We start from the raw sequence: 57671 nt of genomic DNA on the forward strand, positions 1-57671 counted from the left end.
CCGCCCGCGCCGTGGCCCCCGGCGTCCGCGCCCCGGCGCCGGCCGCCCCGCTGAGCCGCTCGGCGGGCCTCGGCGCGGCTGCCGTGCTGGCGCTCCTCGCCGTACGATTCGGACGGCGATTCGGAAGGTGATACGGACGTTGCCCTGCGTGACGGGCCTCCTCGGCGTCCGGTCGACTGCTGGGCGGCTCGTCTGGCCGCGGCACGCCCGCCACCCTGTGGCTGAGGCGATTTGCGACGGTGCTCGCTCATGGAACGACTACTCCTCGGGCAGGCGAGAGCGCCTGGAAGCGGCAGTTGAGATCCGGTCCCCCCGAATTACGGACGAGCCACTGCGGAAGGCTCATCCGCAGTACATCCGGCAGTCCGCGATAACTGACGCGCGAAGGCGCCTCGCGGTTCCCGGTGGTCTGCATGCCGCACAGACTACGCACGGTCAAAACCCACCTAGGGCCGAACTTCACCCCAAACGGCGCAAGTCGATCCCTGCGAATTGACGATGTGACGCCGTTCACGAAGGTCACCCTTGTCGAACCGGAAGGACCGATCTATCGTGCTGATGTATCGAGTCGATACATCAGTGCGGCATAAGTACGCCGGTGGATCCGGCGGACCGTGTCAGCGGCAGCAGCGGGAGAAGGAGGAGGCGACAGTGAGCCGACGCTCCGGCATCCTGGAGTTCGCCGTTCTCGGCCTGCTCCGCGAATCGCCGATGCACGGCTATGAGCTGCGCAAACGCCTCAACACCTCGCTGGGGATCTTCCGTGCCTTCAGCTACGGAACCCTCTACCCCTGCCTCAAGACGCTGGTCGCCAGCGGCTGGTTGATCGAGGAGCCCGCCGGCGCGCCGACGGACACCACGCCCGCACCCGCCTCCTCTCTCACGGGACGCCGGGCCAAGATCGTCTACCGGTTGACGGCAGAAGGTAAGGAGCACTTCGAGGAACTGCTGTCCCACACCGGTCCGGACGCCTGGGAGGACGAGCACTTCGCAGCCCGCTTCGCCTTCTTCGGGCAGACCGAACGCGATGTGCGGATGCGGGTGCTCGAAGGTCGGCGCAGCAGGCTGGAGGAGCGTCTGGAGAAGATGCGCGCCTCCCTCGCCCGCACTCGTGAACGACTCGACGACTACACACTTGAGCTGCAGCGGCACGGCATGGAGTCCGTGGAGCGCGAAGTGCGCTGGCTGAACGAGCTCATCGAGAGCGAGCGATCGGGACGGGATCGGCGACGATCCACACCCGAGGACTCCGCTCAGCAGGACACACCAGGAGAGACGGGCGGCCTGCCCCGGCACCGGGACACCACCCCGCCGGATCCGTCCGACGACACCGCCAAGTGAAGTCACCGCACTCCGCGGGGTCTTCATCGGAAACACCGATTACACAGGGAGCAACCGGAATGGGTTCGGTTCGCGTAGCCATCGTAGGCGTGGGCAACTGCGCCGCCTCGCTGGTGCAGGGCGTCGAGTACTACAAGGACGCCGATCCGGCCGGCAAGGTGCCCGGTCTGATGCACGTCCAGTTCGGCGAGTACCACGTCAGTGACGTCGAGTTCGTCGCCGCCTTCGACGTCGACGCGAAGAAGGTCGGCCTCGACCTCGCGGACGCCATCGGCGCCAGCGAGAACAACACCATCAAGATCGCGGACGTGCCGAACACGGGCGTGACCGTCCAGCGCGGCCACACCCACGACGGTCTGGGCAAGTACTACCGCGAGACGATCGAGGAGTCCGCGGACGCCCCGGTCGACGTCGTCCAGGTCCTCAAGGACAAGCAGGTCGACGTCCTCGTCTGCTACCTGCCCGTCGGTTCCGAGGTCGCTGCGAAGTTCTACGCGCAGTGCGCCATCGACGCCAAGGTCGCGTTCGTCAACGCTCTCCCGGTCTTCATCGCCGGTACCAAGGAGTGGGCGGACAAGTTCACCGAGGCCGGTGTCCCGATCGTCGGCGACGACATCAAGTCCCAGGTGGGCGCCACCATCACGCACCGCGTGATGGCGAAGCTCTTCGAGGACCGGGGTGTCATCCTGGACCGCACGATGCAGCTGAACGTCGGCGGCAACATGGACTTCAAGAACATGCTTGAGCGTGAGCGCCTGGAGTCCAAGAAGATCTCCAAGACGCAGGCCGTCACCTCGCAGATCCGCGACCGTGAGCTCGGTGAGGGCAACGTCCACATCGGACCCTCGGACTACGTGGCCTGGCTGGACGACCGCAAGTGGGCGTACGTACGCCTCGAAGGCCGCGCCTTCGGTGACGTTCCGCTGAACCTGGAGTACAAGCTTGAGGTGTGGGACTCCCCGAACTCGGCCGGTGTCATCATCGACGCCGTCCGCGCGGCGAAGATCGCCAAGGACCGCGGTATCGGCGGCCCGATTCTCTCCGCGTCGAGCTACTTCATGAAGTCGCCGCCGGTCCAGTACTTCGACGACGAGGCCCGCGAGAACGTCGAGAAGTTCATCAAGGGCGAGACCGAGCGCTGAAACGGCCGTCTCGGCTGACAGCCTCACCGGAGCTCTGAGCGGCGACGCTCACCTCTTCCTGCCGCACGTCGGGGGTCCCCGGGCAATCCGCCCGCGGACCCCCGACGTGTGTGACGCTTGCTCCCATGTCTGTCGCGCGTGATCTGCGCCTGCTGCTGCGCCTTCGGAACTTCCGGCGCCTTCTCACCGTGCGGCTCCTCTCCCAGTGCGCCGACGGCGTCTACCAGGTCGCTCTCGCCGCGTACGTCGTCTTCTCCCCGGAGAAGCAGACCTCGGCGGCCGCCATCGCCTCGGCGATGGCGGTGCTCCTTCTGCCGTACTCCCTCATCGGCCCGTTCGCCGGGGTACTCCTGGATCGCTGGTCGCGCCGTCAGGTCTTCCTGTACGGGAACCTCCTGCGGGCCGCCCTGGCCTGCTGTACGGCCCTGCTGATCCTCGCTGCGGTGCCCGACTGGCTCTTCTACGCCTCGGCCCTCTGCGTCACCGCCGTCAACCGCTTCGTCCTGGCCGGTCTTTCCGCTGCCTTGCCCCGGGTGGTGGACGCCGACCGGCTCGTCGTCGCCAATTCGCTCTCCCCGACCGCCGGCACCCTGGCCGCCACCGCGGGCGGGGGCCTGGCCTTCGCCGTGCGGCTGGTGGCCGACGAGTCCGACGCGGCGGTCGTCCTGCTGGGGGCGATGCTCTACCTGCTGTCCGCGCTGGCCTCACTGAGCCTGCCGCGCGGCCTGCTGGGGCCCGACACCGACGGGACCGCTTTGCGGCTACGGACCGCTCTGCTGGTCACTGCGCGCGGGCTCGTCGCCGGACTGGGCCATCTGGCGCAGCGCACTCACGCCGCCCGGGCGCTGACCGCCATGACCGTGATCCGCTTCTGCTACGGCGCGCTCACCGTGATGGTGCTCATGCTGTGCCGCTATGCCTGGTCGGAGACGGAGTCCGACGGGCTGGCCCTGCTCGGCCTGGCAGTCGGGGTCTCCGGTGCGGGGTTCTTCATCGCCGCCGTCGTCACCCCCTGGGCCGTGGGCCGGCTCGGGCGGTACGGGTGGATCGTGGCCTGCGCCGGGGCCGCGGCGATCCTGGTGCCCACCCTGGGCCTCTCCTTCGCCCCGCTCCCGATGCTGATCGCCGCGTTCGTTCTCGGCATCGTGACGCAAGGCTCGAAGATCGCGACGGACACCGTCATACAGACCTCGGTCGACGACTCCTTCCGCGGCCGGATCTTCTCTCTCTACGATGTGCTCTTCAATGTCGCGTTCGTGGGCGCGGCGGGGGTGGCGGCCCTGATGCTGCCTCCGGACGGCAGGTCCGTCGCTGTGCTGGCAGTAGTGGCCGCGCTGTACGCGGTCGTCGCGGTGGCCATGTTCCGCTGGCGGCACTCCGGCGCAAGGCAGTAATCGCTCGCACCTGTGCCGAGGGGTGGTGTTTCACGTGAAACACCACCCCTCGGCACAACGGGCGGTGCGATGTTTCACGTGAAACATCGCACCGCCCGGACTCAGCCCTGCTTTGCCCACCATTCCTTGAGAGCCGCCACCGCGGCATCCCGCCCCATGGGGCCGTTCTCCAGCCGCAGCTCCAGCAGGAACGCGTACGCCTTGCCGATCACCGGCCCGGGGCCGACGTCGAGGATCTGCATGATCTCGTTGCCGTCCAGGTCGGGGCGGATGGAGTCGAGCTCTTCCTGCTCCTGCAACAGGGCGATGCGCTCTTCCAGCCCGTCGTAGGTGCGGGAGAGCGCGTTCGCCTTGCGCTTGTTGCGGGTCGTGCAGTCCGATCGGGTCAGCTTATGGAGACGGTCGAGGAGGTGCCCCGCATCCCGCACATACCGGCGCACGGCGGAGTCGGTCCATTCCCCGTCCCCGTACCCGTGGAAACGAAGATGGAGCTCCACCAGCTTCGACACGTCCTTGACCAGCTCGTTGGAGTACTTGAGCTCGGTCAGGCGCTTCTTGGTCATCTTCGCGCCGACCACCTCATGGTGGTGGAAGGAGACCCGTCCGTCCTTCTCGAAGCGGCGGGTCCTCGGCTTGCCGATGTCGTGGAGCAGGGCGGCAAGCCGCAGTACGAGGTCGGGGCCGTCCTCCTCCAGGCCGATCGCCTGCTCCAGGACGGTCAGCGAGTGCTCGTAGACGTCCTTGTGACGGTGATGCTCATCACTCTCCAGCCGCAGCGCGGGAAGCTCGGGCAGCACGTGCCCGGCCAGCCCGGTGTCGACCAGGAGGCCCAGTCCCTTGCGGGGGTGCTGGGAGAGCAGCAGCTTGTTGAGCTCCTCACGGACCCGCTCGGCGGAGACGATCTCGATCCGTGCGGCCATCTCCGTCATCGCGGTCACCACGTCGGGGGCGACCTCGAAGTCCAGCTGCGCGGCGAACCGGGCGGCGCGCAGCATGCGCAGCGGGTCGTCGGAGAAGGACTCCTCAGCCGTTCCCGGGGTACGCAGCACCCGCTCGGCCAAGTCCTTCAGTCCGCCGTGCGGATCGATGAACTCCTTCTGCGGCAGCGCCACGGCCATCGCGTTGACCGTGAAGTCACGGCGCACGAGGTCGTCCTCGATGGAGTCGCCGTAGGAGACGTCCGGCTTGCGCGAGGTCCTGTCGTACGCCTCCGACCGGTAGGTCGTGACCTCGATCTGGTAGCCGTCCTTCTGGGAGCCGACGGTGCCGAAGGCGATCCCGACCTCCCACACCGAGTCGGCCCAGGGGCGGACGATCCTGAGTACGTCCTCGGGGCGGGCATCGGTGGTGAAGTCCAGGTCGTTCCCGAGCCTGCCGAGCAGCGCGTCGCGGACAGAGCCGCCGACCAGCGCAAGACCGAATCCGGCCTGCTGGAATCTGCGGGCGAGGTCGTCGGCGACCGGGGACACCCGCAGCAGCTCACTCACCGCGCGGTGCTGCACCTGGCTCAGTGCACTGGCGTTCTCTTCGTTGGCGTTCGGCACAACAGAAAAGGGTACGTGCACGGACCGGCCGGGGCGTCATCGTTTACCCGGACCCTGCGGGAGACCCGCGATCATGTGGCACGGACCCCAGCACTTCGGCCCGGCGCTCCTCGTTACCATGCGGGGACGCAGGACCGACAACGACCGACAGAACCTGACGACGACAAGGGACGGGTAGGCGCGTGGCCGAGGCGGCAGACTTCCAGGGGACGCGTCCCTCTCCTGCCCGCCGGTGGCTGCGGCGCACGGCCTCCGTGGTGCTCGGAGCACCACTGCTGGCCGGTCTGCTGACAGTACCGGCCGCCGCGGCCGCTGAGCCCGCCAAGGCCCCCACCGGCTCCCGTACGGTCGATGTGTCTCTCGACACGCTCTCGCCGAGCGTTCCCACGGAGGACGACACGCTGACCGTCTCCGGGACGCTGACCAACCGGGGCAAGGAGACGATCGACGACGCCGAGGTCGATCTGCGGGTCGGCCCGCGGCTTTCGGGCCGGGGGCAGGTCGACGACGCCGCCAAGCGCACCCGCTACATTCCCGGCGTCGACCCGGCCGCCGTCGGCGGAAAGTACACGGTGAAGTTCCCCGAGCTCCGCAAGGGGATCAGCCAGGACTTCACGCTCTCCGTGCCCGTGGACAAGCTGGGCCTGGACGACCCGGGCGTCTACCAGCTCGGCGTCTCGGTCTCCGGCCGTACCGGCACCGCCCCCTACGAGCAGGTGCTGGGCATCGAGCGCTCGTTCCTGCCCTGGCAGCCCGAGGCGAGCGACAGCAGGACCAAGGTCACCTTCCTCTGGCCGCTGATCGCGTCCCCCCATGTGACGGCGGAGACCCGCTCGGACGAACAGCAGACACCCGTCTTCACCGACGACGACCTGGCCAAGGAGATCGCGCCCGGCGGCCGGCTGGAGCGGATGGTGGCCCTGGGCAGTCGGCTGCCCGTGACCTGGGTGATCGACCCGGACCTGCTGGCGAGCGTCGCCGCGATGGCCGGGCGGTACGAGGTCCAGTCCGGGGACACGACCGTCCCGGGCAGGAACCAGGCCGCCGCGAGACAGTGGATCACCGCCCTGGAGAAGGTGGTGGAGGACGGCAAGGTGATCGCGCTGCCGTTCGCCGACCCGGATCTGGCCTCCATCGCACACCGGGGCAAGACCGTCTCCGGCACACTCAGCCATCTGCAGAACGCCTCCACGGTGGCCGCCACCACGGTGGAGACCATCCTCCACGTGAAACCGTCCACCGACTTCGCCTGGCCCGTGAACGGCGCTGTGGACCCCTCGATCGTCGATGTGGCGACCTCGGCCGGTGCCCACAACGTCATCGCCCGCAGCGACAGCTTCCGGGAGGCCGGGCAGCTCCCGTACACCCCGACCGCGGCCCGGCCGATCGGCGGCGGGACCACCGCGGTCGTCGCCGACGTCCGGCTGTCGACCGCGTTCGACCGGGACATGTCGAGGGCGAACACCTCCACCCTCGCGGTCCAGAAGTTCCTCGCCCACACCCTGACGCTGACCGAGCAGGTCCCCGACAACGAGCGCAGCATCGTCGTGGCGCCGCCCCGGATGCCCACCACCGCCCAGGCCCAGACGATGGCCCGCGCTCTGGAGGGCTTGTCGGGCAACCGCTGGACGCAGCCGTCCGACCTGGTCGCCGCCTCCGATGAGAAGCCTGACCCGCAGGCCACCACCAGGATTCCGCGGGCCTCCGCGTACCCGAAGAAGCTCCGCGAGCAGGAGCTGCCCACTCAGGCGTTTCAGGACATCCGGGCCACCCAGGGCTCCCTCGACGGCTTCCAGACCATCCTCACGCAGCCCGAGCGCGTGGTGACGCCCTTCGGCAACGCGGTCAACCGCTCGATGTCGACGTCCTGGCGGGGCCGGTCCCTGGAGGCGCAGCAGTACCGGGACGCGGTCCGCGACTACCTCCAAAGCCTCACCAACGAGGTCCAGCTCATCGAGAAGTCGGACGTGACCCTCTCCGGGCGCAGCGCGACGATCCCGGTGACGGTCCAGAACAAGCTGGTGCAGGGCGTCGACCGGCTGGTTCTCCGGCTGACCTCGGACAACATCCGGCTCAAGTTCAACGACGACGGGAACAAGGCCGAGCTGCCGGTCAGCATCGCGGGCGGGCACAGCCAGTCGGTGAAGTTCGACACGGCGACCAGCGCCAACGGCCGGGCCCAGGTCACCGCCCGGCTCTACACGGAGGACGGCACCCCGTACGGCGAGGAGATGACCTTCACCGTGAAGGTCTCCGAGGTGACGCCCACCGTGCTGCTCGTGATCGCCGGCGGCCTGCTGCTCCTGGTGCTGGCAGGCGTGCGGATGTACAGCCACCGCAAGCGCGCCGCGGCAAGCGACACGGCGAACGGCAACGGCGACGAACCCGAGCAGCCGAGTGACCCGACCCCGGACACCGGTCCGGAAAGCGGGGCCCCGTCGGGGACGGGTGAGAAAGTGGACCGTTGAGCGATGTCTGTCGTGGCCGGTCGGCCGGGGACGATGAGGTAGGGGTTTCGATGAACGCGCCGTACGACGGTGACCGCGGGCAGGGCGCGGGCGGAGCGGCTGCTCCGGGCGAGCCTCCGGTTCCTCCGGACGCGGGCTGGGACGGCTCGGTGGAGCCTGACCCGTACCTCCAGCACGCCTACGAGGACGACCCCTACCGCGCCCACGGCCTGGCCGCCCAGGACCCGGTGGGCGAGGCGCTGTACGACCGCGCCGCGCACCCACCGCCGCCTCCCGGCACCTACCAGGAGCCGGGGCCGCTCTACCAGCAGCCGCCCGCCGCCCCGCACGCCCCCGACCCGCGCATCTGGGCCCAGACCCCGCCGCCCGAGCCCGCGGGCCCCTCCCGGCACCTCCCCTATGGCGACCGGCCGGCGACCACGCAGTTCGTCGGCGTCGACGACCTGGTCACCCAGGCGTCGGACGACCGCCAGGAGCCGGACGCGTTCGCCCATCTCTTCCGGGACCAGGAGGGGTCGGGCAAGCCTGCGGGCCCGCCCGAGCCTGCTCCCGCACCCGCGCCCGCCAAGGGCGGCGGCAAGGTATCCGGTCTCCTCAAGTCCAGCGCGGTCATGGCGGCGGGCACGCTCGTCTCCCGGCTCACCGGATTCGTCCGGTCCCTGGTGATCACCGCCGCACTCGGCGCCGCACTGCTCGGCGACAGCTTCACCATCGCGTACACCCTGCCGACGATGATCTACATCCTCACCGTCGGCGGCGGCCTCAACTCGGTCTTCGTCCCCCAGCTCGTCCGTGCCATGAAGGACGACGAGGACGGCGGTGAAGCCTTCGCGAACCGCCTGCTGACCCTGGTGATGATCGCGCTCGGCCTGATCGTCGCCGTCGCGGTCCTCGTCGCACCGGTGCTGATCCAACTGATGTCCAACACGATCGCCGACGACGTGGCCGCCAACAGCGTCGCCGTGACCTTCGCCCGGTACTGCCTGCCCACCATCTTCTTCATGGGTGTGCACGTGGTGATGGGTCAGATCCTCAACGCTCGCGGCAAGTTCGGCGCGATGATGTGGACGCCGGTCCTCAACAACATCGTCATGATCATCACGTTCGGGCTCTTCATCTGGGTCTACGGCACCTCCGCCGAATCCCGGATGGGCGTCGACACCATCCCGCCGGAGGGCATCCGGCTGCTGGGCATCGGCACCCTGCTCGGTCTCGTCGTCCAGTCGCTGGCGATGATCCCCTACCTGCGCGAGACCGGCTTCCGCTTCCGCCCCCGATTCGACTGGAAGGGCCACGGGCTCGGCAAGACCGTCAAGCTGGCCAAGTGGACGGTCCTGTTCGTCCTGGCCAACCAGGCGGGCGTGCTGGTCGTCACCCAGCTCGCCACGGCCGCGGGCAAGCTCTCCGGCAAGGACGGCACCGGGTTCCTGGCCTACTCCAACGCCCAGCTGATCTGGGGCATGCCCCAGGCCATCATCACCGTCTCCGTCATGGCCGCACTGCTTCCCCGGATCTCCCGTGCCGCCCACGACAACGACCCCGGTGCGGTCCGCGACGACATCTCGCAGGGGCTGCGCAACTCGGCTGTCGCCATCGTGCCGGTGGCCTTCACGTTCCTCGCGCTCGGCCTGCCGATGTGCACCCTGCTCTACGCGTCCAGCGGCGCCGAAGCGGCCCGTTCCATGGGCTTCATCCTCATGGCGTTCGCCCTCGGTCTGATCCCGTACTCCGTGCAGTACGTCGTGCTCCGCGGGTTCTACGCCTACGAGGACACCCGCACCCCGTTCTACAACACCGTCATCGTGGCCGCCGTCAACGCAGCGGCCTCCGCCCTCTGTTACGTCGTCCTGCCCGCCCGTTGGGCCGTCGTGGGCATGGCCTTCTCCTACGGACTGGCCTACGCGGTCGGCGTGGGCGTCGCCTGGCGCCGACTGCGCACCCGGCTGGGCGGCGATCTGGACGGGGCGCACATCGTGCGGACCTACGCCCGCCTCTGCATGGCTGCGGTGCCCGCGGCCCTGATCGGCGGCGGTATCGGCTTCGCGATCCTCGAACTCCTCGGCAACGGCGCGCTCGGCTCGCTGGCCGCACTGATCTGCGGCGGTGTCCTCCTGATGGCCGTCTTCTTCGTCGCCGCGAAGAAGATGCGCATCGAAGAGGTCAACGGCCTGGTCGGCATGGTCCGGGGACGGCTCGGCCGCTGAATGAGCGCACGCCCGCACAACCATCGCCGGACTCCGCGTGTCGTGCATAGCGCCGGAGTGTGGGCACAATTGGCGTGACTGTGCAGAGCTGGCTGGCATCGCGCAACGGATGGGGAGGCAGGAACGACGGTGGCGGAACGTAGCACGGCTGCCGTCGACGTGGCCGACAACAGTGGCGACAAGCCGCTGACCGCCAAGGCGGACGCGGCCACGACCGACGGGACGGCGCAAGCCGAGGACACCAAGGGCGCGAGCCCCGAGGACGCCGAGAACACGAACGGCGGGCGGCCGCTTTCCGAGGCCGTCCCGGCGTCGCCCGATCTGCACAGCGGTCACAAACTCGCCGGGCGCTACCGCTTGGAGGAGTGCGTCACCCGTCTGGACGGCTTCAGCAGCTGGCGTGCGGTCGACGAGAAACTCCGCCGCGCGGTGGGCGTCCACCTGCTTCCCGCAGACCATCCGCGAGCCCGCTCCGTGCTGGCCGCGGCACGCTCGTCGGCGCTGCTCGGCGACCCCCGCTTCGTGCAGGTCCTGGACGCCGTGGAGGAGAACGACCTCGTCTACGTCGTCCACGAGTGGCTCCCGGACGCCACCGAGCTCACCGCTCTGCTGGCCGCCGGGCCGATGGAGGCGCACGACGCCTACCAACTCGTCAACCAGCTCTCCCAGGCGATGGCCGCCGCCCACCGCGAGGGCCTGGCCCATCTGCGCCTCACCCCCGGCGCGGTGCTGCGCAGCTCAACCGGCCAGTACCGGATCCGCGGCCTGGCCGTGAACGCCGCCCTGCGCGGCATCACCGCCGAACATCCGCTCCGCACGGACACCGAGGCGATCGGCGCCCTGCTGTACGCCGCGCTGACCCACCGCTGGCCGTACGAGAACGACGCCCACGGGCTCGCCGGACTGCCCAAGGGCCTGGGGCTCATCGCCCCGGACCAGGTCCGTGCCGGAGTCCACCGCGGCCTGTCGGAGCTCGCCATGCGTGCGCTCGCCAACGACGGCGCGACCGCCTCCCGGCAGGAACCGCCCTGCACCACCCCGGACGAACTGGCCAGGGCGGTCGCGGCCATGCCGCGCATCCTTCCGCCGGAGCCCACGTTCACCGCACCTCCCGCCTACCAGCGGACCACCTATCAGCAGGGCACATACGGGCGCCCGTCCTCCCACCCGTCCTCCGTCACCCAGCCCGTGATGCCGGTCCCTCCGCCCCCGCTGCAGAGCCGTGCCGGCCGAGCGCTCAAGTGGACCGTCTCGGCGCTCCTCATCGCCGCTCTGGGCCTCGGCAGCTGGCAACTCGCGGAGACCCTGCTCGACCGCAGGGGCAGCGCGGGGGACCCCCCTCCCACACAGGGCACTTCCGAGCCGGCCGACGACGGCAAGGGCAAGGCGGATCAGAAGCCTCTCGCCATCAAGGACGCCGTCGAGTACTTCCCGGACGGGAAGGCACAGGACCCCGGCGATGTGGGCCTGACCCATGACGGCGACCCTGCGACCTACTGGCGTTCGAAGACCTTCGTGGACGGACCGCAGCTGGCCCCGTTCAAGCAGGGCATCGGGATCATGTACGAGATCGGGGCCGACCAGAAGGTCTCAGCGGCGTCCATCGGGCTCAAATTCACCGGGGAGCGCACCAGGATCGCGCTGTACGCCGCCGACTCCCTCTCGTCGTCGGCGCCTCTGAGCTCCATGAAGAAGATCGCCGACACGGAGACCACGGGCTCCACGGCGACCCTTGAGGCGAAGGAACCCGTCAGCACGCGGTTCGTCCTCGTCTGGATCACCGACGTGCCGAGGTCACCCGCCGACAGCTACAGCAGGGACGGATACAAGCAGGGTGTGACGGACGTCCAGTTCACTGGATGACCCAGGGCAGATTCCGTATCGGCCCGGCTGTACGGTGTTGAGCCGGGGGCCTCTCCGGGCTCAACACCGCAGTCGGCATTCTGCACAGTTCGGGGGAGAGGAATGGTCGCCGGACCCACAGATCCTGGATCGAGCGACGCGGAACTGCTCGCCCGGCATGTCGCCGGTGACCCCGACGCCTTCGGTGAGCTCGTACGCCGCCACCGCGACCGCCTGTGGGCCGTGGCACTGCGCACCCTGGGCGATCGGGAAGAGGCGGCCGACGCCGTCCAGGACGCTCTGGTCTCCGCCTTCCGGGCCGCCCATACCTTCCGGGGCCAGTCCGCCGTCACGACCTGGCTGCACCGGATCACCGTCAACGCCTGCCTCGATCGGGTCCGCAAGGCGGCCTCCCGCAGGACGTCTCCCGTGGACGACGCCGAGCGTCTCGACCAGCTCCTGGAACCCCATGAGTCGGCCGAGGCCCCCGCCGTGCGCCAGGACCTCCACCGCCAGCTCCAGGACGCCCTGGCCACACTGCCCGCCGAACAACGAGCCGCCCTCGTCCTCGTCGATATGCAGGGCTACCCCGTCGCGGAGGCCGCCAGCATCCTGGATGTGCCGTCCGGCACCGTGAAGAGCCGGTGCGCCCGGGGCCGGGCGAGACTGGCCCCCCTGGTACGCCATCTACGCGGAGGGGCCGGGGAACAGGCCCCCGACGGGGACAGCGACGCCACCGGAAGGAACCGGACGCCCGGCCGATCCGTCCCACCGGCGTCGGGACCACGAGACGCAGGAACAAGCGATCCTGCCGCTGCGAAGGGAGGAGGTGGGCGCCCGTGACCCCCACGGCCGACACGGCTCAGCACCCGGAGGTCTTCGAGATCTCCGATCTCACCGAGGGACTGCTCTCCCCCTCCCGCGCCGAAGAAGTCCTCCGCCACATCGCGGGATGCGACCTCTGCGCGGAGGTACGGGACTCGCTCGACGAGATCCGCGGTCTGCTCGGAACCCTGCCGGACCCCGAGCCGATGCCCGAGGACGTCGCCACCCGCATCGACGCGGCACTCGCGGCCGAAGCTCGTCCTTCCGCACCCACCGTGGACGAGCCAGTCAATGTTTCACGTGAAACGGAGACTGGAGAGGCACGGGTCGGAGCAGCCGAAGCAGCAGGAACCGCAATCTCCCGGGGCGCATCCGTGGGCAGTGGTAGCGGCACATCCGCCCCGGACCGCCCCGCCGGCCGGCCCTCCGCCCTCACCGGCCCGGGCCGTCGGCCGGCCCGTCGCCGCCGCCGTGCCGCAATCCTCGGCACCGCGTTCGGCGCCGCGTTCGTCGGGATGAGCGTCTTCCTCCTCCAGTCCCTCGATCTGACTGGCGACTCCTCGCCGACGATGGCCGACAGAGGGGTCAGCGCGTCGGACAGCGGTGCGCACGCCTACACCGACGGCACGCTCGAAGCCCAGGTCCAGGACCTCATCGGCGACGAGGCGAGCCAGGCCAGCCCCGGGGTGAAGAAGGTGCCGCCGAACGCGGACACCAAGTCGACGGGCGAGGCCTTCAGTCCCGAATCCGAGATCTCCAAGAACCCGATGAAGGTCCCCGCCGTCGCCGTACCCCCGTGCGTCCAGCAGGCCACCGGCCGCACCACACCCGCCCTGGCCCTGGATGAGGGGACCTACCGGGGAACAGACGCCTATCTCGTCGTCCTTCCGCACACGAGCGACCCCTCACGCGTGGAGGCCTATGTCGTGGCCGCCTCCTGCGTGGACACCGCACCGGAGTCCACTGGGCAGCTGCTGCTCACGCGCGCCTACGACCGCCCCTGAGGACCGCTACGGCACGGCGGGAATGCATCACCCGTAGGATCCGTTGGGTGGGGTGAGAGTCGTTGAACCGACCCCCGTAGGCAGTAGGCAGTCTGCAGAGACGAGGAAGAAACCCGTGAGCGACGTCCGTAATGTGATCATCATCGGCTCCGGACCGGCCGGGTACACCGCCGCGCTGTACACCGCCCGCGCCGCGCTCAACCCGTTGGTCTTCGAGGGCGCCGTCACGGCTGGCGGTGCGCTGATGAACACCACCGACGTGGAGAACTTCCCCGGCTTCCAGGACGGCATCATGGGCCCCGAGCTCATGGACAACATGCGTGCCCAGGCCGAGCGTTTCGGCGCCGAGCTGGTCCCCGACGATGTGGTCGCGGTCGACCTCACCGGTGACATCAAGACCGTTACCGACACCGCGGGCACCGTCCACCGCGCCAAGTCCGTCATCGTGACGACCGGCTCCCAGCACCGCAAGCTCGGACTGCCCAACGAGGACGCCCTCTCCGGACGCGGTGTTTCCTGGTGCGCTACCTGCGACGGGTTCTTCTTCAAGGACCACGACATCGCCGTGGTCGGCGGCGGCGACACCGCGATGGAAGAGGCGACCTTCCTCTCCCGCTTCGCCAAGTCCGTCACGATCGTCCACCGCCGCGACACCCTGCGCGCCTCCAAGGCAATGCAGGACCGGGCCTTCGCCGACCCGAAGATCAAGTTCGCCTGGGACAGCGAGGTCGCCGAGGTGAAGGGCGACCAGAAGCTCTCCGGTCTGACCCTGCGCAACACCAAGACCGGCGAGACGTCCGAGCTTCCCGTGACCGGCCTGTTCATCGCCGTCGGCCATGACCCGCGCACCGAGCTCTTCAAGGGGCAGCTGGAGCTCGACGACGAGGGCTACCTGAAGGTCGAGGCGCCCTCCACCCGCACCAACCTGACCGGTGTCTTCGGTGCCGGAGACGTCGTCGACCACACCTACCGTCAGGCCATCACGGCAGCCGGTACAGGCTGCGCCGCCGCCCTGGACGCCGAACGTTTCCTGGCCGCCCTGGCCGACGCGGAGCCCGCCGAGCCGGAGAAGACCCCGGCCGTCTGAACTTCCTCATCTCACCCACCCCGAGAGACTCCCCCCGAGAGACTAAGGAGGCCGCCGTGGCCGGCGACCTGAAGCACGTTACGGACGACACCTTCGACGAGGTCGTCCTCAAGAGCGAGAAGCCCGTTCTGGTCGACTTCTGGGCCGCCTGGTGCGGTCCGTGCCGCCAGATCGCCCCCTCGCTGGAGGCGATCGCAGCCGAGCACGGCGACAAGATCGAAATCGTCAAGCTCAACATCGACGAGAACCCGGGGACCGCCGCCAAGTACGGCGTGATGTCCATCCCGACCCTGAACGTTTACCAGGGTGGCGAGGTCGCCAAGACCATCGTCGGTGCGAAGCCGAAGGCCGCGATCCTCCGCGACCTCGAAGGCTTCATCGGCCAGTAGCGGTCTGCGCTCCGGCGCAATGTTTCACGTGAAACGGGCCCACCCCCTTGATGAGGGGGTGGGCCCGTTCCGCATGTCAGAGGCAGAGGGAAAGCGGGCCCGGTTCAGAGTGGGCGCAGCGCGGGTTCCTTCTGGACCGCCCCCAGGAGCCGGTCCAGGGCCATCTCCACGTCCTCCTTCCAGGAGAGCGTCGTCCGCAGCTCCAGCCGCAGCCGCGGGTAGGCGGGGTGCGGCCGCACGGTCTTGAAGCCGACCGCCAGCAGATGGTCCGCGGGCAGCACACATGCGGTGTCCGTGGAGCGAGCGTTGCCGAACGCCTCGATGGCCTTGAAGCCCCGGCGCAGGACGTCCTTGGCCACGGTCTGCACCATGACGCGGCCGAGCCCCTGCCCCTGGTACTCGGGAATGATCAGACCGGTGATGAGCTGAACGGCGTCGGGGGAGACCGGGCTCGTAGGAAAGGCCGTCGAACGGGGGACGTAGGCGGGAGGGGCGTAGAGAACGAAGCCGACCGGCACGTCGTCCACATAGACCACCCGGCCGCAGGAGCCCCACTCCAGGAGGACCGCGGAGATCCAGGCTTCCTTCTCCAGCTCCGGCTTGCCCGCCTTTACCGCAGCTTCTCCACTGACCGGGTCAAGCTCCCAGAAGACGCACGAGTGGCAGCGCTCGGGGAGATCCGAAAGGTTGTCCAGGGTGAGTGGTACAAGCCGACGCCCCATGACGGCGATACCTCATTTCCTGCGCCCGCCGCAGCGCGTGCGGCTGCCAGCGCGCTCCGTTCCTGGAACAGGCTGCCGACGAACCCCCCGACGGCACCCAGGCCCAGTCCGACCGTGACAAGCCGACTGCGGCTCACTCTTCGCAAGGCCCCCGCCCTCCTCTGAGGTCGATCACCATGGATGCGCCATCCCAAACGCATCGTATCCACCCAGAGGTGATGCGGATACCGAGACAGGGCAAAGGGCGGGCCGTGTTCCGGTATGCACCGGCACACGGCCCGCCCTTCAGAGAGCCCGTCGGCTCAGCCCTCGTCGCCCTCCTCGGACGCCTCGGCGAGCCGGTTCTCCAGCACCCGGCCCTCGCCCGGGGCAAGACTGCCGAGAATCCGGTCCAGATCCTCCATCGAGGCGAACTCGACGACGATCTTTCCCTTCTTCTGGCCCAGATCGACCTTCACCCGGGTCTCGAAACGGTCGGACAGCCGGGTCGCCAGGTCGCTCAGCGCGGGGGACAGCCGCCCACCGGCCCGGGGGCCCTTGGGCTTCGGCGAGCTCGCGGGGCGCGAGCCCATGAGCGTCACGATCTCCTCGACCGCACGCACCGAAAGACCCTCGGCGACGATGCGGTGCGCAAGGCGGTCCTGCTCCTCGGAGTCGTCCACGGAGAGCAAGGCACGGGCATGGCCGGCCGAAAGAACGCCTGCCGCGACCCGGCGCTGCACGGGCGGCGAGAGCCGCAGAAGTCGCAGCGTGTTGGAGACCTGGGGGCGGGACCTGCCGATCCGGTCTGCCAGCTGGTCATGCGTGCAGTTGAAGTCCTTGAGCAGCTGGTCGTACGCGGCTGCTTCCTCCAGCGGGTTCAGCTGAGCCCGGTGAAGGTTCTCCAGCAGCGCGTCCAGCAGCAGCTTCTCGTCGTCCGTGGCGCGGACGATGGTGGGAATCCGCTCCAACCCCGCTTCACGGCAGGCCCTCCACCGACGCTCACCCATGATGAGCTCGTAGCGGTCCGGTCCGACCTTGCGTACGACGACCGGCTGGAGCAGGCCGACCTCCTTCACGGAGGTGACCAGCTCGGCGAGCGCGTCCTCGTCAAAAACCTCACGAGGCTGGCGGGGGTTCGGCGTGATCGCCCCGATCGGCAGCTCGGCGAAGTAGACGCCGGACGTCGACGCTTCCTGCTCGGACCGGTCTTCGGGGGCGGAGGCGGGCTCCGGCACCACGGTGGCGGACGGCAGCGCGGTCACCTTTGCGGCGGCCACCCCACGCTCCGACGTCAGAATCGACCCGGTGCCGGACGAGGGCGAGCCGCCGGGCGCCGACACCTGCTTCTCCTGGGGTGCGGCCGGGATCAGTGCACCGAGTCCACGCCCCAGCCCTCTACGACGCTCACTCACTGGATGCCCTCCGAAACGTTCTGCTGGCTGTTCTGACTGCCCGGGTGGGCGTGCTGGGCCTCGTAGTGCACACCGACGCCCCGCAGGGCGATCTCCCGGGCGGCTTCGAGGTAGGAAAGCGAGCCGCTGGACCCGGGGTCATAGGTCAGCACGGTCTGCCCGTAGCTCGGGGCCTCCGAGATGCGCACCGACCGCGGGATGCTCGTCCGCAGCACCTCCTTGCCGAAGTGGGTGCGAACCTCTTCGGCGACCTGCGAGGCGAGCCTTGTCCGGCCGTCGTACATCGTCAGCAGGATCGTCGAGACATGCAGCTCGGGGTTGAGATGCCCCCGCACCAGATCGACGTTCCGCAGGAGCTGCCCCAGGCCTTCCAGCGCGTAGTACTCGCACTGGATGGGGATCAGCACCTCGGCCCCGGCCACCAGCGCATTGACCGTCAGCAGGCCGAGCGAGGGCGGGCAGTCGATGAGGATGTAGTCCAGCGGCTGCTCGTAGGCCTGAATGGCCCGCTGAAGCCGACTCTCCCGTGCCACCAGCGACACCAGCTCGATCTCCGCACCGGCGAGATCGATGGTGGCGGGGGCACAGAAGAGGCCTTCGACGTCCGGAACGGGCTGGACCACCTCGGAGAGCGGGCGGCTGTCCACCAGAACGTCGTAGATCGAGGGGACATCGGCATGGTGGTCGATGCCCAGCGCCGTGGAGGCATTGCCCTGCGGGTCGAGGTCGACCACCAGAACACGCGCACCGTGCAGAGCCAGGGAGGCAGCAAGGTTGACCGTCGTGGTCGTCTTACCGACCCCGCCCTTCTGGTTGGCCACCACCATGACACGGGTGCGGTCAGGGCGGGGCAGCCCTTCGCCGGCGCGGCCGAGGGCCTCGACCGCCAGCTGAGCGGCACGGCCGATGGGTGTGTCGTCCATCGGCGGCGGTGTTTCACGTGAAACACCCTCCCCCGCGGACTCGGTTCGGGGACCGGGGACCGGGTCGGTCATCGGTCCCGCGATGTTGGCGTCGGACCGCAAGGATTCACTCTCCTCGACTTCAGGCTCGCAATGCACAGAGCCTGCCATGCTTTCGGGGTCGTGAACCAGCGAGGCCCGCTGTTCTGTGGACGAATCCGCGGGTGTGGACAACTTGGCCACTCGTCCGGGCTTGCGGTCACGCGGTGTGGAAGCCGCACGACCGCGGCCGATGATTCCCTGGAGCAGAGAGCGACGTTTCACGTGAAACACGATGCCCCCGCCGGGCAACTACCAGGCCACGACACTCCGCACGGGGTACGTATGGCCGCTATCCCGGCATACCACTGTTAGGCGGCACAAGAAGTAAAAAGGTCCGCATACCGGCCGACCATACAGAGACCGTCGACCGGACAGCGGCTCCCCCCGGGACGCCCGTCAGCGACGCCTGCGTGTACGCCCTGTCCGGGCAGCCTTGGCCCTCTTTGCGGCGAACCTCACACCACCCGGGCTCTCGCCCACCACCACACGGACCACCGTGGAGAGCGGATCGACCACACCCTCACCGACCTGGAGCACCTCGGTCTCCACCACACCGAGCTTGCTCAGCGCGGCCCTGGCGCCGTTGATCTCCTCCTCGGCCGTGTCGCCCTTGAGCGCGAGCATCTCACCGTACGGCTTCAGCAGAGGCACCCCCCAGCCCGCCAGCCGGTCCAGCGGTGCCACGGCGCGCGCGGTCACGACATGCACCGGCTGAAGCGTCCCGAGGACCTCCTCGGCCCGGCCACGTACGACCGTGACATGGTCCAGGCCGAGCAGCTCGACGACCTCCTGGAGGAAGTTCGTCCGCCGGAGCAGCGGCTCCAGCAGGGTGATCTTGAGGTCGGGGCGCACCAGCGCCAGCGGGATACCGGGCAGGCCCGCACCCGAACCCACATCGCAGACGGTGACGCCTTCCGGCACGACCTCGGAGAGCACCGCACAGTTCAGCAGGTGGCGCTCCCAAAGCCGCGGCACCTCACGCGGGCCGATCAGGCCGCGCTGGACTCCGGCGTCCGCCAGAAGCTCCGCGTACCGGACAGCCTCCGGGAAGAGCTCTCCGAATACCGCCTGCGCCTCTTCAGGTGCCTGGGGGAGCTCTGCTGCCTCCGTCACGGGGACCGTCCTTCCATACCGCACTAGCGCACTGTGGGTGGCTGACTATCAGGCTGACAAAGATCGGCCCCGCCTGCGAACAGACGGGGCCGACAGTACAAGGATCCGGTCAGGCCGGGAGAACGACGACGAAGCGCTGCGGCTCCTCGCCCTCCGACTCGCTCCGGAGACCGGCGGCGGCGATCGCGTCGTGCACGACCTTGCGCTCGAACGGGGTCATCGGGTCCAGCTTCACCGGCTTGCCCGAGTTCTTGACCTCGTCCGCGGCCTTGGCACCCAACTCGGCGAGGATCTCGCGCTTCTTCGCACGGAATCCGCCGATGTCCAGCATCAGACGGCTGCGGTCGCCGGTCTCCCGGTGAACGGCCAGTCGCGTCAGCTCCTGGAGCGCCTCCAGGACCTCCCCGTCCCGGCCCACGAGCTTCTGCAGATCGCGTGCCGAGTCGCTGATGATCGACACCGCGGCCCGGTCCGCCTCGACGTCCATGTCGATGTCGCCGTCGAGGTCGGCGATGTCGAGCAGTCCTTCGAGGTAGTCGGCCGCGATCTCGCCCTCCTGCTCCAGGCGGGTCAGGGTGTCGCTGCCCTCAGCGGCGGCCGTGGAGGTGGTGCCTTCCGTCACGGATGGACTCCTTCTTACTTCTTGGACGGGTGCTTGGGCCGCTGCGGGCCCTTGCGCTGTCCGGACTTGGCTTGGCGTGAGGAGCCGGAGGCGGGCTTGCCCGGGGACTTCGGCTTGTCGTCCTGCGATGCGTCCTGCTTCTGGAGCGAGGTCTTGGAGCCTGCGGTCGCGCGCTCGGTGTCCTTGGCTCCGCCCGCCGTGGCGGCCGTCTGGCGCTTCGCCTTGGTCTGGCGCTTGGGCTGCTGACGCTTGTGCGCGGTGCCCTCGGCCTCGGCGGCGGCGGTGTCGCTCTTCAGCACGGTGCCGTCCTCCTGGGCCGCGAGACCCAGCTTGGCCAGACCGGTGATGAACTTGCGCTCGATGTCGTTGCGGTCGGGACCCTTGGCGACGATCGCCTTGACCATCTTGCGCCGGGTCCGGCCCCGTACCTGACCGTGAGAGGTCACGCTCTTGAGCACCCGCTGGAGGTAGGCGTCCTGCGCCTTGCTGCCCGGCGTCGGGTTCTGGTTGATCACGTACATCTGCTGACCCATGGTCCAGACGTTGGTGGTCAGCCAGTAGACGAGGACACCGACGGGGAAGTTGATGCCCATCACGGCGAAGATGACCGGGAAGATGTACATCAGCATCTTCTGCTGCTGCATGTACGGGGTCTTCACCGTCAGGTCGACGTTCTTCGTCATCAGCTGGCGCTGGGTGAAGAACTGCGACGCCGACATCAGCACGATCATCAGCGCGGTGACGACGCGGACGTCCGTCAGGGAGGCGTTGAGCGAGGCGACCTTCTCGGCGCTGTCCGTGAACTTCGCGGCCAGCGGGGCGCCGAAGATGTGGGCCTGACGCGCGCTGTCGAGCAGATCCTGGTTGATCGCGCCGATCTTCTTGCCCGAGGCGATGGACGACAGCACGTGATACAGGGCGAAGAAGAACGGTGACTGCGCCAGGATGGGAAGGCACGAGGAGAGCGGGTTGGTGCCCGTCTCCTTGTACAGCTTCATCATCTCTTCGGACTGACGCTGCTTGTCGTTCTTGTAGCGCTCCTGGATAGCCTTCATCTTCGGCTGGAGCACCTGCATATTGCGGGTCGACTTGATCTGCTTCACGAAGAGCGGGATCAGGCAGATCCGGATCAGGACCACCAGGGACACGATCGACAGGCCCCAGGCCCACCCGGAGTCATCGCCGAACAGCGCTCCGTAAACCTTGTGGAACTGGACGATGATCCACGAGACGGGCGTGGTGATAAAGCTGAACAGACTGGCAATCGTGTCCACTAATCAGGCTCCTTGAGCATTGGGCGAGGTCTCTGCGGCCGGGCTCGGAGGTTCGGAGACCGACCCCCCGGACGGCACATCAGCGGCGGGCTCCCCGCCCTTGTCGCCGCGCAGGGCATTGCGCAGCAGCTCATGCCACCGCGGACGCTTGCGTGGCGGGACATGATCCACACCGCCGGGCGACCACGGATTGCACCGCAGGATGCGCCAGGCGGTCAGCGCTGTTCCCTTGATGGCACCGTGCCTGTCGATCGACGTATATCCATAGTGGGAACACGACGGGTAATAGCGGCAGACAGGCCCGAGCAGTGGACTGATCGTCCACTGGTACAGCTTGATGAGAGCAAGCAGCGGGTACTTCATCGCGCGCCCCCTCCCAGCAGCCGCTGCAGCGCGGCATCCAGGTCTCGGGCCAGCTGTGCATGGTCGGCGTCGCCCGAACCGGGCAGCGCCCGTACGACAACAAGGCTACCGGGGGGCAGCTGAGCCAGCCGGTCGCGGACCAGGTGGCGAAGCTTCCGCTTCACCGCTGTGCGGACGACCGCTCCGCCCACGGCCTTGCTGACAACGAAACCCGCACGTGGTGGGGGAACAGTCTCCCCCGTCACGTGCGGGTCCGTTTCACCGCTGCGTAGATGGACGACGAGCAGCGGACGCCCGGCTCGACGTCCTCGTCGTACCGCGGTCGCGAAGTCCTCGCGCCGCCTCAGCCGATTCTCGGTAGGCAGCACGGCATGGACCTGTAAGCGATCAGGCGGACAGGCTGCTGCGGCCCTTGCCACGGCGGTTCGCGAGAATCGCGCGGCCGGCACGGGTACGCATGCGCAGACGGAAGCCGTGGGTCTTGGCGCGACGACGGTTGTTCGGCTGGAAGGTGCGCTTGCTCACTCGGGGGCTCCAGAAATGATTCGTGTCTTGGCGGGACATCGCCTGGCTGTCACCGTGCGCCCACGAGGAACTCGCGTAAACGCCTTAGTGCACCGCTTCACAATCACAGATCGTGATCTTTGCCCATCGGAGGCAGGCGGCAGCAGCCATCGACAACTCGACCTGGTCACGGTACGCGCGGCTACGCCATCCGGTCAAACCGGCTTCGCGCGACCCCCCATTGTGCACAGCCTGTGGACAACAACTTGAACCGCGCGGGTCGGCCTGACTACCGTGGCTGAACTCCGGTTCTTTTCCTTCCCGACTGCCGGGCCTCACCCGACCCGACCCATCCCGTCCCGAGAACCACACATTCGTGGGACATGCGAGAGAGCGTGCCTTGTGGCTGACGTACCTGCCGATCTTGCCGCAGTGTGGCCGCGAGTGCTGGAACAACTCCTCGGGGAGGGCCAGCAGGGCATCGAGCCGAAGGACAAGCAGTGGATCGAGCGCTGCCAGCCGCTGGCACTCGTCGCCGACACCGCACTGCTGGCCGTCCCCAATGAATGGGGCAAGCACGTCCTGGAGGGCCGGCTCGCGCCGCTCCTCAGCGAGGCGCTGACCCGCGAGTGCGGCCGCCCCATCCGGATCGCGATCACCGTCGACGACTCCGCGGGTGAACCCCCCGCCCCGTCGGCGCCCCCGATGCACCAGTCGCACGCCCCTCACCAGGGCCAGCGCTACCCGGGCCAGCCGCGCGACGACTCCCATCACAACGACGCGTACGACGGCGGGTACGGCCACCGGCCCTCCGACGACGGTATGCCGACGGCCCGCCCGGCCTACCCCGACTACCAGCAGCAGCGCCCCGAGCCCGGCGCCTGGCCGCGCACCCAGGAGGACCTCTCCTGGCAGCAGCCGCGGCACGGCGGGTATCAGGACCGCGAGCAGCCCGCGGCCGAGTCCTACCGCGAAGCCGATGCGTACCAGGAGAACGCGGGGTACCAGGAGAACCAGCCGTACCGCGAGAGCGAGCAGTACCGCGACCAGCCCGCCGAGCAGTGGCGCGAGCCCTACGGCACCGGGCGCCCCCAGCAGCCGCAGCACGACTACCGCTCACAGCCGCCCGAGCACCAGGGCTACGAGCAGCAGCGCCCCGACCGGCAGGACCAGCAGCACCGCCAGGGCGGCCCGGGGCCCGGGCCCGGGCGGGCCGGTGGCTCGGTCCCCGGCCCGATGGGCGCTCAGCCGGCCCCCGCGCCGGGCCCCGGCGAACCGCATGCCCGGCTGAACCCGAAGTACCTCTTCGACACCTTCGTCATCGGGGCCTCCAACCGGTTCGCGCATGCCGCGGCCGTCGCCGTCGCCGAGGCGCCCGCGAAGGCGTACAACCCCCTGTTCATCTACGGGGAGTCGGGGCTCGGCAAGACCCACCTGCTGCACGCCATCGGGCACTACGCGCGGAGCCTCTACCCGGGCACCCGGGTGCGGTACGTGAGCTCGGAGGAGTTCACCAACGAGTTCATCAACTCGATCCGCGACGGGAAGGGCGACACCTTCCGCAAGCGCTACCGCGACGTGGACATCCTGCTGGTCGACGACATCCAGTTCCTCGCGAGCAAGGAGTCGACGCAGGAGGAGTTCTTCCACACCTTCAATACGCTGCACAACGCGAACAAGCAGATCGTGCTCTCCTCCGACCGGCCGCCCAAGCAGCTGGTGACGTTGGAGGACCGGTTGCGCAACCGCTTCGAGTGGGGTCTGACCACCGACGTCCAGCCCCCCGAGCTGGAGACCCGGATCGCGATCCTCCGTAAGAAGGCTGTGCAGGAGCAGCTCAACGCCCCGCCGGAGGTCCTGGAGTTCATCGCCTCGCGGATCTCGCGCAACATCCGTGAGCTGGAGGGCGCCCTGATCCGGGTGACGGCCTTCGCCTCCCTCAACCGGCAGCCGGTGGACCTCGGGCTGACCGAGATCGTGCTCAAGGACCTGATCCCGGGCGGCGAGGAGTCGGCGCCGGAGATCACCGCACCGGCCATCATGGCGGCGACCGCGGACTACTTCGGCCTCACGGTCGACGACCTCTGCGGGTCCTCGCGCAGCCGGGTCCTGGTGACGGCACGCCAGATCGCCATGTATCTGTGCCGGGAGCTGACGGACCTCTCGCTGCCGAAGATCGGTGCGCAGTTCGGCGGCCGCGACCACACGACGGTGATGCACGCGGACCGGAAGATCCGGGCGCTGATGGCGGAGCGACGCTCCATCTACAACCAGGTCACCGAGCTCACCAACCGCATCAAGAACGGCTGACTCCGGCCTCTCAGGGCCCTACCAGGCCCTCCCAGGGGCTTTCAGCGCGCTCGAAGGGCGCCTCGCAACGACTCCCACGGTCCACGCGAGGCGCCCTTCGCCGTTCCCGGGAGTCCACGCAAGACCGGCTCTGTTCGAATCCGGGCTGCTCAGAGGCCTTTCTCCACAGATGTGCCAGGAATCTTCCGTCCACAGCCTGGGGACCAGGAAGTTGTCCATATTGCGTCCACAGGGTGCGCTGCCGATACTCCATCAGGCCAGGTCACATGGTTGGGGATTTGTGGCCAACCGTGATCCACAGGCTGTGGACAGAATCTTCGTCCACAGAAGGCCCTCAAGGTTGTCCACCGGCGGCCCACAGGATGGCTGCTGTTGTCCCCAGCTTCGCCCGGCTTCTCCACACCTCTGTCCACTGTTCGGCAACGCAACACCCGCTCTCACCTCCCGGAGTGAAAGGCGTCACACCAAGGAGCTCGGTTGGGCTGTGGGGAACCTGGGTAAAGCTGGGGACAGGTCTGGGGAGAAGTGGCCCCCTCCTGTGCATCGGGTGTGCAGAACTTTCGCCCGTCCACAGAAAGCCCCGGTTGTCCACGGGTGCCACCCACAGGGCCGGTGGACAAAAAACCGTTGCTGACCTGCGCAAACGACGTTATCCACGGTATCCACAAGGCCTACTACTACTACCACCCAGAGTTAGCCAGGAATCCGCTTCGAAGTGGGGCCTGTGTACAACTCGACCGTCGACCGCCTCGAAGCTCTTGGCCCGACTTGACCCCGAGCAGCAACGACTGTCGGTGCCGTACGTCAGACTGGACCCCGGAGCCTCCCCAGCCCTCGGCAGGGAGCTCCGGTCCAGACGACGAAGGCCAGCAGGGCGAGCGAGCAACAGCAGGAGGCGGTTCCGGTGAAGATCCGGGTGGAGCGCGATGTACTCGCGGAGGCGGTGGCCTGGGTGGCCCGCAGCCTCCCGGCCCGTCCGCCGGCGCCCGTTCTCGCGGGCCTTCTGCTGAAGGCCGAGGACGGAGCACTCTCCTTCTCCAGCTTCGACTACGAGGTCTCCGCCAAGGTCTCCGTGGACGCCGAGATCGACGAGGACGGCACGGTGCTCGTCTCCGGCCGACTGCTCGCCGACATCTGCCGCGCCCTCCCCAACCGCCCGGTGGAGATCTCCACCGACGGTGTGCGGGCCACGGTGGTCTGCGGCTCCTCGCGCTTCACGCTCCACACACTGCCTGTGGAGGAGTACCCGGCGCTGCCCCAGATGCCGACCGCCACGGGCACGGTCCCCGGTGAGGTCTTCGCCTCGGCCGCCGCCCAGGTCGCCATCGCCGCGGGCCGCGACGACACGCTGCCGGTGCTGACCGGTGTGCGCATCGAGATCGAGGGCGACACCGTCACCCTCGCCTCGACCGACCGCTACCGCTTCGCGGTCCGTGAGTTCCTCTGGAAGCCGGAGAACCCGGACGCCTCGGCCGTGGCCCTGGTGCCCGCCAAGACGCTCCTGGACACCGCCAAGGCGCTCACCAGCGGCGACACGGTCACCCTGGCGCTCTCCGGCTCCGGTGCCGGCGAGGGCCTGATCGGCTTTGAGGGCGCAGGCCGCCGCACGACGACCCGGCTGCTTGAGGGCGACCTGCCGAAGTACCGCACGCTCTTCCCGACCGAGTTCAACTCCGTCGCTGTGATCGAGACGGCTCCCTTCGTCGAGGCCGTCAAGCGTGTGGCCCTGGTCGCCGAGCGCAACACTCCCGTACGGCTCAGCTTCGAGCAGGGCGTCCTGATCCTGGAGGCCGGTTCCAGCGACGACGCACAGGCTGTGGAGAGGGTCGACGCGGTGCTGGAGGGTGACGACATCTCGATCGCCTTCAACCCGACGTTCCTGCTGGACGGTCTGAGCGCGATCGACTCGCCGGTCGCCCAGCTCTCGTTCACCACGTCCACCAAGCCCGCCCTGCTCAGCGGCCGCCCGGCGGTCGACGCCGAGGCGGACGACGCGTACAAGTACCTGATCATGCCGGTGCGCCTCTCCGGCTGACGCCTCCACGGCGGTTTCGGTGGGCCCGTTCGGCGCGGAGCGGGCCCACCATGCTGTCCCCGGCCGGGCGTAGGCTCGGTCCTGGGCGGAGAACGCCCGACGCTATCGCCACGACGCTTAAGGAATCTCTGATGGAGCTCGGTCTCGTCGGCCTCGGCAAGATGGGCGGCAACATGCGCGAGCGCATCCGCCGCGCAGGCCACACCGTCATCGGTTACGACCGCAACCCGGATGTCGCCGATGTCCACAGTCTCGAAGAGCTTGTGGGCAAGCTGAAGGGCCCGCGGGTCGTGTGGGTGATGGTTCCGGCCGGTGCCGCGACCCAGTCCACGATCGACGAGCTGGCCGAGCTGCTCTCGCCCGGCGACGTCGTCGTCGACGGCGGGAACTCGCGTTGGACCGACGACGAGAAGCACGCGGTCGAGCTGGGCATCAAGGGCATCGGCTTCGTCGACTGCGGTGTCTCCGGCGGCGTCTGGGGCCTGGAGAACGGCTACGCCCTGATGTACGGCGGCGACGCCGAGAACGTCGCGAAGGTCCAGCCGGTCTTCGACGCGCTCAAGCCCGAGGGCGACTTCGGCTCGGTCCACGCGGGCAAGGTCGGCGCGGGCCACTTCGCGAAGATGGTCCACAACGGCATCGAGTACGCCATGATGCAGGCCTACGCCGAGGGCTGGGAGCTGCTGGAGAAGGTCGACTCCGTCACCGACGTGCGCGAGGTCTTCCGGTCCTGGCAGGAGGGCACGGTCATCCGTTCCTGGCTGCTCGACCTCGCGGTCAACGCGCTCGACGACGACGAGCACCTGGACAAGCTCCGGGGCTTCGCCGCCGACTCGGGAGAGGGGCGCTGGACCGTGGAGGCCGCGATCGACAACGCGGTGCCGCTGCCCGCGATCACGGCCTCGCTGTTCGCGCGGTTCGCCTCGCGCCAGGACGACTCGCCGCAGATGAAGATGATCGCCGCGCTGCGCAACCAGTTCGGCGGCCACGCGGTCGAGTCCAAGCCCGAGAACTGATCGGAACGCCGGCCGCGCGTCGGCGTCGTACCACTGGGAAGCACGTCGGGAGAGGTCGGCCACCATGCACGTCACGCACCTCTCGCTGGCCGACTTCCGCTCGTACGCCCGGGTCGAGGTCCCTCTCGACCCGGGCGTCACCGCGTTCGTGGGCGCCAACGGGCAGGGCAAGACCAATCTCGTCGAGGCCGTCGGCTATCTGGCGACCCTCGGCAGCCACCGGGTCTCCTCGGACGCCCCGCTGGTACGCATGGGCGCCGAGCGGGCTGTGATCCGAGCGGCGGTGACCCAGGGCGAGCGCTCGCAGCTGATCGAGCTGGAGCTGAACCCGGGCCGCGCCAACCGGGCCCGTATCAACAGGTCCTCGCAGGTCAGACCGCGTGACGTGCTCGGGATCGTCCGCACGGTGCTGTTCGCGCCGGAGGATCTGGCCCTGGTCAAGGGCGACCCCGGGGAGCGGCGGCGGTTCCTGGACGAGCTGATCACCGCGCGCTCGCCCCGGATGGCCGGGGTCCGCTCCGACTACGAGCGGGTCCTCAAGCAGCGCAACACGCTGCTGAAGTCCGCCGCGATGGCCCGTCGGCACGGCGGCCGGTCCATGGACCTGTCCACGCTCGACGTCTGGGACCAGCACCTGGGCCGGGTCGGCGCCGAGCTGCTGGCGCAGCGCCTGGACCTGATCGCCACGCTCCAGCCCCTGGCCGACAAGGCCTACGGTGACGTCGCGCCGGGCGGTGGCCCCGTAGCGCTGGAGTACCGCAGTTCGGTGGGCGAGGACGTCGGGCCCGAGTGCGGCCGCGACGAGCTGTACGAGCAGCTGATCGCCGCGCTCGCCGGGGTGCGGAAGCAGGAGATCGAGCGCGGGGTGACGCTGGTCGGCCCGCACCGCGACGACCTGGTGCTCGGCCTGCGCTCCATGCCCGCGAAGGGCTATGCGAGCCATGGTGAGTCCTGGAGCTACGCGCTGGCGCTGCGCCTTGCCTCGTACGAGCTGCTGCGCGCCGAGGGCAATGAGCCGGTGCTGGTGCTGGACGACGTGTTCGCCGAGCTGGATGCCCGCCGCCGGGAGCGGCTGGCGGAGCTGGTGGCTCCGGGTGAGCAGGTGCTGGTGACGGCGGCGGTGGCCGAGGACGTGCCGGGTGTGCTGGCCGGGGCGCGGTACGCGGTGTCCGCGGGTGAGGTGGAGCGGGTATGACGGGTGCTCGAAGCTGGGCGGAGCCCCCGGGCCCCGGCGGCGGCCGGGCCCGTACGGACGGGGCCGCCGGAGGTACGGGCCCGGACGCGGCGGCCTCCGGGGGGCCGAAGCCGCCGGAGGTGGCCGGGGTCGATCTGGCCCGGGTCGCGTTGCGTGCGGCGAAGGAGCAGGCGAAGGCGCGGGGTGCGGCGGCGCAGCAGAAGAAGCAGGCCCGGCGGGGCGGCGGGCTGCGGTCGGGGGCCCGGTCGGACGGGCGGGATCCGCAGCCGCTGGGGTCCGCGATCAACCGGCTGATCACCGAGCGGGGCTGGGAGACGCCCGCGGCGGTGGGCGGGGTGATGGGGCGGTGGCCGCAGATCGTCGGTGACGATCTGGCGAAGCACTGCGTTCCCTTGCGGTACGACGAGGCGCCGGAGGCCCGGGTGCTGACCGTGAGCTGTGACTCGACGGCGTGGGCGACGCAGTTGCGGCTGCTGGCTCCGCAGCTGGTGGCCCGGCTGAACGCGGATCTGGGGCAGGGCACCGTACGGATGATCAAGGTGGTGGGGCCCGGGGGGCCGGAGCGCCGGTTCGGGCCGCTGCGGGCGCCAGGCAGCAAGGGGCCCGGCGATACCTACGGGTGATCCGGTCCCCGTGCTCCGGGTCGGGTCATCATTCGGCGGCTCGGCAAGCCTGAGCTGCACTTTTGGCGTAAAATTGTCGTGTACCGGGCGAGCTGGGGGCTGAGATCGCCATGGTTCGTACGGGGGGAAATCGGACAGGGCGGCCCGAGCGTCCCTCACCGTAGCGAGAGGTTGACAGGCCGAAGCGCTCCAAGCCCGTCAGAGCCTCTTGGAGCCCCTTCCCGGATATGGGGAGTCGTCAGCCGCTCATTCAGGGCGGCACATGCGGACTCAGGTACCGGCAAACCCCCATTCATGTCAGCGCTACCGGTAGACTGGTGGGTAATCCCGCCGCTGAGGCGGGAGTCGTCGATACAAGCCGAACGACGCAGCCGCTCCCGCCTGTCCGGAGAACGGCCTGTGCTGTGCCAGAAAGGGCGCTTCGTGGCCGATTCCGGCAACCCCAACGAGAACATTCCGTCGACAGCCGGTGAGTCGGCCGAGGCGATTGCCGTCGCGTACGACGCCAGCGCGATCACCGTGCTGGAAGGGCTGGACGCGGTCCGCAAGCGACCTGGTATGTACATCGGCTCGACCGGTGAGCGCGGCCTGCACCACCTGGTGCAGGAGGTCGTCGACAACTCGGTCGACGAGGCGATGGCGGGCCACGCGGACACCATCGACGTCACGATCCTCCCCGACGGCGGGGTGCGCGTGATCGACAACGGCCGCGGTATCCCGGTCGACATCGTGCCGTCCGAAGGGAAGCCGGCCGTCGAGGTCGTGCTGACCGTGCTGCACGCGGGCGGCAAGTTCGGCGGCGGCGGCTACGCCGTCTCCGGCGGTCTGCACGGCGTCGGCGTCTCCGTCGTCAACGCCCTGTCCACCCGGGTCTCCGTCGAGGTCAAGCGTGACGGCTACCGCTGGACGCAGGACTACAAGCTCGGCGTTCCGACCGCCCCGCTGGCCAAGCACGAGGCCACCGACGAGTCCGGTACGACGGTCACCTTCTGGGCCGACGGGGACATCTTCGAGACCACCGAGTACAGCTTCGAGACCCTCTCGCGCCGCTTCCAGGAGATGGCGTTCCTCAACAAGGGCCTCACCCTCAAGCTGACCGACGAGCGGGAGTCGGCGAAGGCGACGGCGGGCGCGGACAGCGCGGAGGCCGTCGAGGTTCCCGAGGAGGAGACGACCCGTTCGGTCACGTACCACTACGAGAACGGCATCGTCGACTTCGTCAAGTACCTCAACTCCCGCAAGGGCGACGTCATCCACCAGTCGGTGATCGACATCGAGGCCGAGGACAAGGACCGTCTCCTCTCGGCCGAGATCGCCATGCAGTGGAACACGCAGTACACCGAGGGGGTCTACTCCTTCGCCAACGCGATCCACACGCATGAGGGCGGTACGCACGAGGAGGGCTTCCGTGCGGCGCTGACCTCCCTGGTCAACCGGTACGCGCGCGAGAAGAAGCTGCTGCGCGAGAAGGACGACAACCTCACCGGCGAGGACGTGCGCGAGGGTCTCACCGCGATCATCTCGGTGAAGCTGGGCGAGCCGCAGTTCGAGGGCCAGACGAAGACCAAGCTGGGCAACACGGAGGCCAAGACCTTCGTGCAGAAGGTCGTCCACGAGCAGCTGACGGACTGGTTCGACCGGAACCCGAACGAGGCCGCCGACATCATCCGCAAGGGCATCGCCGCCTCGACCGCCCGGGTGGCGGCCCGCAAGGCCCGCGACCTGACGCGGCGCAAGGGGCTCCTGGAGAGCGCCTCGCTGCCCGGCAAGCTGAGCGACTGCCAGTCGAACGACCCCACCAAGTGCGAGATCTTCATCGTCGAGGGTGACTCCGCCGGCGGCTCGGCGAAGTCCGGCCGCAACCCGATGTACCAGGCGATCCTGCCCATCCGAGGCAAGATCCTGAACGTCGAGAAGGCCCGGATCGACAAGATCCTCCAGAACACCGAGGTCCAGGCGCTGATCTCGGCGTTCGGCACCGGGGTCCACGAGGACTTCGACATCGAGAAGCTCCGCTATCACAAGATCATTCTGATGGCGGACGCCGACGTCGACGGCCAGCACATCAACACCCTGCTGCTGACCTTCCTCTTCCGCTTCATGCGGCCGCTGGTGGAGGCCGGGCACGTCTACCTCTCGCGTCCGCCGCTCTACAAGATCAAGTGGGGCCGGGACGACTTCGAGTACGCGTACTCGGACCGCGAGCGCGACGCCCTGGTCGAGCTCGGCAAGCAGAACGGCAAGCGGATCAAGGAAGACTCGATCCAGCGCTTCAAGGGCCTCGGTGAGATGAACGCCGAAGAGCTGCGCGTCACGACCATGGACGTCGACCACCGGGTCCTCGGCCAGGTCACGCTGGACGACGCGGCGCAGGCCGACGACCTGTTCTCGGTGCTCATGGGTGAGGACGTCGAGGCGCGGCGCTCGTTCATCCAGCGCAATGCCAAGGACGTCCGCTTCCTCGACATCTGAGTCGGCCGTACCAGCGACGCCGCAGCTCGAAAGGACTTTGACCAGCAATGGCCGACGAGAACACCCCCGCCCCCGTGACGCCCGAAGAGGTTCCGCCCGTCGAGGGCGTGGGCATGCGTGTCGAGCCCGTCGGGCTTGAGACGGAGATGCAGCGCTCCTACCTCGACTACGCGATGTCCGTCATCGTCTCGCGTGCGCTGCCCGACGTGCGGGACGGCCTCAAGCCCGTCCACCGCCGGGTGCTGTACGCGATGTACGACGGCGGCTACCGCCCCGAGAAGGGGTTCTACAAGTGCGCCCGCGTCGTCGGTGACGTCATGGGTACGTACCACCCGCACGGCGACTCCTCCATCTACGACGCCCTGGTGCGCCTGGCGCAGCCGTGGTCGCTGCGGATGCCGCTGGTGGACTCCAACGGCAACTTCGGTTCCCCGGGCAACGACCCGGCCGCCGCCATGCGGTACACCGAGTGCAAGATGATGCCGCTGTCCATGGAGATGGTCCGGGACATCGACGAGGAGACCGTCGACTTCCAGGACAACTACGACGGCCGCAACCAGGAGCCGACGGTCCTGCCGGCGCGCTTCCCGAACCTGCTGGTCAACGGCTCCGCGGGGATCGCGGTCGGCATGGCGACCAACATCCCGCCGCACAACCTGCGCGAGGTCGCCGCCGGTGCCCAGTGGTATCTGGAGCACCCCGAGGCCTCGCACGAGGAGCTGCTGGACGCGCTGATCGAGCGCATCAAGGGCCCCGACTTCCCCACCGGCGCGCTGGTCGTGGGCCGCAAGGGCATCGAGGAGGCGTACCGCACCGGGCGCGGCTCCATCACGATGCGCGCGGTCGTCGCGGTCGAGGAGATCCAGGGCCGTCAGTGCCTGGTCGTCACGGAGCTGCCGTTCCAGACCAACCCCGACAACCTCGCGCAGAAGATCGCCGACCTGGTCAAGGACGGCAAGGTCGGCGGGATCGCGGACGTCCGCGACGAGACCTCCTCCCGTACGGGTCAGCGCCTGGTCGTGGTCCTCAAGCGGGACGCGGTCGCCAAGGTCGTCCTGAACAACCTGTACAAGCACACCGACCTCCAGACGAACTTCGGCGCCAACATGCTGGCGCTCGTCGACGGGGTGCCGCGCACGCTGTCGATCGACGCGTTCATCCGCCACTGGGTGACGCACCAGATCGAGGTCATCGTCCGGCGGACTAAGTTCCGGCTGCGCAAGGCCGAGGAGCGGGCGCACATCCTGCGCGGCCTCCTCAAGGCGCTGGACGCCATCGACGAGGTCATCGCCCTCATCCGGCGCAGCAACACGGTGGAGATCGCGCGCGAGGGCCTGATGGGCCTGCTGGAGATCGACGAGCTCCAGGCGAACGCGATCCTGGAGATGCAGCTGCGCCGACTGGCCGCGCTGGAGCACCAGAAGATCACCGCCGAGCACGACGAGCTCCAGGCGAAGATCAACGAGTACAACGAGATCCTCGCTTCGCCCGCCAAGCAGCGCGCGATCGTGAGCGAGGAACTGGCGGCGATCGTCGAGAAGTTCGGCGACGACCGGCGCTCCAAGCTGGTGCCCTTCGACGGTGACATGTCCATCGAGGACCTGATCGCCGAGGAGGACATCGTCGTCACGATCTCCCGCAGCGGCTATGTGAAGCGCACGAAGACGGACGACTACCGCTCGCAGAAGCGCGGCGGCAAGGGCGTGCGCGGGACGAAGCTCAAGGAAGACGACATCGTCGACCACTTCTTCGTCTCCACGACGCACCACTGGCTGCTCTTCTTCACCAACAAGGGCCGGGTCTACCGGGCCAAGGCCTACGAGCTCCCGGACGCCGGCCGGGACGCGCGCGGCCAGCACGTCGCCAACCTGCTGGCCTTCCAGCCGGACGAGAAGATCGCCCAGATCCTGGCGATCCGCGACTACGAGGCCGCGCCGTACCTGATCCTGGCCACGAAGGGCGGCCTGGTGAAGAAGACCGCGCTCAAGGACTACGACTCGCCCCGCTCCGGCGGTGTCATCGCGATCAACCTGCGCGAGACCCCGGACGGCAGCGACGACGAGCTGATCGGCGCCGAGCTGGTGTCGGCCGAGGACGACCTGCTGCTCATCAGCAGGAAGGCCCAGTCGATCCGGTTCACCGCGACGGACGACGCGCTGCGCCCGATGGGCCGTGCGACCTCGGGCGTCAAGGGGATGAGTTTCCGCGAGGGCGACGAGCTTCTCTCGATGAATGTCGTCCGGCCCGGTACGTTCGTGTTCACCGCCACCGACGGCGGGTACGCGAAGCGGACCCCCGTCGACGAGTACCGCGTCCAGGGCCGCGGCGGCCTCGGCATCAAGGCTGCCAAGATCGTGGAGGACCGGGGCTCGCTCGTCGGTGCGCTGGTGGTCGAGGAGACCGACGAGATCCTCGCCATCACGCTCGGCGGTGGTGTGATTCGTACGCGAGTCAATGAAGTCAGGGAGACGGGCCGTGACACCATGGGCGTCCAACTGATCAATCTGGGCAAGCGCGACGCCGTCGTCGGTATCGCGCGCAACGCCGAGGCCGGTCGTGAGGCGGAAGAGGTCGATGGGGCCGATGACGCCGAGGGCGAGACGGCCGAGGTCCACGCCGCGAGCGTGGCAGAGGGCACTGTCGAGGGCACGGAGCCTTCGACCGGGGAGCACGAGGAGTAGAGCGTGAGTGGAGCCACGGGCGCCGGTTCGGCCGCTTCCGGAGCTGGAGCGAACGGTGCCCGTGGCCCTGCCACGGACTCCCAAGGGGGCACTGTGACGGACACACGAGGGCCTCAGCCCCAGTACGAGGGTTACGCGACCGGGCCGCTGCCCGGCGAGCGTGAGCCCGCGCCGGGGCCGTCGGGGCCGTACCACCCGCCGCAGGCGTACCAGTCGCCCGACGGTGGCACCCAGGGCGGCGGCACGCTGGGCGGCGCGCAGGCGACGCGCAAGCCGCGCACGGGCGCGCGGACCACTCCGCGTACCCGCAAGGCCCGTCTGCGGGTGGCCAAGGCCGACCCGTGGTCGGTGATGAAGGTCAGCTTCCTGCTGTCGATCGCGCTGGGCATCTGCACGGTGGTGGCGGCGGCGATCCTGTGGATGGTCATGGACGCGATGGGCGTCTTCTCCACCGTGGGCGGCACGATCAGCGAGGCCACCGGCTCGAACGAGAGCAACGGCTTCGACCTCCAGTCGTTCCTGTCGCTGCCGCGGGTGCTCATCTTCACCTCGGTCATCGCCGTGATCGACGTGGTGCTGGCCACCGCGCTGGCGACGCTGGGCGCCTTCATCTACAACCTGTCGGCGGGCTTCGTGGGCGGCGTCGAGCTCACGCTGGCCGAGGACGAGTAGCGCGCCGGGTATCGATTTTGGGACTGGCCCCGACGTGCGCTAATCTTCAGAAGTCAGCGCAACAGCGCGGCGGGGCTATAGCTCAGTTGGTTAGAGCGCATCCCTGATAAGGATGAGGCCACAGGTTCAAATCCTGTTAGCCCCACAGTGGCATAACGCCAGGTCAGAAGGCCGGTAGATCCCCAGGATCTACCGGCCTTCTACATTTGATGATCTTGAGAGTCCGCTACTGGTCCGTAACTTCCTGTTGGGCAGGTCTGTATCCGTCTGGCCGGTTCGCGGCTACTCTGCGGCCAGAAGACAGCAGGCCCCCGCTGGGTTCCGCGGCGGGGGCCTGCTGCTGTCCGGCCGGGGCCTCCCGATCCTGGCCGAACGTCCTGCGGCGGCGTCAGCCGCTCAGGCAGTTCCATACAGGGAATCCCGGCGCCCCCGATGGATCGGGGGGTGTCGTACGTAGAGTGCCTGGTGGGGAGCGCCCAATCATTGACTCCGTCTGACGCCCAACCCCAGACAGACCCGGCCCGGATGCTCGGGAGCATCCGGGCCGGAGAACGCGCCCCCTGCCGGTGGTTTCGGCAGGGGGCGCGTCGTGTCCGGGCACGTCGCGGGGCTGGTTTCACCCTGCCGTATGCCAACTGGAAGGTGGTTCTGGGCGGCTACGCCTCGGGCTCGGCGGGGATCACGAACCCCCGCACCGGTCGGGGCTCCTGCGGGTCACGCGAGTCCGGCTCTTGCCCGGCCCTCCAAGCGGCCACCATGTCCGCGTGCCGCGGGTCGATCCACTCCTGCGCCATGAGGCACCTCCTGCCCAGCAGGCTAGCGTCAGCCCTTGGGCTTTGGGACGATCACGATCGTGCAGTCCGGGGCGTGCTGGCACTGCGCCGCGACGGACACCAGGGTTCCGTCGGACGGAGGTCCCCACAGCTCCGGGTCCGCTTCGTAGCCGAGTGACGTGATCGTCTCGCGGGTCCGGTCAATGATCGGCGGGTCGTAGTTCGTCGGGTCGTATCCGGGGAAGTGGTGCACGAAGCTGCCCAGCCTGCCGCACAGCTCGGCGTACATGGCGGTGTGCAGGACCAGGGCATGCCACCCCTCGTCGACGATCCGGGATGGGGCCAGGCCCGTGGTGGGGTTCGTGGCACAGGCGGCCACGAACTTCAGGGCCTCCTCGACGATCCGGCTGGCCATCTCCTCGGACATGTCCGGGTTGGCGTCCATGACGGTGCTGCGGCAGCTGGTGAACTGGCTACCGAGGATGAGCCGTCGGGCGATGACGGGTAACTGGCCTACGCTCATGCTGATCTCCTTCTGTTGGTTGGGGGTCGCCCGCCCGGCCGCGGTCCTTCCAGGGAATGCGTGGCCGGTCGGGAGCTCAGGTGTGGCAGGAGCAGCCGCAGCGCAGTCGCTCGACGGTCCGGCCGCCGGTAGTCAGGTCGATGTTCCCGGCGCACAGCTTGTGTCCTTCCGGCCAGCCGGCGGCGGCCCGGCATTCCGGTGACGTGTACGCGGTTCGTGGCCGGTCTGCGGCCCGCTCGTCGACGGCTGTCACTTGGTGACTTGCGCGCACGAGGGGCACTCGCAGGCGGGGAACTGGTGCGAGGCCTCGGGGCGTTCGAGGGGGACGACCTCCGCTTCCTCGCGCACAACCCTGGTGAGCCCGTCGCGGTTCACCTCGTACACCTTGATCGTCATCACGGGTATGCCCCCCGTTGCAGTCGGTGAGATACGCCAGACCGTAGGGACCGCCTGTGCACGCACACCACTCCTGTGCAGAACAGTTCATCGGGATCGACCCCGAGACCGGAGACCACGAGAGTTCCACCGTGTGGGTCGACCGAGAGAAGAGGGAACTCGTCTTCCAGGGATGGAAGCCGGGCCCCGAGCTCGAAGCCGAGTGCGCCGCCCTCGAACTCCCCGGGCACGCCATAGGGATCCCCGACACCGAAGCCGTCATCCGCATCCCCGCCAGGATGGTGGACACGATCAGGAAGGCGTGCGATGCCGTCGAACGTGCCGACCACGTTCACTGACCTGCTGGCCCGGTGCGAGCGGTCCGCAGTCCACCTCGAAATGCGGGACACCTACGCCGTCGACTACGAGAAGGGCCCCTTCGCAGAGTGGCGTGCCGGCTTCCGCCACGACCCGGTAGACCGGGCCTCGTGGTGGCGGCCCTGGCTCGACCTCGTCGCCGAGACCGTGGGCCGCGGCGTCGTCATGCGCCGCGCCCGCATCGTGTCCGAGCCTGTCAGCGAGTACATCCGCTACGAGCACTCCGGCACCTTCACGAACGTTGCTGCAGGCGAGCAAGTGCGGTGGCTGCCCCGTCGCCGGGCCTCCTCGATCGCCCTGCCCGGCAACGACTTCTGGCTCTTCGACGACCACCTCGTCCAGTGGAACCACTTCGCCGGGGACGGCTCGTCACAAGGCCCGGAGATCACCAGCGATCCATCAGTGGTGAAGCTGTGCAGCGAGGCGTTCGAAGCCGTGTGGGAGCGGGGCGTACCGCACGACCAGTACCAGATCCGCTGACGACCGCACCCGGGCAGGCCAGCACATGACCACATCCCCCTCCTCCTCGGCCCAGGCCGCGCGAGAGGTCGTCGCGGGACGACTGCGCGACCTCCGCAAGGGAGCCGGGCTCACGGTCACCGAGCTGGCCGCCGGGTGCGGCTGGCACCACGCCAAGACCTCCCGCATCGAGAACGCCCGCACCGCCCCCTCCGCAGGCGACATCCGCCGCTGGTGCCGGGCCGTCGACGCGGAAGCCCTGACCGAGGACCTCATCGCCCAGTCGCTGCATGCTGAGTCGATGTACACCGAGTGGCGCCACCAGGTCCGCCACGGGCTCAAGCAGCTGCAGGACAGCGCCGTGAGCTTCTTCCGGCAGACCGAGCTGTTCCGCGTCTACTCCTCCTCGCTCGTCCCCGGCCTTCTCCAGACCGAGGGGTACGCGGCGGCCGTTCTCGGGATGAGCGCGCGCTTCCGCGACCTGCCCGTCGACGACAGCGCCGAAGCCGCCCGCGCCCGGGTCAACCGCTCCCGCGTCATCCACGAGCGGGGCCACCGCTTCGTTCTCCTCATCGAGGAGGCCGTACTCCACTACCGGATCGGCGATGCCGACGCGATGGCTGCCCAGCTCGGCCATCTCCTCACCGCTGGGGCTCTGCCCGCTGTGTCCCTCGGCATCATCCCGGCGACGGCGCACCGCGAGCAGTGGCCGCGCGAGACATTCCACGTCTACGACAACTCGCTCGTATCCGTCGAGCTCGTCTCGGCCCGGGTCCGCATCACCCAGCCCAGCGAGATCGCCCTGTACGCGAAGGCGTTCGAGGAGCTGCGGCAGACCGCCGTGTACGGCGCGCCGGCGCGCGCCCTGATCGTGAAGGCTATCGACGCCCTCGGCTGACCTCAGGGCATGACGAAAGGCCCCTCACCACCCAGCGGGCGCCACGCAAGCAAGGGCCGGCCGAAGGCAGTACCTCCCGCTCGGGAGACGCTGCCTTCGGCCGGCCCTTCCCGCTATTCGCAGGAGTCTGACCGCATCCACACCGCCGACCGCCGCCGTGAGAAGGCGTCGATCCGGACCATCGCGGCCGAGCTGGGCCGCAGCCCCTCGACCATCAGCCGGGAGATCCGCCGCAACGGCGTGCTCTACGAGGCCAGCGGCGTCTGGGCCTACCGGTCGCACGCCGCTCAGGCCCGCGCGAACGCCCGCAAGCCGCGCCCGAAGACCGGGAAGGTCGGGCAGAACCCCAAGCTGCGCGACTTCATCCAGAACCACCTCCAGAACCCCCTCGAACGCCGCTTGAGCCCCGAACGGATCTGCCAAGTCCTGCGCGCCCGCTTCCCGGACCGGCCGGAGATGCACGTGACCCACGAGACGATCTACCAGGCCCTCTACGTCCAGGGCCGTGGTGAGCTGCGCCGGGAACTGGCCAAGGCCCTGCGGACCGGCCGGACGCTACGGTGGCCTCACCGGCAAGCCGTCCGGTGGCGGCCCCGGATGTCCAAGGACATGGTGATGATCAGCGAGCGCCCCGTCGAGGTCGCCGACCGGGCGATCCCTGGGCGTTGGGAAGGCGACTTGACCATCGGCAGGGGCAGGGGCAGGGGTCCGCGACCGGGACGCTTGTCGAGCGCTCCAGCCGCTTCGTCGCCCTGGTCCACCTGTGTTGCCACGACCAGTGGAATGCGCCGAGACGGTGGGGGGCCTTTCGCGTGGGCGAGGTCAGCGCTGGTCGGGGGGCTGGAGCTGGATCAGGTAGCCGGGTTCCGGGTCGAAGAGCTTCAGCCATCTGGCGGCCGCGAACCAGAGAGTGGTGGGTTCGTCGGCGGCGGGGATCTGGAAGACGGCGTTCACCGGGCCCTTGCTCGCCGGGTTGAGACCGAACGACGGCCGGGGCTCCCCCTGGTCGTACCAGTATTCTTCGTAGGCACTCGTGAGCTGGGCGTCGCTCCGGGTCTGGCTGTACGCGGTGTCGTCCACGTTGAGGGTGACTGTGTCGTCGGCGGTCCATCTGGCCTCGCCCTTGCCCACGTTGAGCACCTCCATGCGGACCACGCAGAACTGCTTCCCGTCCTCGGGCGTCGGGGGTGCTGTCGGTGCGCTCGGGGAGTCGTGCGCCAGGACCTTCGGGTCCAGCGGTTCGCCGCAGGTGACGTCCTCGACGGTGATCTCGAACTCGTCGGGCCGTGCCTCGTTGGTGGAGTCGATGGTCAGCTTGAACGGCTCGCCGATGCTGGACGTGCCGAGGATCTCCGCGCCCGGCGGGGCGCCGACGTCCGGGCTGCTGGTCGCCGCCGCCGGTACGGCGCTGCCGGGGCTCGATCCCGTACCGATGGAGGCCGCCCCGCAGGCCGGGAGCGCGAGGAGCGCGAGGGCGGCGCCGAGGGCCGCGAAGGTACTGCCACGAGAGCTCATCGAACGGTCCTTTCGGCGGTGCGCCGGACCTCTCCATGGTCGTCCGGTCCGCCGGGGACCGCTCGTCGGCGGACCGGAGGCGTACGAAAGGGGCCCCGGGGTACGCGAGAAGGCCCCCGGCCGGTGTGAAACCGGACCAGGGGCCCTGGACAGTGCGGTGGCGGCCGGGATCAGGGGGGTGGCACCGGGGAGTCGCCTTCCGGGGCTGTGCGGTGGGAGTCGGCCGGGCCGGTCGTACGGGCGGTGTCCGCGGCGTCGGGCGACAGGTGGCGGGTGGCCGGGGAGGAGCCGTGGGCCTCGGCCCGGATGCGCTGCTTCATCGTGGGCGGCAGGGCCCGGTCACGCGGAAGGGTCCATCGCACCGAGGGTGCGAGTGGAGTTGCCGCGGTGGCACCCGTGTGCTCGTGGGTCGTGGCGCTCGGCTGCGCGGCGGCGTTCGTGGCGTTCGTGGCGTTCGCGGTGCTTGCCGCGGCGGTGGCGAGGCCCAGCGACGCCAGGAGGGCGAAGAAGGCGGTGACGAAGGCGGTCCAGATGTTCTTGGGCTGGAAGGTGCTCATGGCCCCTCGCTTTCGGACGGTCCGGTTGCTGACTTCTCCGATCATGTGGATCCGGGCCGCGTTTTCGGGGAGCGACGCCCGCACTGCGCCGATCTTCGGATTAACACCACTCGTATGGTGCAACCGGGTTGGACAGGTCCTCGTGCGCGGTCTGAAAGGGGTCCGGGAGGTCGTCCGGGACGCCTGGAGCGGGCTGCTTTTGGGTTCCGGGGAGGTCACCGATCGGTATCGGCCGGTGTGTATAGTCGGCGGCAGAAGGCCCCTATTCCAAGGAAAGACGAGGTCGCGCGGTGAAGAAGCTTCTCCTGGTCGCACTGGCCGCCATCGGCGGGCTCCTCGTGTACCGCCAGATCCAGGCGGATCGCGCCGAGCAGGATCTGTGGACGGAGGCGACCGACTCCGTGCCCGCAGGTTCGGGTGTGTGAGACGGCACAGTCTGTTACGGGCCCCGGTCGCTGAAGCGGCCGGGGCTTCGTGCTGTCCGGGGCCGGTCGTGCCGCTGAGGCCCGCACCCTTGGGTTCGCCGAAGCGAATTATTGGGTTGCTTAGGCAAAGGGGGCGGGGTGCGTGAGGGACAATCCGGCTGCGGCCGGAGACAGCGGCGGTGCGGGCGCGGCAGGATGGACCGGCATCGCGGCCGGGCGGCCGAGGGGCGCCGGTGGGTGAGGACGACGAGGGGAAGCGCGTGAACAGGCAGCGCAACAGGGGGCGGGGGGTGGCCGCGGCACTCGCGGCGATGTGCGCGGTGGCGGTGCTCCCGGGCCAGGCGCACGCTGCCGGCCCCGGGAAGTACGCGTTCGACCCCGCCGCGAAGAACGTGCAGGGCGCGGAGACCAACGTCGAGGCGTCCACGCTGGACGAGGGCGTCCCGTACCGCAGCACGATCGAGCCCGGCCAGAAGCTCTACTACCGGGTCACGCTGGACGACGTCTCCACCGCCTATGTCTCGGCGGTCGCGGTGCCGGGCGACAGCGGCGCGGTCGCCCACGGCGACGGCATCACCATCAGCCTCCGGGACCTCGACGACTCCCGGTGCAGCTCGGAGCGGGCGAACTTCGGCTCGGGCGGGTACGCGCGCCCCATCACCGCGTACGCCTACCGGACACCCAAGGAGGGCGGCACCACCTGCCAGGAGGGCGGGCAGTACGACGTCCTCGTCGAGCGCGAGAGCAAGGAGACGTCCAGCCCGGCGGCCTGGGACCTGGAGCTGCGCTTCCTTCAGGAGCCGCGCCTCAAGAGCGGTGCCTCCATGCCGACCGCAGCCCCGTCGGGCTTCCCCTCGGCGACGCCCGAACCACTCGCCGGGCAGCCGCAGGAACGGTCCGGCGGGGCGGGCTACTCCGAGGCCACCGGCCTGGAGACCGGCCAGTGGAAGGACTCCGTCGCCCCGGGGGAGACCCGCTTCTACCGGGTGCCGGTGGACTGGGGCCAGCAGATCCACACCACTGCCCGGCTCGCCAACAGCCCGAACGGCAAGACGGACTTCGTGGGCAACGCGCTCACTCTGTCGCTCGACAACCCGGCCCAGGGCCGGGTCGCCGACACCTCCCTCTCCTATTCCGGAAGGCCCGCCTCCACGTCGCTGAGGCCGCTGCCACCGGTGTCCTACCGCAACCGGTTCGCCTCCTCGACGCAGGTCAACACCATGCGCTTCGCGGGCTGGTACTACCTGTCGGTGAGCCTGAGCCCGAAGCTGAAGGAGAGCTACGGCAGCGAGCCGATCCGGCTGGAGCTGGCGGTCCAGGTGAAGAACAAGGCCGAGGAGTCCCCGTACGAGGGGGATGCCGGGGTCTTCGGCGTCACCGAGCGGGACAAGGACACCGCCCGGAAGGGCCAGAACCAGCAGCAGGCAGCGGAGAGCGGCACGATGCAGGTGGTCGCGGCGGCCGGCATCGGTACGGGCGCCGTGCTGGTGCTCGGTCTCGGTGTCTGGGCGCTGCTGGCCCGTCGCCGTGCGGCCGGGGCTCCCGCGGCGGCCGGGCATCAACCGCCGCCGCAGCAGGGCTGGTAGAGGCAGCTCGGGCCGATGGCGGCCGGGTAGGGCCTCAGACCTGGGTCAGGGCCCAGATGCCGACCGCGAAGCAGATCAGCGCCACCACCAGCACCGGGATGGCGACCTTCGGGGGCGGTCCCGGACGCGTTGCCCGTACGGGAGCGTGGGGTGCGGCGTGCTGCGCCGGGGGGCTCGGGACGTGCGGGTTCGGCTGAGGCTGCTGGGGCGGCAGCTGGGCGGTGTAGGCGCGGGTGGCCCCGGGGCCGTGCGGGACGTCGGCGGTCGCCGCCTGCGAGGGGTCCTGCGCGCCGACGGCGTACGGGGGCGGCGCGGGCGCCGGGACCGGCCCGGACGGCTGCTGCTGGAACGCGGCCCGGGGCTGGTCCTGTTGCCGGGGCGGCGGGGCCAGGTGGAAGCTGCCCGTCTCCGACATCGACACGGGCGGGGCGGTGTGCGGCGGCTGGGGGGAGGGCTGTGCGGCGGGCTGTGAACCGGTCTGCTGTGGGCCGGTCTGCTGTGCCGCCGCGGCGGGCGGTTCTGCCGTGGGCTGTCCTGCGGCGGGCGGTTCTGCGGCGGGCGGTCCGGCGGGAGGTTCTGCGGCGGGCGGTCCGGCGGGTGAACCGGTGGGCGGTCCTGCCGTGGGCGCGGTCGCCGGGCCGTCGGGGCCGAATCCCGTCGGCAACGGGCCGATCTGGTCGAACACCTCCACCGGCTCGTCGTCCGGGCCCGCTTCGGGCAGCATCTCGACCGCCGCGGTCAGCGCCTTGCGGGCGCCCGTCGCGGTCCGGAAGCGGGCGTGCGGGTCGGGCTGGAGCAGACCGGCGAGCACCTGCCACAGCGGTTCGGGGATGCCCTCGGGGGCGCCCGGGGTGCCGTGGGCGGTGAAGCGCTCGACCAGTGCCTGCGAGTCCGGCTTCTGCCCCTGGAGGAGGTAGAGCGCGACCAGGCCGACCGCGAAGAGATCCGCCGGGAAATCGGGCTCGGCGCCCATCATCTGCTCGGGGGCGAAGTAACCCGGCGTCCCGACCACGTAATTGGTCTCTGTCAGCCGGGGCTCGCCCTTGCGCATCGAGATGCCGAAGTCGGAGAGCCGCAGATGCGGGCGGCCCGTTCCGGTCGCCTCCATCAGGATGTTGGCGGGCTTGATGTCGCGGTGGATGACGCCCTCCGCGTGCACCGTGGACAGCCCGGACAGCAGCTGGTCCAGGAGGAGGCAGACGAAGCGGGGCGGCAGCGGGCCGTAGTCGCCGATGACGTGGGCGAGCGAACCGCCGCTCACCAGGTCCATGGTGAACAGGACCTTGTCGTCGTCGGCGGCCCAGCTGGCCGGGGCGAGCACATGGGGGTGCTCGATGCGCAGCGCCTGTTCGCGGACGAAGCGCAGCAGCGTGTGCGCGTCGCTCTGCTGGAGCACCTTGGCCGCCACGTACCTGCGGCGGCGGTGGTCCCAGGCCCGCCAGACGGCGCCGACCCCACCACGTCCGATCGGATCGATCAGCTCGTACCGACCAGCGAAGACCTCACCCATTGCGCTGCGCCCGCTCCCCGTCCCTGTTGCGGTACCAGGGCGCTGCGCTGTGCGCGGGCCCTGGCTCCGTCGTCGTTCGTCGCTACGTCGTGCTCCGGAGCTGCTAGCTCTGGTGCCCTTCGTAGTGTGCGACCGCGTCCGCGGTGCGCCCCGCGCCGTACACCCTGAGGAACTCTGCCAGCTCCGGGTGGGTCGGGGCGAGGGCGTCCGCGGCATCGATGATGTCGCCGGCCGCCGCGACGGACCTCAGCAGGGACTGGATCTCGCGCACCACGCGGCGGACGGTGGGAGCGCCGCCGGTGGAGCTGGTCTGGCCGGTGCCGGTGAGGACCGATCCGCCCTGCGACTTCTTGATCTCCTCCATCCGGTCGGTCGCCTCGCCCGCACTGACGCTGCCGTCGGCCACCTGGCTCGCCAGCTCCTGAAGGGCCTGGACGCGCTGGACCACGGCGGGGTTTCCGATCTTGGCCCGCTGGCCGCTCATCAGCTGGGAGAGCATCGGAGCGGACAGCCCGAGAACCGCGGCCAGCCGGGCCTGATTCAGGCCGAGATCATCGATCAGCCGACGGAAGAGCGCCCCCAAAGGCTCTCCGTACCAACTGCGTTGAAGGTCTCTGGCTCTTGCCGTCGCCTCTTGCTGCGCTGCGTCCATGGCGTCTCCCCTTCGCTGCGGCTTCGCTGCTGCGAACCTCGTCGAGCATCTTACGGAGAGTGGTCGTTCATCGGGAGTCCCTATCCTTTTGGAGGAATGCGGGGGGTACCCGGTACTCTGGTCTGCGACGGTAGCCCTGGCGCGGATGTGCTGGGCGTTGCCCTCGTTCGTTGTGGCCCGGGGCCTTAGCTCAGTTGGTAGAGCGCTGCCTTTGCAAGGCAGATGTCAGGAGTTCGAATCTCCTAGGCTCCACTTTTAGAAATCCCCCTTGACCTGCGGAAACGTGGGTCAGGGGGGATTTTTGTGTGCTGACATGTCAGCACGGGCGGGAGTGGGTCGGCGGTGTCCGGGGGTTGAGGGAAGCGGTGTAACGCTGGATTTCTCCGGCGGTGCGGTCGCAGCCGATCAGGACCGGCCGCGGGCCCAGGGGGCGGAGTTCGGCGGTGTGGTGGCGGGTGGTGCCGGAGCGGGGGTCGTGGGCCGTGAGGCGGTAGTGGGTGTCGGCGGTCGGGCGGAGGCTCAGGTGGTGGGCGGGCCAGTCCCATCCGTACGTGCGGAAGAGCTCGCGTTCGAGGACCTGCTCGCCGGGGTGGGGAAGGCAGGCCCAGCCTCGGTAGAGGTCCATCAGATCGGCGGGGTCGCCGGTGCGGTTGACCAGTTGGTCCACGCGGTCCGGGGTGAGGTTGCCCCAGACGCGGCCTTCCGGGAAGTCGACCATGGTGGGGGCGAAGCGGTGGCCCCCGAAGCTGCTGATACGCCACACCCGTACCGTCCCCGTGCTGCCGTGGGTCCGGCGGAGCTGCTGGAAGAACGGGTAGCCGAGCGTGCCGCAGCAGGCGTCGACCGAAGCATGGGTGCAGACGACCAGGTCACGGTGCGGGGTCGGGTCGCGGAACTGGGCGAAGGGAGTGAGGGCGGCAGGGTCGTCGGTGAAGAGACCGTCGATCAGGGCCGGGGCCCGGTCGGTGGGGATGTGGTGTTCCGTACGGGCCAGGGGAGCGGCCGGGCCCGGCGTGCGGTCGAAGCGGATGATCCGGATCAGGCCGGGGGCGGAGTACTCCGGGTCGGGTGCGGCGGCGAACGTCTTCATGGTCAGGCCGTCTTCCCTGGTGCGGCGGGTGGCGGTGCGCAGCGCGGCACGCAGGGGGGCGGGGACCCGGTCGGTCTCCCACACCGGGGTGCCCATCCCCGGTGGCCAGGGCAGGGGGAGTTCGAGCATGAGGAACCGGTCGAAGGGGCGGGCGGTGCCGATCGGGTCCTCCGCGGCGGTGCGGGCGACGAGGGAGCAGGACTGCCGGGCCGGGATCGTACGCGCCGGCTCCGGGCGGTCCGGTACGCGGCCGGCCATCGCGTCGAGCAGGTTTCGGCGGGCCCGGTCCGCCTCGGAGTCGAGCTCTTCGACGGTGCCGAGCCTGGTGACGCTCTCCACTGCGCTCGGGCCGGTGAAGCCGTGTGCGCGCAGGGTCCGGTAGAGCTCGGTGAAGTCCACGATGCCGTCGCCGGGGGTGATCGCGGGCGGCATGCCCCCGGTGGTGGTGGCTCGGTAACGGCCGCGGACCGGGTGGTCACGGACGCCGACCGCGGCGATGTACGGGGCGAGTTCGGCCAGCCCCCGAGCGGGCGGCTCGCCGCCGTAGTGCACCAGGTTGCCCGCGTCCCAGCAGGCCCGGAAGGCGTCGTGGCCGACGCGTTCGACGACGGACAAGGTGTCGGCCGCGGTACGGGTCAGCCCGCCGTGCGGCTTGACGGCGATGGTCACGCCATGGGCGGCGGCGTACGGGGCGGCGGCTGCCATGAGCCGTAGATAGCGGGTGCCTTGGGTGAGTTCGGGGCACCCCATGTCGACCAGGGTCGGCACCTCCAGCCGGGCGCAGTGGTCGATCTGGCGGCGCAGGGCGCCCAGCGCCCGGTCGTCGCCACGGTCCAGGTCGGCGGCGTGGCTGAGGACCAGCAGCCGCAGCCCGTGGTCGCGGATGAGCGCGCCGATCTCCTCGGCCCCTGCGGCCGGGGTGTCGGGGGTGATCACCTCGGTGACCCCGTGCACGGGGAGGGCGACCGCGTTGAAACCGGCCGTACGGATGCCGTGCAGCGCACGCTGAAGCGGGAACTGCGCCCAGGGGCGCACCGTGCAGGCGATGGCGGGCAGGGATGTCATGGACGGCCCCTCTCCGGCCAGTGGGCGGTGGTCATGAGGGCAGCTCCTGGTCGTAACGGGTGACGATCACTCGGCGGGGCGTGCCACCGAGTTCCTCGTCGAGGACGAGGGTGTGTGCGCGGACGCCGTACAGGGCGCCGACGGTGCTGTCGGTGAGCAGTCCCGCGGCCGGGCCGATCCGTACATCGGTGCCGCCGAACATGAGCATCGCGGTGTCGGCGATCTCCATCGCGTGGTCGGGGTGATGGGTGGTCAGCACGATGGTGCGGCCCTCGTCGGCAAGGCCGCGCAGCAGATGCAGCACTCTGCCCTGGTTGCGCAGATCCAGTGCGGACGCGGGCTCGTCGAGGACGAGTACCGGGCCCTGGCCGACGATCGCCCGTGCGATCAGCACCAGTTGGCGCTCTCCCCCGCTCAGCGTCGGGTAGTCGCGGTCGGCCAGATGGGTGAGCCCGACTCGCTCCAGGGCTCCATGGGCGAGTTCGTGGTCCCGGCGGCCGGGGGTGGCCAGCGGACGCAGGTGGCGTGCGCGGCCCATCAGCACCATGTCCAGGACGGTGTAGGCGAAGGTGGTGTGGTGGCTCTGCGGGACGAAGCCGACCGCTCCGTCGGCCCGTATCCGTCCTTCGGTGGGTGTGGTGAGGCCGGCGACACAGCGCAGCAGGGTGGTCTTGCCGCGGCCGTTCGGTCCGAGGACGGTGAGGATCTCGCCGGGGGCGAGCCGGTGGGAGACGTCGCGGAAGAGCCACCGTCCGGGTTCGTTTCCGGCTTTCTTTCCGGGTTCGTTTCCGGGGTCGTGGGAGAAGCCGAGGCCGTCGAACTCAAGCATCGGACCACATCCGTCGGCGGCTGCGGTGCAGCAGGAGGAGGAAGACCGGCGCCCCGATCAGCGCGGTCAGGACGCCCAGCGGGATCTCGGCCACGCCCAGGTTGCGGGTCACGGTGTCGATGACGGTGAGGTACGCCGCACCCAGGCCGAGGCTCACCGGGATGAGTACCCGGTGGTCGGGGCCGACCCACAGCCGGGCCAGATGCGGCACCACCAGCCCCACCCAGCCGATGACGCCGCTCACCGCCACCGCTCCGGCGACGACCGCGGCCACCGCGGTGAGCAGCATCCAGCGCAGCCGCCCCGGGCGCAGTCCGAGGATCTTTGCGTCCTCGTCCCCGAGGGAGAGGACGTTGATCCGCCAGCGCAGTGCGTAGATCAGCGCCCCACCGAGCAGGACCGGTACCGCGGCGACGGCGACCTTGCCGTAGGTGGCCGTGGCCAGACTGCCCAGCAGCCAGAACACGATGGACTGGAGCTCGCCGTAGGGGTCGGCGAGATACGTGAGCAGGGAGACCAGCGCCGAGAAGAACGCTCCGACGACGATGCCGGCGAGCACGATCGTCAGCGGTGGCGCGGGCCCGCGAACCCGGCTGGTGGCGAACACCGCCACCAGCGCGAGCAGCCCGAAGCCGAACGAGCCGAGAACCAGCGCGGCCGACCCCAGGCCGAGCACGATCGCGAGCGCCCCGCCGAAGGACGCTCCGGAGGAGACACCGAGGATCTGCGGGCTGACGATCGGGTTGCCGAAGACGGCCTGGAGCGCCGCACCGCAGACCGCGAGCCCCGCGCCGACCAGCATGGCCAGCAGTACCCGCGGCAGCCGCACGTGGAGCACGGCGGCCTCCTCGGTGTCCGACCAGGTCCGCTCGACCGGGAGTATCCGCCCGAGCAGGATCCGTACGACGTCGTCGAAGCCGACCGTGTAGCGGCCGACGCCGAGGGCGATGACGCCGATGAGCAGCACGGCGACCGGCAGCCCGATCAGCGCTGAACGCTGCCGTCGGCGACCGATGGCCGGCGCGGCGGCGGGGCCGGTACCGCGCCCCTCTGTCCGCTCAGCGGCCGAAGTCGTCATAGTCCCGGGAGCCGGAGTTGGCCGACAGCTTGAGGATGGTGTCCAGCTGGGTGTCGGTGGGCTCGGCGCCGTAGAGGAAGGCGTATTCACGGACGACCTCGGCCCGCAGTCCCGCGCCCCCGGTGCCGTGGACCAGACCGGCGAGCCACTGCCACATCAGCGGTGACTCCTGGCTGGGCGGATCCCACCGGTATCCGCCCAGCGGCACCTTGTAGATACGACGCTCCCGCACCGCCCGCAGGCTTGCCAGCGCGGGGTCGTCGTACATGTCCTGCGGTGTGGCCGGGCCGAAGTTGCCGAGCAGGATGATGTCGGGGTCCCACTTCAGCAGCTGTTCGACATCGATGGTGGCCTGTTCGGCCTTGATCTCGGCGGCGGGATTGCGGCCACCGACGAGCTCGGTGACGAAGTGGTTGTACGAGTCGCCCCCTCCGACCCGCAGACCGTCGGCGGCTCCCCGCAGATAGAGCACGGACGGCGGGGGGCCCGCTCGGCCGGGAATCTCCGTACGCAGCTTCTTCAGCCGCCGGCGCATGCCGTCGGCGATACGGTCGGCCCGGTCCCGCTTGCCGAGCAGCCGGCCGTACATGGCGATGGCGCCCTCCAGGTCCGCCTGGGTGCCGTAGGTGAGCTGAGCGACCTTCAGACCCGCCTTGCGCAGCGGGTCGACGATGCCCGGGCCCCGGTCTCCCCACTGGATCACCACATCAGGTCGCCGTGCGAGGACGCTCTCCACATTGGGTGCGAACTCGGCACCGGCCACATCGGTGGGCACCTTGAGCAGCTCCGGATACGCCTCGCCCAGGAAACTGCCCTTGATCGCGGTGAGTGACGCGGCGTTCATACCGGCCAGCACATCCGGTCCCCCGTTCACCGCGACCACCATGGACGCGGCGGGCAGCGGGATCGTCACCACCCGGCGTGCCGGTCCCGGCAGTTCCAGATTCTTACCGGTCAGATCGGTGACGGTCAGCCCCTTGCCGGACTTCTCCTGCCCGGTACGTCCGCAGGCGGTCCCCAGGAGGGGCAGGGCGGCCGCGGCGAGCGCGCCTCCCAGCAACCGGCGACGCGAAACGTCCAGGCTCGGCCGAGGGCCAGGGGGTGTCCTCCGGGAAAACACGGCAGGCATCCGGGTTCCTCTCGCGTCCGGGGTACAGGCCGCCAGGGGACCGGCACCCGGGACGGCGGCGCACGCCGGCTTCGGCCCACCGGGCCGCACCCGCCGCATGCCGAGCACCCGAACGAACCTGCCGCACATACCGTCGCGGCAGGCCGCTTGCACGCCTCCTGGGGTCCACGCCCCGTGGATGGTGTCCGCGACAGGTCAGTGTCCTGACTCCCGGATCGTCGCTCACCCCGACCTTCCAGCCTTCCGGCCGTGGTCGTGCGTGGGGTCCGCTCCCCGGTCACAGTGGCGGGACCGTGCCGGATTCCCACCGGCTTCCTGGTTCCCGTCGCGAGCGTAGATGACCCACAGTAGCCAACCCGTCCGCATGGGGAAAGAGGGCCAGGTCGGCGCACCGGAGCAGGGGCGGACAGCCATGCCGGGCCCGGGACCTGAGGGTCCGTTGCGGGACCATGGCTCTGTCCGAGGCCAGGACGAGGAAGGAGACGGTCGATCCCGCCCTCCGGCTCCATGCCGACCACATCCTCCGCGGCGACCCCGAGCCGCCTCAGGTGGTGGGCCGGGCGTTTGGCCTGAGCCGCTCCTGAGGGCGGGGTGGCGGGCCTGCAAGGGTGGAATCTCCGCCGCAGGCGAAGAATTCGTCGTTGCGCGCGGACTCGGAGAGGCCGAGAACACAGGCGAACATACCCGAGAGTCATGCCTCGATTTCTTTCCTGAGATGATGCGCGCAGGCTCGTCTGCTCCGACTGCAAAAGAGCGGGAGCCCATCGGTGCTGCGGACTTCGCCTGTCCGGAGCGGTACGGCTCGATTCCGTACTTCGCAGCGGATGAAACGAGCGGAGTCGGTGTCTCACCTACCTGCGTGACGGCAACGCGAGAACCCGGCATATCGGGCAATAGTGGTGCAAAATGGATTGTTATTCCTTCGGGTTCGGCGGTCTCCACCGAAAATCACGCGTTCCCTACTGGGCGCCTCCGATATATTTACTGACCATGGACCCATTGAGCGAAAAAGTCATCCGGAATTCCTTTGTGAACTGCACCAAGGGGGAGGCGTCCCGACTGCGTCTGCCGCTCGGTTTCGGCGAACTTACCTGGGAAGACCTGGACTTCCTCGGCTGGGTCGACCCTGGCGCGCTGCTGCGGTCGCACATCGTCATGCCGGGACCCGACGGGCCGCGCGCCATCACCCTGCGCGTTTCCAGTGCCGCCCGGAAGGGCGTGGTGAAGTCCAGCATGTGTCAGATATGCCTGACCCCGCATTCATCGTCCGGTGTCAACCTCTTTGTCGCGCCGCTGGCCGGCCCATCCGGACGGCAGGGCAATACCGTGGGCATCTATATGTGCGCGGACCTGGCCTGTTCCTTGTACATGCGTGGGAAGCGGCAGCCCAAACTGCGTTTCAGTCAGTACGAGGAGTCGCTCACCCTGGACGAGCGCATCGCGCGCGCGATGGACAACCTCAACAAATTCGCGGACAAGGTGGCGGGGATCGCCTGAGAGACAGGCCGGACCGAATACGTCGGACGCCCCTGCCTCGTGTTGTTTCCAGGGGGCCGGGCGGGCCGCGCCGAAGTCCTGCGTCCACCCGTCGGGCACCCGCGAGTACGTCGAACGGGTCTCGCACATGCGCGCGGAGGTCCGCACCCTCGCCGACCAGTTCATCCGACCGGACGATCGCCAAGCGCATGGGCATGTCCGTGCGCACCCGCCGCCGCCACGTCGCTGAGATCATGGAGCGCCCCGGTGCCGAGAGCCGCTTCCAGGCGGGCTGCCCGCTGCGCACCGGACGGACATCTTCACCATCCCCGAAGCCCCGCAGGGCGGAGCACCAGGCACACTTCATCCGTAAACAGTCGAGCCACCAAAGGACTCAGGCATGATCACGCTGAAGAAGGAAGACGGCCCGGCGGATCTGGGCGGGGTGACCCACCTGTCCATCGGGGTGTCCTGGGACCCGACCGTCGGGAGCAGCGGCGGGCTGATGGGGAAGATCCGGCAGAAGGCCGGTACGGACCTCGACCTGATCGCCATCGCGATGCAGGGCGAGGACCCCGTACGGCTGGCCGGTCTGGACTCCCTGGACCCGCTGGGCAACGGCTCGCTCGTGCACAGCGGTGACAACCAGACCGGGCACGGGGACGGCGACGACGAGACGGTGACCGTCGAGTTCGCGCGGGTGCCGTCGAACATCACGGCCATCGTGTTCGTCGCCGCCGCGTACAAGAAGCGCAGCGCCTTCAAGAACGCGCGCAACATCAGCTTCAAGGTGTACGACGCGACGGGCGGCAGCACGCAGCAGGTCGCCGACATCTGGCCGAGCATGCTCACCCAGGACAACGGCTGCGCGGTGGCCAAGGCGATCCGGGACGGCGCGGGCTGGAAGCTCCAGGTGATCAACGAGACCGGGAAGATCAAGCAGGGGGACGAGCAGGCCCTGATGCGCTTCGCCGTGAGCAAGTAGAGAGGGCGCGAGCAGCCAGGGCGACGAACGAACGCGGCTGCGGAACCACCGGGGTGGTTCCGCAGCCGCGTTCGTGCTCTCCTCGGGCCTTCGCCGTCAGGGCCGGTCGTCCGGGCCGGGGTTGTCCCCGTTGCCCGCCTCGGCCTCGGCCTGCTTGGCGCGGACCTCCGGGTCGAGGTCCGACCGGTCGCTGCCGTCGACCGAGCTGAGCGGCGAACGCTCGTCGCCGACCTCGGTGGGGGCGGGCGGCTCGACCAGCCAGTCCGGGTTGGCCTGCTTGTCCCACCAGCGCCAGGCGGCGTAGGCGCCGCCCGCGAGGACCCCCAGCACCAGGAAGCCCTTCGCGGCCCGGCCCGCCTTGGCCCGCCGCTGGTGCTTCCTGGCCAGCTTCTGGATCTCCTTGGCCGTCACCTGCGTACGCAGCGCCGCAAGGGCCGCCGCGCTGCGGGCGGAGGCCTGCTCGGCCATGGGCTGGGCCACGGCGCGGGCGTGCTCGACGCGCGGCGCGGTGTAATCAGCGGCGCTCCGTGCGGCCTTCCTGGTCGAGGCCGCCGCACGCTGCGCGGCCTCGTCGACCCGGGGCGGCACATGGCTCCGGGCCTGTTCGATGCGCGGTGCGAGATGGGAGTCGTACTGGACACGGGCCTGTTCGGCCGCCTTGGTCACCTTGGGTGCGAGTCGCACGCGGGTCTCGTGCGCGTAATGGGTCGCCTGCTCCTTGGCCGTGCCGGCGTAGGGCGCCACCACTTCCGCGGCGTGCCGCGCGCTGCACTTCGCCGAGTCGGTTGCGGCGCGCACGCTGTCGATGCGGGTCACGGGATCCTCCTCCTTGGTGGCGGGTAGGTACTCCGCCTGTCCGCCCAGTTCGAAATCATGCCTGCCGCGGCCATGACCGGCATGCGGGACGGGCATCCGGGTCATGATCGCCGTTTGGGGTCATAACGGTGTATCCGAAGTGTGCCGACGACAATGCCACGGTTCGCTCCTGAACGCGCCGTTTCGCCCGGCATCCGGCCGTACGTTTCCCGGTCCGTGGGAGGATCGGCGGACGTCGGCGGAGGATGCGGACGTCAGCGAAGGATGAGGGAAGGCGGATCGTGGCCGAGCAGCTTTACGCCACTCTGAAGACCAATCAGGGCGATATCGAGATCCGGCTCCTGCCGAACCACGCCCCCAAGACCGTCAGGAACTTCGTCGAGCTGGCCACCGGGCAGCGTGAGTGGGTCAACCCCGAGACCGGCGAGACCACCACGGACCGGCTGTACGACGGTACGGTCTTCCACCGCGTCATCAGCGGGTTCATGATCCAGGGCGGAGACCCCCTGGGGAACGGCACGGGCGGTCCGGGCTACCAGTTCGCCGACGAGTTCCACCCCGAGCTGGGCTTCACCCAGCCGTATCTGCTGGCCATGGCCAACGCGGGGCCGGGGACGAACGGCTCGCAGTTCTTCCTGACGGTGTCACCCACCGCCTGGCTGACAGGCAAGCACACCATCTTCGGCGAGGTGGCCGACGACGCGGGCCGCCGGGTCGTCGACGCCATCGCGGCCACCCCGACCAACCCGCGCACCGACCGTCCCCTGAAGGACGTGGTGATCGAGTCGGTGGTCGTCGAGACCCGCTGACGCCCGCCGACCGCTCCGCTGCACGCCGCTGACACCGGCCGGGAACCAACCGCCCCGCCCGTCCGTACATGTTCATAGCGGGCCGGCGGGGCGGTCGCGTCCGCGCCGCCGGAAGCACGAGGACCCGAGAGGCAGGCCAGGAGCGATGGACCAGCAGCCGCCGCCAGACCGTGACGCCTCGGCGGGCGGCGTGCCGACGCCGACCTGCTATCGGCACCCGGGCCGCGAGACGGGGATCAGCTGCACGCGCTGTGAGCGGCCGATCTGCACCGAGTGCATGGTCAGCGCCTCGGTCGGCTTCCAGTGTCCCGACTGCGTACGCCAGGGGTCCGGCACCGGCCACCACCCGGCGGCGAGCCGTCCGCGCACCCTGGCGGGCGGGACGGTGGCCGCCGACCCGCGGCTGGTCACCAAGATCCTGCTCGGCATCAATCTGGCGGTCTTCGTCCTGGTCGCCGCAGCCGGTCCCACCCTGCTCAACGATCTGACGCTGCTCGGGCGGGCCTGGGACCCCACTCCGCCGCCGGGGTCCATCGAGGGCGTCGCCGAGGGCCAGTGGTATCGCCTGGTGACCTCGATGTTCCTGCACCAGGAGGTGTGGCACATCGGGTTCAACATGCTGGGGCTGTGGTGGCTCGGCGGACAGCTGGAGGCCGCGCTCGGCCGGTCCCGCTATCTCCCGCTCTATCTGCTGTCAGGCCTCGCGGGCAGCGCGCTGACCTACCTGATCGCCGCGCCGAACCAGGGGTCGCTCGGCGCCTCCGGCGCGGTCTACGGCCTGTTCGGCGCCACCGCGGTCCTGATGCGCCGGATGAACTACGACATGCGCCCGGTGCTGGTGCTGCTCGCGCTGAACCTGGTCTTCACCTTCACCTGGGGCGGTATCGCCTGGGAGGCGCACGTCGGCGGTCTGGTGGCGGGCGTCGCCATCGCTCTCGGCATGGTGCACGCCCCGCGCGAGCACCGCACGCTGGTGCAGGCCGGCACCTGTGCGCTGGTCCTGTTGGTCACCCTCGGGATCGTCGCAGCCAGGACGATCGCGCTCACCTGAGCGGAATGGGGCTCTTCACCCCCAGGGTGACCGAAGTTGTCCACAGTGTGCGCGAAATCTTGCGTGGGGCGAGAGGAACATCTGTGCCCCTTGTCGCTGACCTGGGTTTTCTCATCTGATCCACGGAGTGCAGCCCCCCCTCGATGAGGGAGGCTGCAGTCACACCGGCGTCAACTTGAGTGGAGGTTATCCACAGATCGTCTGACCTTTTCCCCCGGCTGTGGATAACTCTGTGGGTAACTCAGGGCATGGCTTGCGCGGGTGGGTGCCGCACGGGTATCAGCGGAGCCGTGCAGGTACCAGTGGTGCCGCGCAGGAATCAGTGGAGCTGACCGGGGTCCGCTCTACTTCCACTGCGTCGACACGGCGAAGCCACCGGCGATGAAGCCGAAGCCGACCACGATGTTCCAGTTGCCCAGGGCGTCGATCGGCAGATCGCCTTCGGTCACGTAGAACACCACGATCCAGGCCAGTCCGATGAGGAACAGGGCCAGCATCACCGGAGCCACCCAGCTGCGGTTGGTCAGCTTTATGGCCGTTGCCTGCTTCGCCGGGGGCGGCGTGAAGTCGGCCTTCTTGCGGATACGTGACTTCGGCACGAGGGACTCTCCTGTCGATGCGCTGCGTGACCGCGCAGGGATCTGTGGCGGGCGCCGGGGGCGGGTGCCAGGGGGAATGCTGCCTCCCCCAAGCGTCCGTTAGCGTAGTGCTTCCCTGGCGCCTGATGAGATAAGGGTACGTTGAGCAATTCTGCCGACTCCCCCGAAGGCCCGGCCCGGCACACCTCCGTGTGGGCGGCCCGGGGACTCACCGCTGCGGTTTTCGCCCTGGCCGGACTCATCTTCGTCACCAGCGCCAACGCCGCCAAGGGCACCGATCTGCGCAGCGACTCCTCCCTGCTCAAGCTCTCCGACCTGATCAGGGAGCGCAGTGAGAAGAACGCCGAGCTGAACGAGTCGACAGCGGCTGTGCGCTCGGACATCGAGGCCCTCGCCCAGCGTGACGACGGCTCCACCAAGGCCGAGGACGCCAAGCTGGAGGCCCTGGAGAAAGCGGCGGGCACCACCGAGATCACCGGCGACTCCGTCAGCGTGACCCTCGACGACGCGCCCCCCGACGCCACCGCCAACCCGGGCTACCCCGAGCCGCAGCCCAATGACCTGGTCATCCACCAGCAGGACCTGCAAGCCGTGGTGAACGCGCTGTGGCAGGGCGGGGCCCGGGGAATCCAGGTGATGGACCAGCGGCTCATCTCCACCAGCGCGGTGCGCTGCGTCGGCAACACCCTGATCCTCCAGGGCCGCGTCTACTCCCCGCCGTACAAGGTCACCGCGATCGGTGACCCGGGCAGGCTCAAGCGGGCGCTCGACGACTCCACCGCGATCCAGAACTACCAGCTGTATGTGAAGGCGTACGGGCTGGGCTGGAAAGTCGACGAGAACGAGGCGGTGACTCTTCCCGGCTACTCGGGCACAGTGGATCTCCACTACGCGAAGCCTGCGGAGTGAACCCGAGCTGATCCCCCGGGGAGGCCGTCCGGTGTCGTTACGACTGTCGGTGCGACTCGTCGTCAGAACCTTCAGCGAACTGTGCATCACCGTGGGCACGCTGATCGTGCTCTTCGTCGTCCACATCCTGTTCTGGACCGGGGTGAAGGCGGCCGACGCCGCCGAGGGCGAGATCGACAGCCTGCACAGCCAGTGGGCCCGGCAGCCGGTGACGCCCGCCCCGCCACCCGCCTCCACCGGCCCCTCCCCCTCCCCCTCCGTCTCCGTCTCCGCCGAGCCCTCCCCCGCGGCCGCTCCGGCCCCGTACCGCGCCGGAAAGCCCTTCGCGACGATGCACATCCCCCGCTTCGGCTCCGGCTGGGAGTGGCCGGTGCTGGAGAACACCGAGGCCAGGACCTTGCAGAAGGGGCTCGGGCACTACAGCGGAACCGCCCGCCCCGGCGATACGGGCAACTTCGCGGTGGCCGGGCACCGGCGGACGTACGGCGACCCCTTCAAGGACTTCCCGAAGCTGCGCCCCGGGGACGCGGTGATCGTCAACGACGGCACGACCTGGTTCACGTACCGCATCGCGAAGGAGCCGTACCGGACCGTGCCCACCGACACGGCGGTCGTCGACCCCGTGCCGCGCGGCTCCGGCTTCGAGGAGCCCGGCCGCTATCTGACACTCACCACCTGTGAGCCCGAGTGGGGCAGCAGCCACCGGCTGATCGCCTGGGCCCACCTGGACGCGACCCGGCCGGTGGCCGAGGGGAAGCCGCCGGACCTCACCGGCTGACCCGCGTCCGACCCGCGCCCGACTCGCGCCCGGCCCGCGCCCGACTCGTGGTTTTCCACAGCTGACCCCCGCTCCGGCCGCGGCACTCTAGTCTGGTGCGGGTACCGAATGGAGGGGTCGAATGTACGGCTGGATCTGGCGGCATCTGCCGGGCAACGCATGGGTG

General features: G+C 69.4%; 54 protein-coding genes, 2 tRNA genes, 1 pseudogene and 1 riboswitch (1 of these 58 running past the window's edge). Of the genes and pseudogenes, 33 read left to right on the plus strand and 24 right to left on the minus strand.

Going from position 1 to position 57671, the window contains the following annotated elements:
• The first annotated feature begins 651 nt into the window (after window positions 1–651).
• From CIB93_RS25075 to CIB93_RS25085, 3 genes are all read left to right on the plus strand, one after another.
• Entirely contained in the window at window positions 652–1341 is a 690-nt protein-coding gene (locus tag CIB93_RS25075; protein WP_096630032.1) for a PadR family transcriptional regulator, read from the plus strand.
• A gap of 59 nt (window positions 1342–1400) precedes the next feature.
• Window positions 1401–2483, plus strand: a complete 1083-nt coding sequence (locus CIB93_RS25080) for an inositol-3-phosphate synthase (RefSeq protein WP_096630034.1) — start codon at window positions 1401–1403, stop codon at window positions 2481–2483.
• Between the two features lie 125 nt (window positions 2484–2608).
• Window positions 2609–3877: an MFS transporter gene (locus tag CIB93_RS25085; protein WP_096630035.1), complete on the plus strand. Its 1269-nt coding sequence runs from the start codon at window positions 2609–2611 to the stop codon at window positions 3875–3877.
• A gap of 101 nt (window positions 3878–3978) precedes the next feature.
• Here the strand turns inward: CIB93_RS25085 and CIB93_RS25090 are convergent, their stop codons facing one another.
• Entirely contained in the window at window positions 3979–5421 is a 1443-nt protein-coding gene (locus CIB93_RS25090; protein WP_096630037.1) for a CCA tRNA nucleotidyltransferase, read from the minus strand.
• 182 nt (window positions 5422–5603) lie between these two features.
• Here CIB93_RS25090 and CIB93_RS25095 point away from each other — a divergent pair, with 182 nt between their 5' ends.
• The 7 genes from CIB93_RS25095 to trxA all read left to right on the plus strand — a co-directional run bounded on the left by CIB93_RS25095 (window position 5604) and on the right by trxA (window position 15240).
• Complete coding sequence (locus tag CIB93_RS25095) at window positions 5604–7889, plus strand: DUF6049 family protein (protein ID WP_096630038.1); 2286 nt, start codon at window positions 5604–5606, stop codon at window positions 7887–7889.
• 50 nt (window positions 7890–7939) lie between these two features.
• Entirely contained in the window at window positions 7940–10093 is a 2154-nt protein-coding gene (gene murJ, locus CIB93_RS25100) for a murein biosynthesis integral membrane protein MurJ (protein WP_096630040.1), read from the plus strand.
• A gap of 129 nt (window positions 10094–10222) precedes the next feature.
• Entirely contained in the window at window positions 10223–11956 is a 1734-nt protein-coding gene (locus CIB93_RS25105) for a protein kinase family protein (protein WP_096630041.1), read from the plus strand.
• Window positions 11957–12058: 102 nt separating this feature from the next.
• Window positions 12059–12778, plus strand: a complete 720-nt coding sequence (sigM, locus tag CIB93_RS25110) for an RNA polymerase sigma factor SigM (RefSeq protein ID WP_096630043.1) — start codon at window positions 12059–12061, stop codon at window positions 12776–12778.
• A complete protein-coding gene (locus CIB93_RS25115) occupies window positions 12775–13764 on the plus strand; it encodes an anti-sigma factor (protein ID WP_096630044.1) in 990 nt (329 codons plus the stop codon). Before sigM ends, CIB93_RS25115 begins: the two co-directional genes overlap by 4 nt.
• A gap of 115 nt (window positions 13765–13879) precedes the next feature.
• Window positions 13880–14851 carry a thioredoxin-disulfide reductase gene (gene trxB / locus CIB93_RS25120; RefSeq protein WP_096630046.1) on the plus strand — a complete coding sequence of 324 codons (972 nt, stop codon included), beginning with the start codon at window positions 13880–13882 and terminating at the stop codon, window positions 14849–14851.
• A gap of 56 nt (window positions 14852–14907) precedes the next feature.
• Window positions 14908–15240 (plus strand): thioredoxin, encoded by a 333-nt coding sequence (trxA, locus tag CIB93_RS25125; RefSeq protein WP_096630047.1) that lies wholly within the window; start codon window positions 14908–14910, stop codon window positions 15238–15240.
• A 104-nt stretch (window positions 15241–15344) separates the two neighbouring features.
• On the opposite strand, the gene CIB93_RS25130 is transcribed toward trxA, so the two are convergent.
• From CIB93_RS25130 to rpmH, 9 genes are all read right to left on the minus strand, one after another.
• Window positions 15345–15962: a GNAT family N-acetyltransferase gene (locus tag CIB93_RS25130; protein ID WP_096630049.1), complete on the minus strand. Its 618-nt coding sequence runs from the start codon at window positions 15960–15962 to the stop codon at window positions 15345–15347.
• Window positions 15963–16264: 302 nt separating this feature from the next.
• Complete coding sequence (locus tag CIB93_RS25135) at window positions 16265–17356, minus strand: ParB/RepB/Spo0J family partition protein (RefSeq protein WP_096630051.1); 1092 nt, start codon at window positions 17354–17356, stop codon at window positions 16265–16267.
• Window positions 17353–18429, minus strand: coding sequence for a ParA family protein (locus CIB93_RS25140; RefSeq protein ID WP_096630052.1), 1077 nt, complete (start codon window positions 18427–18429; stop codon window positions 17353–17355). The genes CIB93_RS25135 and CIB93_RS25140 overlap by 4 nt, the downstream gene beginning before the upstream one ends.
• A gap of 327 nt (window positions 18430–18756) precedes the next feature.
• Window positions 18757–19473, minus strand: coding sequence for a 16S rRNA (guanine(527)-N(7))-methyltransferase RsmG (rsmG, locus tag CIB93_RS25145; protein WP_096630054.1), 717 nt, complete (start codon window positions 19471–19473; stop codon window positions 18757–18759).
• Window positions 19474–19582: 109 nt separating this feature from the next.
• Window positions 19583–20095, minus strand: coding sequence for a R3H domain-containing nucleic acid-binding protein (locus tag CIB93_RS25150; protein ID WP_096630055.1), 513 nt, complete (start codon window positions 20093–20095; stop codon window positions 19583–19585).
• Window positions 20096–20109: 14 nt separating this feature from the next.
• Window positions 20110–21369: a membrane protein insertase YidC gene (gene yidC, locus CIB93_RS25155; protein WP_096630057.1), complete on the minus strand. Its 1260-nt coding sequence runs from the start codon at window positions 21367–21369 to the stop codon at window positions 20110–20112.
• Window positions 21370–21372: 3 nt separating this feature from the next.
• Entirely contained in the window at window positions 21373–21732 is a 360-nt protein-coding gene (yidD, locus tag CIB93_RS25160; RefSeq protein WP_096630058.1) for a membrane protein insertion efficiency factor YidD, read from the minus strand.
• Window positions 21729–22100, minus strand: coding sequence for a ribonuclease P protein component (gene rnpA / locus CIB93_RS25165; protein WP_096630060.1), 372 nt, complete (start codon window positions 22098–22100; stop codon window positions 21729–21731). Before rnpA ends, yidD begins: the two co-directional genes overlap by 4 nt.
• A 19-nt stretch (window positions 22101–22119) precedes the next feature.
• On the minus strand, window positions 22120–22257 hold the full coding sequence (gene rpmH / locus CIB93_RS25170) for a 50S ribosomal protein L34 (protein WP_003967884.1): 138 nt from the start codon (window positions 22255–22257) through the stop codon (window positions 22120–22122).
• A 381-nt stretch (window positions 22258–22638) separates the two neighbouring features.
• On the opposite strand from rpmH, the gene dnaA reads away from it, so the two are divergent.
• The 9 genes from dnaA to CIB93_RS25220 all read left to right on the plus strand — a co-directional run bounded on the left by dnaA (window position 22639) and on the right by CIB93_RS25220 (window position 35385).
• A complete protein-coding gene (dnaA, locus tag CIB93_RS25175) occupies window positions 22639–24546 on the plus strand; it encodes a chromosomal replication initiator protein DnaA (protein ID WP_096630062.1) in 1908 nt (635 codons plus the stop codon).
• 904 nt (window positions 24547–25450) lie between these two features.
• Complete coding sequence (gene dnaN, locus CIB93_RS25185; protein WP_096630065.1) at window positions 25451–26581, plus strand: DNA polymerase III subunit beta; 1131 nt, start codon at window positions 25451–25453, stop codon at window positions 26579–26581.
• 131 nt (window positions 26582–26712) lie between these two features.
• On the plus strand, window positions 26713–27597 hold the full coding sequence (gene gnd, locus CIB93_RS25190; RefSeq protein ID WP_096630066.1) for a phosphogluconate dehydrogenase (NAD(+)-dependent, decarboxylating): 885 nt from the start codon (window positions 26713–26715) through the stop codon (window positions 27595–27597).
• Between the two features lie 64 nt (window positions 27598–27661).
• Entirely contained in the window at window positions 27662–28792 is a 1131-nt protein-coding gene (recF, locus tag CIB93_RS25195; RefSeq protein WP_096630068.1) for a DNA replication/repair protein RecF, read from the plus strand.
• Between the two features lie 119 nt (window positions 28793–28911).
• On the plus strand, window positions 28912–29415 hold the full coding sequence (locus tag CIB93_RS25200) for a DUF721 domain-containing protein (RefSeq protein ID WP_096630104.1): 504 nt from the start codon (window positions 28912–28914) through the stop codon (window positions 29413–29415).
• 399 nt (window positions 29416–29814) lie between these two features.
• The gene (gene gyrB, locus CIB93_RS25205) at window positions 29815–31887 is read left to right on the plus strand and encodes a DNA topoisomerase (ATP-hydrolyzing) subunit B (protein WP_096630069.1); all 2073 of its coding nucleotides are present in this window, start codon (window positions 29815–29817) and stop codon (window positions 31885–31887) included.
• A 47-nt stretch (window positions 31888–31934) separates the two neighbouring features.
• On the plus strand, window positions 31935–34568 hold the full coding sequence (gene gyrA / locus CIB93_RS25210; protein ID WP_096630071.1) for a DNA gyrase subunit A: 2634 nt from the start codon (window positions 31935–31937) through the stop codon (window positions 34566–34568).
• A gap of 93 nt (window positions 34569–34661) precedes the next feature.
• Window positions 34662–35240 (plus strand): DUF3566 domain-containing protein, encoded by a 579-nt coding sequence (locus CIB93_RS25215; RefSeq protein ID WP_096630072.1) that lies wholly within the window; start codon window positions 34662–34664, stop codon window positions 35238–35240.
• A 71-nt stretch (window positions 35241–35311) separates the two neighbouring features.
• A tRNA-Ile gene (locus tag CIB93_RS25220) sits at window positions 35312–35385 on the plus strand.
• A gap of 511 nt (window positions 35386–35896) precedes the next feature.
• Here the strand turns inward: CIB93_RS25220 and CIB93_RS38080 are convergent.
• The 4 genes from CIB93_RS38080 to CIB93_RS38090 all read right to left on the minus strand — a co-directional run bounded on the left by CIB93_RS38080 (window position 35897) and on the right by CIB93_RS38090 (window position 36932).
• Window positions 35897–36034, minus strand: a complete 138-nt coding sequence (locus CIB93_RS38080; RefSeq protein ID WP_179500238.1) for a hypothetical protein — start codon at window positions 36032–36034, stop codon at window positions 35897–35899.
• 28 nt (window positions 36035–36062) lie between these two features.
• Entirely contained in the window at window positions 36063–36536 is a 474-nt protein-coding gene (locus CIB93_RS25225; RefSeq protein WP_096630074.1) for a hypothetical protein, read from the minus strand.
• Window positions 36537–36612: 76 nt separating this feature from the next.
• Window positions 36613–36789 carry a hypothetical protein gene (locus CIB93_RS38085; protein ID WP_179500239.1) on the minus strand — a complete coding sequence of 59 codons (177 nt, stop codon included), beginning with the start codon at window positions 36787–36789 and terminating at the stop codon, window positions 36613–36615.
• Window positions 36786–36932 (minus strand): hypothetical protein, encoded by a 147-nt coding sequence (locus CIB93_RS38090; protein WP_179500240.1) that lies wholly within the window; start codon window positions 36930–36932, stop codon window positions 36786–36788. The genes CIB93_RS38085 and CIB93_RS38090 overlap by 4 nt, the downstream gene beginning before the upstream one ends.
• 56 nt (window positions 36933–36988) lie before the next feature.
• On the opposite strand from CIB93_RS38090, the gene CIB93_RS25235 reads away from it, so the two are divergent.
• The 4 genes and pseudogenes from CIB93_RS25235 to CIB93_RS25250 all read left to right on the plus strand — a co-directional run.
• On the plus strand, window positions 36989–37270 hold the full coding sequence (locus CIB93_RS25235) for a hypothetical protein (RefSeq protein WP_096630077.1): 282 nt from the start codon (window positions 36989–36991) through the stop codon (window positions 37268–37270).
• On the plus strand, window positions 37239–37769 hold the full coding sequence (locus CIB93_RS25240; RefSeq protein ID WP_096630079.1) for a DUF6879 family protein: 531 nt from the start codon (window positions 37239–37241) through the stop codon (window positions 37767–37769). Before CIB93_RS25235 ends, CIB93_RS25240 begins: the two co-directional genes overlap by 32 nt.
• A 25-nt stretch (window positions 37770–37794) precedes the next feature.
• Window positions 37795–38646, plus strand: a complete 852-nt coding sequence (locus CIB93_RS25245) for a helix-turn-helix transcriptional regulator (protein ID WP_096630080.1) — start codon at window positions 37795–37797, stop codon at window positions 38644–38646.
• 33 nt (window positions 38647–38679) lie between these two features.
• Window positions 38680–39410 (plus strand): annotated as a pseudogene (locus CIB93_RS25250) (IS30 family transposase); the annotation flags it as partial.
• Between the two features lie 58 nt (window positions 39411–39468).
• On the opposite strand, the gene CIB93_RS25255 reads toward CIB93_RS25250, so the two are convergent.
• Together CIB93_RS25255 and CIB93_RS25260 are read right to left on the minus strand one after the other, a co-directional pair.
• Window positions 39469–40161 carry a hypothetical protein gene (locus tag CIB93_RS25255; RefSeq protein ID WP_096630082.1) on the minus strand — a complete coding sequence of 231 codons (693 nt, stop codon included), beginning with the start codon at window positions 40159–40161 and terminating at the stop codon, window positions 39469–39471.
• 170 nt (window positions 40162–40331) lie between these two features.
• Window positions 40332–40718, minus strand: coding sequence for a DUF6344 domain-containing protein (locus CIB93_RS25260; RefSeq protein ID WP_096630083.1), 387 nt, complete (start codon window positions 40716–40718; stop codon window positions 40332–40334).
• Between the two features lie 290 nt (window positions 40719–41008).
• Between CIB93_RS25260 and CIB93_RS38465 the strand changes: the two genes are divergently transcribed.
• Both CIB93_RS38465 and CIB93_RS25270 read left to right on the plus strand, forming a co-directional pair.
• On the plus strand, window positions 41009–41143 hold the full coding sequence (locus CIB93_RS38465; protein ID WP_003958712.1) for a DLW-39 family protein: 135 nt from the start codon (window positions 41009–41011) through the stop codon (window positions 41141–41143).
• Between the two features lie 260 nt (window positions 41144–41403).
• Entirely contained in the window at window positions 41404–42729 is a 1326-nt protein-coding gene (locus CIB93_RS25270; protein WP_096630106.1) for a hypothetical protein, read from the plus strand.
• A 34-nt stretch (window positions 42730–42763) separates the two neighbouring features.
• Here the strand turns inward: CIB93_RS25270 and CIB93_RS25275 are convergent, their stop codons facing one another.
• Both CIB93_RS25275 and CIB93_RS25280 read right to left on the minus strand, forming a co-directional pair.
• Window positions 42764–44239 (minus strand): serine/threonine-protein kinase, encoded by a 1476-nt coding sequence (locus CIB93_RS25275; RefSeq protein WP_096630084.1) that lies wholly within the window; start codon window positions 44237–44239, stop codon window positions 42764–42766.
• Between the two features lie 103 nt (window positions 44240–44342).
• Complete coding sequence (locus CIB93_RS25280; protein WP_096630086.1) at window positions 44343–44891, minus strand: DNA-binding protein; 549 nt, start codon at window positions 44889–44891, stop codon at window positions 44343–44345.
• A gap of 179 nt (window positions 44892–45070) precedes the next feature.
• Here CIB93_RS25280 and CIB93_RS25285 point away from each other — a divergent pair.
• Window positions 45071–45143: transfer RNA gene (locus tag CIB93_RS25285), tRNA-Ala, on the plus strand.
• A 64-nt stretch (window positions 45144–45207) separates the two neighbouring features.
• Here CIB93_RS25285 and CIB93_RS25290 read toward each other — a convergent pair.
• Genes CIB93_RS25290 through CIB93_RS25305 form a run of 4 tightly spaced genes read right to left on the minus strand, consistent with a single transcriptional unit; the run spans window position 45208 to window position 50013 of the window.
• Window positions 45208–47046: a TIM barrel protein gene (locus CIB93_RS25290; protein WP_096630088.1), complete on the minus strand. Its 1839-nt coding sequence runs from the start codon at window positions 47044–47046 to the stop codon at window positions 45208–45210.
• A 31-nt stretch (window positions 47047–47077) separates the two neighbouring features.
• Complete coding sequence (locus CIB93_RS25295) at window positions 47078–47875, minus strand: ABC transporter ATP-binding protein (protein ID WP_096630089.1); 798 nt, start codon at window positions 47873–47875, stop codon at window positions 47078–47080.
• Window positions 47868–48953, minus strand: a complete 1086-nt coding sequence (locus CIB93_RS25300; protein ID WP_096630091.1) for an iron ABC transporter permease — start codon at window positions 48951–48953, stop codon at window positions 47868–47870. Before CIB93_RS25300 ends, CIB93_RS25295 begins: the two co-directional genes overlap by 8 nt.
• Complete coding sequence (locus CIB93_RS25305; protein WP_179500241.1) at window positions 48934–50013, minus strand: ABC transporter substrate-binding protein; 1080 nt, start codon at window positions 50011–50013, stop codon at window positions 48934–48936. The genes CIB93_RS25300 and CIB93_RS25305 overlap by 20 nt, the downstream gene beginning before the upstream one ends.
• A gap of 244 nt (window positions 50014–50257) precedes the next feature.
• A riboswitch (cobalamin riboswitch) is annotated at window positions 50258–50443 on the minus strand.
• Between the two features lie 629 nt (window positions 50444–51072).
• Between CIB93_RS25305 and CIB93_RS25310 the strand changes: the two genes are divergently transcribed.
• Both CIB93_RS25310 and CIB93_RS25320 read left to right on the plus strand, forming a co-directional pair.
• Window positions 51073–51579 (plus strand): FBP domain-containing protein, encoded by a 507-nt coding sequence (locus CIB93_RS25310; RefSeq protein WP_096630094.1) that lies wholly within the window; start codon window positions 51073–51075, stop codon window positions 51577–51579.
• Window positions 51580–51958: 379 nt separating this feature from the next.
• A complete protein-coding gene (locus tag CIB93_RS25320) occupies window positions 51959–52543 on the plus strand; it encodes a TerD family protein (RefSeq protein WP_096630095.1) in 585 nt (194 codons plus the stop codon).
• A 96-nt stretch (window positions 52544–52639) separates the two neighbouring features.
• On the opposite strand, the gene CIB93_RS25325 is transcribed toward CIB93_RS25320, so the two are convergent.
• Window positions 52640–53359 carry a DUF5324 family protein gene (locus CIB93_RS25325; protein ID WP_096630097.1) on the minus strand — a complete coding sequence of 240 codons (720 nt, stop codon included), beginning with the start codon at window positions 53357–53359 and terminating at the stop codon, window positions 52640–52642.
• A gap of 281 nt (window positions 53360–53640) precedes the next feature.
• Here CIB93_RS25325 and CIB93_RS25330 point away from each other — a divergent pair, with 281 nt between their 5' ends.
• Both CIB93_RS25330 and CIB93_RS25335 read left to right on the plus strand, forming a co-directional pair.
• Window positions 53641–54168, plus strand: coding sequence for a peptidylprolyl isomerase (locus CIB93_RS25330; protein WP_096630098.1), 528 nt, complete (start codon window positions 53641–53643; stop codon window positions 54166–54168).
• 145 nt (window positions 54169–54313) lie between these two features.
• Window positions 54314–55219, plus strand: a complete 906-nt coding sequence (locus CIB93_RS25335; RefSeq protein ID WP_096630100.1) for a rhomboid family intramembrane serine protease — start codon at window positions 54314–54316, stop codon at window positions 55217–55219.
• A 344-nt stretch (window positions 55220–55563) separates the two neighbouring features.
• Here the strand turns inward: CIB93_RS25335 and crgA are convergent, their stop codons facing one another.
• Window positions 55564–55818, minus strand: a complete 255-nt coding sequence (crgA, locus tag CIB93_RS25340) for a cell division protein CrgA (RefSeq protein ID WP_032776522.1) — start codon at window positions 55816–55818, stop codon at window positions 55564–55566.
• 141 nt (window positions 55819–55959) lie between these two features.
• Here crgA and CIB93_RS25345 point away from each other — a divergent pair, with 141 nt between their 5' ends.
• The 3 genes from CIB93_RS25345 to CIB93_RS25355 all read left to right on the plus strand — a co-directional run.
• Window positions 55960–56727: a DUF881 domain-containing protein gene (locus tag CIB93_RS25345; protein WP_257002346.1), complete on the plus strand. Its 768-nt coding sequence runs from the start codon at window positions 55960–55962 to the stop codon at window positions 56725–56727.
• Between the two features lie 43 nt (window positions 56728–56770).
• A complete protein-coding gene (locus tag CIB93_RS25350) occupies window positions 56771–57505 on the plus strand; it encodes a class E sortase (RefSeq protein ID WP_096630109.1) in 735 nt (244 codons plus the stop codon).
• Window positions 57506–57626: 121 nt separating this feature from the next.
• A protein-coding gene (locus CIB93_RS25355; RefSeq protein ID WP_096630101.1) for a hypothetical protein crosses the window boundary here: on the plus strand, window positions 57627–57671 show its start. The gene runs 144 nt beyond the window's last position; 45 of the gene's 189 nt are visible here — the first part of the coding sequence; its start codon is at window positions 57627–57629; its stop codon lies off the right edge, out of view.

It is taken from the genome of Streptomyces sp. WZ.A104 (assembly GCF_002382885.1).
Lineage (GTDB): Bacteria > Actinomycetota > Actinomycetes > Streptomycetales > Streptomycetaceae > Streptomyces.

What these genes read in the sequence shown, in the direction of transcription:
- CIB93_RS25080 (WP_096630034.1), top strand. Translation starts at nt 1,401, where the DNA reads ATGGGTTCGGTTCGCGTAGCCATCGTAGGCGTGGGCAACTGCGCCGCC.
- CIB93_RS25085 (WP_096630035.1), top strand. Translation starts at nt 2,609, where the DNA reads ATGTCTGTCGCGCGTGATCTGCGCCTGCTGCTGCGCCTTCGGAACTTC.
- murJ (WP_096630040.1), top strand. Translation starts at nt 7,940, where the DNA reads ATGAACGCGCCGTACGACGGTGACCGCGGGCAGGGCGCGGGCGGAGCG.
- sigM (WP_096630043.1), top strand. Translation starts at nt 12,059, where the DNA reads ATGGTCGCCGGACCCACAGATCCTGGATCGAGCGACGCGGAACTGCTC.
- CIB93_RS25130 (WP_096630049.1), bottom strand. Translation starts at nt 15,962, where the DNA reads ATGGGGCGTCGGCTTGTACCACTCACCCTGGACAACCTTTCGGATCTC.
- CIB93_RS25140 (WP_096630052.1), bottom strand. Translation starts at nt 18,429, where the DNA reads ATGGCAGGCTCTGTGCATTGCGAGCCTGAAGTCGAGGAGAGTGAATCC.
- yidD (WP_096630058.1), bottom strand. Translation starts at nt 21,732, where the DNA reads ATGAAGTACCCGCTGCTTGCTCTCATCAAGCTGTACCAGTGGACGATC.
- gnd (WP_096630066.1), top strand. Translation starts at nt 26,713, where the DNA reads ATGGAGCTCGGTCTCGTCGGCCTCGGCAAGATGGGCGGCAACATGCGC.
- recF (WP_096630068.1), top strand. Translation starts at nt 27,662, where the DNA reads ATGCACGTCACGCACCTCTCGCTGGCCGACTTCCGCTCGTACGCCCGG.
- gyrA (WP_096630071.1), top strand. Translation starts at nt 31,935, where the DNA reads ATGGCCGACGAGAACACCCCCGCCCCCGTGACGCCCGAAGAGGTTCCG.
- CIB93_RS38080 (WP_179500238.1), bottom strand. Translation starts at nt 36,034, where the DNA reads ATGGCGCAGGAGTGGATCGACCCGCGGCACGCGGACATGGTGGCCGCT.
- CIB93_RS25225 (WP_096630074.1), bottom strand. Translation starts at nt 36,536, where the DNA reads ATGAGCGTAGGCCAGTTACCCGTCATCGCCCGACGGCTCATCCTCGGT.
- CIB93_RS38090 (WP_179500240.1), bottom strand. Translation starts at nt 36,932, where the DNA reads ATGACGATCAAGGTGTACGAGGTGAACCGCGACGGGCTCACCAGGGTT.
- CIB93_RS25240 (WP_096630079.1), top strand. Translation starts at nt 37,239, where the DNA reads ATGCCGTCGAACGTGCCGACCACGTTCACTGACCTGCTGGCCCGGTGC.
- CIB93_RS25245 (WP_096630080.1), top strand. Translation starts at nt 37,795, where the DNA reads ATGACCACATCCCCCTCCTCCTCGGCCCAGGCCGCGCGAGAGGTCGTC.
- CIB93_RS25255 (WP_096630082.1), bottom strand. Translation starts at nt 40,161, where the DNA reads ATGAGCTCTCGTGGCAGTACCTTCGCGGCCCTCGGCGCCGCCCTCGCG.
- CIB93_RS25260 (WP_096630083.1), bottom strand. Translation starts at nt 40,718, where the DNA reads ATGAGCACCTTCCAGCCCAAGAACATCTGGACCGCCTTCGTCACCGCC.
- CIB93_RS25275 (WP_096630084.1), bottom strand. Translation starts at nt 44,239, where the DNA reads ATGGGTGAGGTCTTCGCTGGTCGGTACGAGCTGATCGATCCGATCGGA.
- CIB93_RS25280 (WP_096630086.1), bottom strand. Translation starts at nt 44,891, where the DNA reads ATGGACGCAGCGCAGCAAGAGGCGACGGCAAGAGCCAGAGACCTTCAA.
- CIB93_RS25290 (WP_096630088.1), bottom strand. Translation starts at nt 47,046, where the DNA reads ATGACATCCCTGCCCGCCATCGCCTGCACGGTGCGCCCCTGGGCGCAG.
- CIB93_RS25295 (WP_096630089.1), bottom strand. Translation starts at nt 47,875, where the DNA reads ATGCTTGAGTTCGACGGCCTCGGCTTCTCCCACGACCCCGGAAACGAA.
- CIB93_RS25300 (WP_096630091.1), bottom strand. Translation starts at nt 48,953, where the DNA reads ATGACGACTTCGGCCGCTGAGCGGACAGAGGGGCGCGGTACCGGCCCC.
- CIB93_RS25310 (WP_096630094.1), top strand. Translation starts at nt 51,073, where the DNA reads ATGGACCCATTGAGCGAAAAAGTCATCCGGAATTCCTTTGTGAACTGC.
- CIB93_RS25320 (WP_096630095.1), top strand. Translation starts at nt 51,959, where the DNA reads ATGATCACGCTGAAGAAGGAAGACGGCCCGGCGGATCTGGGCGGGGTG.
- CIB93_RS25335 (WP_096630100.1), top strand. Translation starts at nt 54,314, where the DNA reads ATGGACCAGCAGCCGCCGCCAGACCGTGACGCCTCGGCGGGCGGCGTG.